11 protein-coding genes are annotated in these 41,729 nt (G+C 39.8%); all 11 read left to right on the plus strand.

Going from position 1 to position 41,729, the window contains the following annotated elements:
- Positions 1 to 69: 69 nt before the first annotated feature.
- Complete coding sequence (locus SANK73390_RS05375; RefSeq protein WP_462764450.1) at positions 70 to 1,533, plus strand: metallophosphoesterase; 1,464 nt, start codon at positions 70 to 72, stop codon at positions 1,531 to 1,533.
- 1,187 nt (positions 1,534 to 2,720) lie between these two features.
- The gene (locus tag SANK73390_RS05380; RefSeq protein ID WP_462764452.1) at positions 2,721 to 3,785 is read left to right on the plus strand and encodes an AMP-binding protein; all 1,065 of its coding nucleotides are present in this window, start codon (positions 2,721 to 2,723) and stop codon (positions 3,783 to 3,785) included.
- An 86-nt stretch (positions 3,786 to 3,871) separates the two neighbouring features.
- Positions 3,872 to 12,706: an amino acid adenylation domain-containing protein gene (locus tag SANK73390_RS05385; protein ID WP_462764454.1), complete on the plus strand. Its 8,835-nt coding sequence runs from the start codon at positions 3,872 to 3,874 to the stop codon at positions 12,704 to 12,706.
- On the plus strand, positions 12,706 to 22,590 hold the full coding sequence (locus SANK73390_RS05390) for an amino acid adenylation domain-containing protein (protein WP_462764456.1): 9,885 nt from the start codon (positions 12,706 to 12,708) through the stop codon (positions 22,588 to 22,590). The genes SANK73390_RS05385 and SANK73390_RS05390 overlap by 1 nt, the downstream gene beginning before the upstream one ends.
- Positions 22,590 to 34,661, plus strand: coding sequence for an amino acid adenylation domain-containing protein (locus SANK73390_RS05395; RefSeq protein ID WP_462764458.1), 12,072 nt, complete (start codon positions 22,590 to 22,592; stop codon positions 34,659 to 34,661). Before SANK73390_RS05390 ends, SANK73390_RS05395 begins: the two co-directional genes overlap by 1 nt.
- A gap of 59 nt (positions 34,662 to 34,720) precedes the next feature.
- On the plus strand, positions 34,721 to 35,683 hold the full coding sequence (locus tag SANK73390_RS05400) for a TauD/TfdA family dioxygenase (RefSeq protein WP_462764460.1): 963 nt from the start codon (positions 34,721 to 34,723) through the stop codon (positions 35,681 to 35,683).
- Positions 35,684 to 35,780: 97 nt separating this feature from the next.
- Entirely contained in the window at positions 35,781 to 37,148 is a 1,368-nt protein-coding gene (locus SANK73390_RS05405; protein ID WP_462764462.1) for a serine hydrolase domain-containing protein, read from the plus strand.
- Positions 37,149 to 37,356: 208 nt separating this feature from the next.
- Positions 37,357 to 37,908, plus strand: coding sequence for a YcjF family protein (locus SANK73390_RS05410; RefSeq protein ID WP_261593032.1), 552 nt, complete (start codon positions 37,357 to 37,359; stop codon positions 37,906 to 37,908).
- Positions 37,909 to 37,979: 71 nt separating this feature from the next.
- Positions 37,980 to 38,153, plus strand: coding sequence for a hypothetical protein (locus tag SANK73390_RS05415; protein ID WP_261593034.1), 174 nt, complete (start codon positions 37,980 to 37,982; stop codon positions 38,151 to 38,153).
- A 117-nt stretch (positions 38,154 to 38,270) separates the two neighbouring features.
- Positions 38,271 to 39,926 (plus strand): cyclic peptide export ABC transporter, encoded by a 1,656-nt coding sequence (locus SANK73390_RS05420; RefSeq protein ID WP_462764467.1) that lies wholly within the window; start codon positions 38,271 to 38,273, stop codon positions 39,924 to 39,926.
- A complete protein-coding gene (locus SANK73390_RS05425; protein ID WP_462764465.1) occupies positions 39,923 to 41,074 on the plus strand; it encodes a prohibitin family protein in 1,152 nt (383 codons plus the stop codon). The genes SANK73390_RS05420 and SANK73390_RS05425 overlap by 4 nt, the downstream gene beginning before the upstream one ends.
- Positions 41,075 to 41,729 lie beyond the last annotated feature (655 nt).

A 41,729-nucleotide genomic window follows, 5' to 3' on the forward strand; every position in this document is an offset into this window, starting at 1 on the left:
GAAAAAAATCGTGTGAATAATTTATTGTTTATTAGAATCTACTTAAGACTTTATTAAAGGAATATATTTATGCGTACCTTCTGTGTTCTTATAACTATCATTGTATTACTTTTAGGCTGTGTAAAGCCAAGCAGTAATAGTAATGCAACTACTCGAAATGACCTACTATTTGCATACTCCATGTTAGCGCCTTCTAATACAGGAACAATACTTGTATATGGGCGAATAATTGTTCAAGGAGACTTAGCAAGTTCACAGTTATGTCCTGAAGTCGTTAGCGAGCATGGTAAGGTATTAGCAACGGTATTAAGGGGTTTGAAGCCAGCGTCAAACCAGTTTCCTGTTACTGTGTGTGAAGTCATATTAGAGCCTGAGACTCGCTACCAAGTTAAAGGAAGTAATCTGCAGCTTTCAAAGGCATCTTTAGACCCTAGTAATGTTCAGATATTTGGTGATACAGGCTGTAAAACTAAAGTGTGTAAACAGCAAGCAGCAGAACCTTTTAAAACGTTAGCTGATATAGCAGCACAAAATAATACCGATTTACTACTGCATATGGGGGATTATAACTACCGTAGTACATCGGGTAGTATTAATGGGGATATATATGCTTATGATGCGGGTGACGGTGGTTATGGTGGCAACAGTTGTGGGTTAGAAGACACTTACTACAGTCAAAACGCTAAAAATAGCCCTAAGCCTGATACATGGTTAAGCTGGGAATTAGACTTTTTTAAACCCGCCAAGAAGTTAATGAGCAATGCACCTTGGGTGTTTGCTCGCGGTAATCACGAATTGTGTTCAAGGGCAGGTATCGGTTGGTTCTACTTTTTTGGCCCTGGCGGGCAATTTCAGCAATCAGTTAATCAACAATCTTGCCCTTTTCAAGGTGATTTTAACACCCCACCAAAAACTGCGGTTGATCATATCGCTATGATAAAGCCCTATGCTTTACCATTAAAAAGGTTAAACATTTGGGTTTATGATTCGGCAAACGCGTGTGATGAGTTGGCAAGTAATCAATTAACTGCCCAGTACACTGAGCAATTTGAACACCTAAATGCCTTCGCTAGCAATTCTGCTAATCCTACATGGGTTATGACGCATCGGCCTATATGGGGTGTAAATAGCGTATCGCCTTTGGATACGCTCAATAAGCAACTTCAAGTAGCGCTTACAAATACTAAAGCGGGCATGTTGCCATTGAAGGTTGCATTATCACTGTCTGGACATATGCATATTTACCAGTCGATCACACCACAGCAAAATAGTCACAGGCCCCCTCAAATTGTTGTAGGCAATAGCGGTGTCAGCTTAAGCAGTAAACAATCAAACCAAAGTGTATCTGTTAAGGTTGATGAACAAATGAGTATTACTAATACACAAGGTAAGTTTGGTTATTTAGCCATTGATATTAAAGCCAATGCAAGTGATTGGGCTGGGGAGTTTATAGGCGTAGATGGGCAATCATTTATTGCGTGTGATGCCAGCCATGTTGTGCTAGATAAACCGATATGCGATAAAATAGAATAGGTAATATGCTTATTAGGCGTGTTGATCTTTGCTGTGTGTTTTGTTGCAGTCACTCGGGTATATTGGCAAGGTAAAGCCTGTAGCCCTAGCAATTCTATGTAGGTCAAGTGATAACGTAGAAAAATACCCAATGGCACTGTCCTCAGGCTCACACTACGTTGTCATGAGCAATTAACATAGATTACTTACATAGCCAATTCCTAGCATTGAAAGCTTTTGATTAGAACAAAATTCATACCTCAAAGAGCCCCCCTAAATGCGTGCATCTAAATTATTTAGATGCACGCTCAGTATCTTAAGCGATGTGATTCAAGATTTAGGTATTTGATAATTTTAAATCGCAGCTGTTATTTTTCAAAGGTGCACTTAAAAGGTAAAAACTGGTGCTAAATTAGTCACGTTATTACAAGTATTGACGGGCGATAACACACTAACTTAAAAAGTAATATTATAATCTCTTCACTTGTTCCTACACCCATAGAACGCGACTGCCAATGAAATGCATTAATTTTTATTTATCCTACCAACAGCCTTGTACATATTGTAAATCACTCAATGCAAACACTATTTTTCGAAAGACAAATAGTAAAAAAATTAGCAAAATAAATTAGTTAGGCTAAGCTTTTTATAAATTCAAGGCTTAATTGTTATTAAATATAAAAGGTATTATTTTTGAACAATCTTGTGGGCTTTTAGCGCTATGTTTTAGATGTAACCGCCTGTAATGCACTTTTGTATTCAAGCCTGCTAACATCATTTACTGTTTAACGTCAGTAAATATTCATTTTTGTGTTAATTTTTTGTTTTTATGTTGTTTTGTTTTTGTTTTTGTTTTTTGGTTTACAATTTAATAATAGCTTGGCTTTTGAACAATTTATATTGATTGTTAAGTTTAAAGAAATTATTTGTAGTTCTGTTGTCGTTTATACGAGATTTATGATTTCTGTTTGCTACTAACTTAATGTAATAACAGTTTTTCTGTGGTTATTTTAGTTTGGATCAATTAATCAGCGTTGTAGTGCTGGATGTCGTTAGAAGTATACAAAGTAGTTATGCCTAATGATGCAACGACTACTTTAAATGCAATAATTGATTTTTGTCAATTATGAATCGTAAATGTTCAACGCCACAGATGAATACAATTTTTATTGTCTTTGTGCGTTGTACTTATCGTTTTTGGACACGGAATGAATACAAATATAGTAACGTCTTTAGTTTATTTAGCTAAAACACGTGGCAATGATGTCGCATATCAATATTTTTTCGATGATGATCAACCCAGTAAAACCCTTACATACTTCCAGTTAGACAAAAATGCTAGGTTAATTGCCTCACACCTAAAAGTGCATTTCAGAAAAGGCGACCGAGCGCTGCTGCTCTATAATTCAGGGTTTGAATTTGTAGAAGCGTTTTTTGCGTGTCTTTATGCTGGGGTAGTAGCTGTACCAGCATATCCCCCTAAAAAAAATCAAAATATTGATAGATTACGCAGCATCATCGAAGATGCTGGCGCTGCTGGGGCGTTAACAACGGCTAAAATTAACGAAATTGCTAGGCCATTATTTGAATCAGAAACCAGTTTAAAGTCATTACCTATTCATATCACCGATTTATTCTCAACAGAGCAATCTGATCAGCAAGCGTCCAAAGAGATTGATTTAAAGCCAAATGATTTGGCATTTTTACAGTATACATCTGGCTCTACAGGTAGCCCCAAAGGTGTGATGGTTGATCACCATAACATTATAAACAATGAACAAATGATGAAGGTTGCATTTGGTCATAATGAAACAACACCAATCGTTAGTTGGTTACCACATTTTCATGATATGGGGCTCATTTTTGGGATTTTACATCCGATTTATATTGGTGCACCCGCGGTATTAATGAATCCGACTTACTTTCTCCAAAAGCCATTTCGTTGGCTAAAACTTTTAAGTGATAGTAAAGGGATTACCTCAAGTGCGCCTAACTTTGCTTATGACTTGTGTGTTGACACCATCAAAGATAAAGATCTCGCCACATTAGACTTATCTAACTGGCGCCGTGCATTAAATGGCGCAGAACCAGTTAGGGCCAGCACACTTGAGCGATTTTATCAAAAATTTAAATCGTGCGGTTTAAAACGAGAAGCGCTCTCACCATGCTATGGCATGGCAGAAACAACGTTGTTCGCAACCGGAGGAAAGCTGTTTGAAGGTGCTAAGGTATTGCATCTAGATGAGCAGCAAATTAAAAAGGTAACGCAGTAATTAAGACGCCATATCGCCAAGGCGCGCCTTTTTGTGAACTAAACGATGAGCAATCAGGGCAATCTTATTATGCCGTCTCGTGCGGAGTGACATGGCATGATCATAATATTGCTATTGTTAATCCTCAAAACATGCAGCGTTTAGAAGACTCAAAAGTTGGTGAAATTTGGGTGAAAGGAGAGAGTGTTGCAAGGGGGTATTGGCAGCAAGAACAAGCAACTGAGGCCACATTTAACGCCTATATTGATGCAAAAGATGGGCCTTATTTAAGAACGGGTGATCTTGGTTTTGTTTGCCAAAACGAACTCTATTTGACGGGTAGGTGTAAAGATGTGTTGATTTTTAGAGGAAAAAATTATTACCCACAAGACATAGAATTAAGCGTAACCGAGTCACATAGCGCACTTGATAATAATGGAGGAGCGGCATTTTCGGTGATCACCGATAAAGGTGAAGAGGGATTGGTAGTTGTTCAGCAAGTTAAGCGTACAGCAATTAGAAAGCTTGATGCAGATGCTGTTTTTTCTGCAGTGACACAAGCGATAGTCCAAAACCATGGTGTAACTCCTTTTGAATTACTGTTGATTAAACCAGGTCGAATTTTAAAAACATCTAGTGGGAAAATACAGCGCCAAGAAAATAAGCAGTATTATTTGAATGATAGTTTTGAAGTCATAGCGCGATCTAGAACAAGTGTTAAAACGCTGCAATCAAAGCCAAAGGTGACTGTCAATCAAGGATTAGAAGGCGCGGTACTGCGAGCTTTAAAAGACGTGGTTGCACTTGAATTAGACACAAGTACTCAGTCATTAGACATTGATGCAACATTCCAATCATTGGGAATAGATTCTATGAAAGCAGTAAGGATCTCCGGTGAGTTGATGGAAATCCACGATATAGAATTAGAAGCAACTGTGCTGTTCGAGTACCCAAGTATTGCTCAACTAACTCAATATTTGTGCGAATTTGATGAAGTAAAACAAGCATTTTCCAGAGTCGAACAACAATCAGTTTTTGATAAAGGTAAACAAACACCTTCGGCCAGTAAATCAAACAGCAAATCATCACCTTCTCTTGACGGTGATATTGCGGTAATAGGGATGGCATGCAGATACCCACAAGCTGATAATATTGATGAATATTGGCAGTTGCTTATAGATAAGCAAGATGCAATTTCAGCGGTAGGTAAAGCTAGGCAGGAACTTTGCCCACAATTAAATGAAAATCGATTGGGTGGCTACTTGCAAGGGGTTGAGTGTTTTGACCCAGCGATGTTTTCATTATCACCTACAGAAGCAACATATATCGACCCACAACATAGGCTGCTATTAGAGACAAGTTATCATGCAATTGAAGCGGCGGGTTATAAACCTGCAGAACTAGCGGGTCAGGCAGTGGGTGTTTATGTTGGTATTTCGCAAAGTGATTACTTTACTTTATCCACTAATAAATTAACTGAAAACCCTTATTTAGGGACTGGTACAGCGCTCAGTATCGCGGCTAATCGTTTGTCTTATACCTATGATTTTACAGGCCCAAGTGTTGCGGTTGACACGGCGTGTTCATCTTCATTGGTAGCCTTACATCATGCGATGCAAGCATTGCGTTCAGGCAAAGTGCCAGTGTCTTTGGTTGCTGGTGTAAACCTAATACTTAGTAATGAAGTAACAGACGCGTGTCAAAATGCCCAAATGCTCGCACCTGATGGACATTGTAAGACTTTTTCTGATAACGCTAACGGCTATGTACGTAGCGAGGGGGTTGGTTGTTTAGTTATAAAGCCGTTGGCACAAGCACTTGCTGATAATGACCCAATTTATGGAATACTAAAAGGCAGCGCAATTAATCAAGATGGCCGTAGTAATGGCCTGACGGCCCCAAGTGGTGGCGCACAGCAAAAAGTGCTGCAAGCTGCACTCGATGACGCGCAATTATCAGCATCCGATATTCAATATGTGGAAGCGCATGGCACTGGTACTAAGTTGGGTGATCCGATCGAGGTTACGGCATTAAACAAAGTGTATGGTGTTGGTAGACGCAAAATGAACCCACTTATAGTGGGGTCGGCGAAAGCAAATATTGGTCACTTAGAATCAGGGGCTGGTATCGCAGGGCTAATTAAAACGTTACTTTGCTTAGAGCATGGTCAGATCCCAGGCCAGCCTTATAACGACACACTCAATTCACACATTCCTTGGCACAAAATAGCAATTTCTGTGAACGGAAAAACCAGCCAAATATCTCAGTGTAAACAGGTAAAAGCGTTTGCTGGGGTAAGTTCATTTGGTTTTGGCGGGACTAATGCGCATGTTATTTGTCAAAATAGACCATCTTTAAAGCTTAAGTCTATAGGTCTTGAAGCAAGTACCATAGCGTATATTTTACCCTTAACTGCAAAAACCTCTGAATCTCTTAGCGCACTGGTCGCAAATTACAAAAGAAGATTAGAGACTCTTGATGCAACTCAATTCGATGCATTAATACATACCACTGCCCATAGACCAAATTTAAAAGGCGTTAAAACAGCGTTAGTTGGTTTGTCACGTACACAGTTGCTAAATAGCTTAGCGAACCATCAAACATCAGAGCCAAGTAGTCAGTCATTAATACCGCAAAATGTGTTTTTGTTTACGGGTCAAGGTGTTCATTACGCTGGAATGGGCAGATCTTTATATGAATCTCATGATGTTTTTAAAAGTTCGATAGACGAATGTGACGAATTGCTTGCTAATTCATTAGGAAAACGGCTTATAGAGGTTTTATATGATGGTGCTGAGAATGAGATAGAGCAAACGAAGTGGGCTCAGGTTGCGATATTTGTCGTTGAATATGCACTGGCAAAGCTGCTACTTAGTTTTGGTGTAACACCAGATAAGTTACTAGGGCATAGTGTGGGTGAATATGCTGCAGCTTGTATTGCTGGTGTGTTCTCTTTAGCCGATGCGATTAAATTGATATCTTCAAGGGCACTTTTAATGCACCAACTTGAAGCAACCGGCACTATGGTATCAGCGCGTTGTGATGCAGTTTTAGCAAATCAATTGATTGCACAGCACAAAAATGAGGCTGCAATTTCAGCGTATCATGGACACAGCGGTGTGGTATTTTCTGGCAGTGATAGTGCCATTACAGCGATATGTACACAGTTAAACGAAAAAGCGATAAAATTTAAAAAGCTCAATACTGCTCGAGCATTTCATTCACCATTAATGATACCCATGCTAGCGGAATTTAAAAATGTGGCTGAGAGTATTTCATTTCACTTACCTTGCTATGATTTTATCTCCTCAGTCACGGGCCAACTAGAACGTGAGGCATTGTGTGAACCACAGTATTGGGTTGAACAAATTGTTCAGCCCGTTAAATTTGCTGATGCGCTTAATGTACTTAAAGATAGTGAATATTTCTGTGTATTAGAAATAGGTCCAAAAGCAGTGCTGAGTACATTGGTACAAGAAAACTTGCCTCGTGCTAACAGCGAGTTTGTTTCAGTACTGAACCCCAAAGGAGATGATAAACTTAGATTGCTTAGTACACTTGCTCGTTTGTTTGAGATAGGTGCACAGTTGGACTGGCAAGCAATTTACCCTCAACAAGGGGTTGTTAGGCAGCCATTACCAGCGTATCCATTTGCTAAAGACCGTTATTGGATTGGTTTACAAAGCCAAGTTGCAAAATCAAGTTCAAAAATAGCTTCTGTTCCTCAAAATATTAATCGTCACCAAGTGATTAAGCAGTATGTGCTCAATACATTGGCGACTTTGTTATCTATTCCTGCACAAAATATTGATATACAACAACCGTTGCTAGAAATGGGTGTAGATTCATTAATGATCATGCAGGCCGTGAGAACGTATGAGAAAGAATTTACATTAGAGTTTAGCGTGCGACAGTTTTATGAAGAACTAAGTTCTGTGTCTCGTTTAGTTGAATATATTGAAAAGCATAGTGACTATCTGATTCAAACCGAAGATATGGCTGCTGTGGTGAATGAAAGCGAAGTACAAGTTCCTGTTGAGGTTATGCATAAATCGCTTGGTTTGAATGAGCATGTATTAGAATCGATTTGCAAAGAGCAACTGCAAGCAGCTGCCAGTGTAACTTGCGAGCAAGCTCGGTTAAGTGTCGAAGCAGTAAGTACGAAGCAGTTACAACTGCTTCAGAATGTGCAGATTAACCACAGTACGCAATCAAAATTAAATGAGTATAGTAATACGTCTGCAGTAACCAAAAATGCAAACGTAAATACAGGTACTGCGCAAATAGACAGTGTACTTCCCGGTTTTAAATTAAATCAATTGGCAATACATCAAGATAATGAACAAGTAAAAATACACCAACAGAATTTAGCCAATACTTATTGCAAAAAAACCATCAGCTCTAAGGTGTTAGTCTCTGAACATAGAGCGCACCTTTCTGATTGCAGAGCTTCAGCTGGTTTTCGGTTATCGAGCAAAGAAATGCTTTATCCTGTTTTTGCTAAGCGAAGTCAAGGCGCGCGTATTTGGGATATTGATGATAATGAATATATCGATATTACTATGGACTTTGGGGTTAATTTATTTGGTCACAAGAGTGAATTTATTACGCAAGCGCTTTATGAGCAAATAGATGCAGGGCTTCAACTAGGATTAGCAAGCCCTGTAGCTTGCGATGTGGCAGAGCTTATTAGTGAACTTACGGGCCTTGCACGAGTTACTTTTTGTAATTCTGGCACTGAGGCTGTTATGACTGCGGTACGCCTAGCTCGCACTGTTAGTAAGCGTGACAAGATAGTGCAATTTAATGGGGCTTATCATGGTCATTATGACGGAACATTAGCTCACCCAACACCAGATGGTAGCAAAGTGGAGCCAATGTGTTCAGGTATTAGACAAGGGACCGTTGCAGATAACATCGTATTAGACTATGGCGCTGATGAAGCAATTAGCGTGATTCGGGCCAATGCAAACTCAATAGCTGCGGTGCTTGTCGAGCCAGTGCAAAGTCGTCACCCTGAGCTTCAGCCTTGGGCCTTTTTACACGCTCTTCGAGAAGTGACCACGGAGCTGGGTATCGCCTTGATTTTTGATGAGATGATCACTGGATTCCGTGCTCACCCAGGTGGTGTTCAAGCTATGTTGGGTATCAGAGCCGATATGGCTACCTATGGAAAAGTTGTCGGGGGAGGCTTGCCAATTGGTGTTGTTGCAGGCAGTGCTAAATACCTAGATGCGATAGATGGTGGTACATGGCAGTACGGTGATAAGTCTTACCCTAAAGCTGATACGACTTTTTTTGCTGGTACTTTTTGTAAGCACCCACTCGCAATGGCCAGTGCAAAAGCGGTACTCAATGAAATAAAAAAACGGGGTGCGCAATGCCAAGCAGATATAGCGGATAAAACCACTTACTTAAAAAGCACTCTTAATACGTTTTTTGAAGAAACTAATATACCTATCAAAGTGGAATCGTTTACATCATTATTTCGATTCAGATTCAATCAAAATCTAGACGTATTCTTTTATGAAATGCTCAATCGCGGTGTGTTTATATGGGAAGGGCGAAATTGTTTTTTAAGTGATGCTCATACTAATGATGATGTTGAAGCCATTATAGCGGCAGTAAAAGGCAGTGTCGTCAGCTTACAATCTGCGGGATATTTTGGTGTTGCGAATAAAGCCAGTAACATCACTAAAATTAATACATGTGCTTATCCACTGAGCCAAGCGCAGCAGCAGTTATTGGCGCTGGGGTTGCGCACTCAAGAAGGGGCGTTGGCGTATCACCTTCAAGGAACTGTTAAGTTAGACGGGCAGCTTGATGTTAAGCGTTTAACTCAGGCGATTGAGACACTTCATAAACAAATTCCGGTACTAGGTTTTAGGGTCGACCCGGATGATTTATGCCATCGAAGTGTATCCAAAGACACACAATTATTGCGTAATGAAATATGCCAAAATGATCGGTCCATATCACATAAACTTGCTGAGTTAAGGTATGAGTCATTTGATTTTCAAAGCGACAGACTGTGTCGTTTTACACTTATTAAAACTGCGGAAAATACTCATTACTTGACGGTTGTTGCCCATCACTTGTTGTATGACGGTATAGCGATAACACAGTTAATTAGTGCCGTTTCTCGCTACTATAATGCAAATTTAGAGCAAGATGAGCATAAGTTCGTTGATTATCGTGACTATATCGACGCACTAGCAAGCTACCGACAATCATCAAAATATTCAAAAGATGAGCAATATTGGCTTGAGCAATTAAGTGCGGTTTCTCAACTTACACTGCCTGCTAAAACTCATGCGCCAAGTGCTACCAGCTATGAAGTTCGCAGCTTAATGTATGTGATATCACAGCCAGCAATAAACAATCTAAGCGCGCTATCAAAAGGACAAGGTTGTGGCCAGTTTGCTACCTTGTTAGCTATTTATATATTGTGGCTAAATAAGCTAACTCGGCAAAACGTTGTATCGGTGTTAATTCCTGTATCAGACAGGCAATTGCTTGATAATCAATTTGAACCACAAGTATTAGATACAAAATTAGTGGGGTACTGTACTAATATTTTGCCAATCGTGGTTGATGTGTCGAGCTGTCAAAACATTGCTGAACTTATTAAAGTAACACAAAAGCAATTACTCAATGCCTTTGACCACCAGCATTTTCCATTTTCAGCATTGGCAGATCAAAATAAATCTTTACCTACGGTTATGTTCAATCTAGACAAAGTACACAAACTGCCAGATTTTAATGGATTGATGACAAAAAATATAACTAGCTCTGCACAATTTGGGCAGTTTGAGTTGAGCTGTAATATTGCTTGTATTAGTGAGCAATGGTCACTGCAACTTGATTATAACTGCGCGAAATTTGATGATGACTTGGTTAATAGATATGCACACCAATTTATTGCATTACTTAATAATTTAAGTGGCTCGGATAAGTTAAATACTAGAGCCTGTTCTTTACTTGAACAGCAAGATTATCAAGCGGTATTACTAAACCCAATACAAAACGCTCAAGATAATGATCAAAAGAGAAGCCTGCAAAAAACACTTCTAGATGATATTTCGGCCAGTGTAAGAAATTATCCGCACAAAGTGGCGTTAAGATGTAATGAAAGGCAGATCACCTATGCAGATTTAGATGTGCGAATTAACCAAATGGCACATTATTTGACGATAAAAGGCGTCAAAGAAGGTGATTTGGTGGCAATTGCTTTATCACGTCGTAGTGAATTATTGATTAGTTTAATAGCGGTGCTAAAAATTGGTGCCGCGTATTTGCCGTTAGATTTGGCTTATCCAAAAGATCGTATTATCGATATCTTAGATGATGCACAAGTCTCATTGCTCATCTGCGATAGCACAAGTGCGGACAGCGAGTTACTACAAAATGCAAGTTTTAATGTGCTAGATGTCGATAATGAGGCGCAGCACATTGATAAGCAGCCTTGTGACATAAAGTTCAATCAAGTAATGAGCGACCAAGTTGCTTATGTGATCTATACCTCAGGCTCTACTGGTCGGCCAAAAGGGGTAGAAGTCATGCATAGTGGCCTTAGCAACTTGCTAGAAGCCATGCGTGATAAACCAGGGATCAGCGCTGACGACAAGTTTTTATCAATTACTACAATTGCTTTTGATATCGCAATGCTAGAGTTATTTCTACCCCTGACAGCGGGGGCTATGACTGTGATTGCAGATGAACAAATATGTAGTGACCCAGATGCAATTATTGAACAATTGACTACTTATTCAATTTCAATTATGCAGGCTACACCCACATTGTGGCGACTATTACTCAATACCAACCCTAACTGTGTCAAAGGTTTAAAAGTACTGTGCGGGGGAGAGCCGCTCGATAGTATATTAGCAAAGAAGGTGCTAAGTGGTGGAGGCGAGCTTTGGAATATGTATGGGCCTACTGAAACCACAATTTGGTCATCGGTTAGTCATATTAATAATGCTCATAGCATAACCATTGGTGAAGGCATCGCTAATACAAGTCTTTATATAATGGATGAAGATGCACAAAATCAGGCATTGCCATTACCAATTGGGGTTTGGGGTGAGCTTTGGATTGGCGGTTTGGGAGTGGCTAAGGGTTATATCAATCGTGCAGATTTAACACTGCAACGCTTCGTAGAGCATCAATTCAATGAACAACTCAAACAACGACTATACAAAACAGGCGATCGAGCTAGACGTTTAGCCGATGGTCAAATTGAGTTACAAGGCCGACTGGACCAGCAAGTAAAACTCAATGGTCATCGCATTGAGCTTGGCGAGATTGAATATCATATCGCGAACTTATTTAACACCACTGATATCAAAGCCCTGATAGTATCTGAGCAACACAATATAGGCTCGCTATGCGTTTATAGTATTGATGCAAAAGATTTATCATCAACTTGGACACTAGCTCGGTTGCGCCAAATACTTGCTCGTTACCTACCAAATTATATGCTACCTGAACAGCTGTTTTGGTTAACCGAATGGCCAAAGACAGCGAATGGAAAATTAAATTTAAACGCTTTACCTGTTGCGCAAAGTACACAAAATACTGAACCTGAGCGAGTGAATTTACCGAGTACGCAAAGTGAACAAAAATTATTACAATGTTACCTTAGTGTTTTGCAAGTAAACCAGTTTTGCACTAAAAAAAGTTTTTTTGATGGTGGTGGTAACTCTGTCCAAGCAATGCAATTGGTCTCTCGTATTAATAGAGAGTTTGGTATACGAATAACGGTTGCTGACGTATTTGACTATTCAAGTGTGAGTACGCTTTCACAGCGAATTGAGGATTTAACACATGCAAAAACTGCATCTGGCGCAGCACCGAAGGTGCAGCAGGTGAGTGACATTGTAAGTGGTAGAGATATCAATGATGTATTGGCCGATCAATCAATGACGGAGATGGACTTGTAATGATGGATAATTTAGCGATAGAAAGCTTTTTGGCCGAGCTAGATAAACTAGGTATCTACGTGTACATGCAAAATGGGGCGTTAAAACTAAGAACCAAATTAGATAATGTACCAAGTGAATTACTCAGTCGAATTAAAAAAAATAAAGATCTACTCATTGAATATATGAGTCAAAACCATGAAAAAATTGGATGCTTGTCAAGTGCTCAACAACGGATTTGGTTTATTTCCCAATATGAACAGTCTTCTTACGCTTACAATATGTCAGGTTTGGTTAGGTTTTCACAACCAATACACGCTAAAAGATTAAACCAAGCAATTAACCTGCTGTTGTCTAATAATGAGGTGTTAAAAAGCAACTTTATAAGCAGTGAAGAAGGTGCGATACAAAAAGTTTGTGATCAACATGAGTTTGCCGTTGATGTTGCGATTACTCAAGGTAATGTGTCTAAAGAAGAGATAGTAAGCCATTTAGATGCTGAGCTTACACACTGCTTTGACCTTGCTAATGATTTATTAGTTAGAGGCACTCTATTTACTGATAACCACTGTGAGCATGGACAGTGGCTTTATATTGCGATGCACCATATTATTGCTGATGGTTGGTCTGTTGGGTTATTTATTCAAGCCTTATTAGAGGCACTTACTGATAATCAGCCACCGCAAAAACAGCTCCAGTATTTAGATTATGTCCACTGGGAACAGCAATACCGACTAAGCGATGACTATAAAGAGCAATTATCGTACTGGCAAGGTCAATTGGTTGATATTGACTTATTTGAATTGCCGACTAGTTATCCACGCTCTGCTGGAAAAAACTATCAAGGTAGTGTTTCACATTTTCATATTGACAATCAAACGTGCCTCAATTTCAGTCGAGTCTGTCAAACGCTAAAAGTAACTGAATTTGTAGGGTATTTAAGTATATTTTATTGCTTACTTTATCGTTACAGTCAAAAGCGTGACATTACTTTAGGAGTGCCGGTTTTAAACCGCTCACAAGCTGAATTTGAAACCATGATTGGCTGCTTTATCAATACACTACCAATACGCTTGCAGCTTAAAAAAACGCCAACATTTACACAGCTTGCACAAGATGTGATGTGTATAGTGAAACAAGCGTTAGCAAATCAAAGTGTAGCGCTTGAAGACATAATCACATCGCTAAATTTACCAAAATCTAGTGCTCACTCAGCATTGTTCCAAGTGTTATTCAACTACAATGCGGTGGCCGTTGACAATCTCTCCAATGAAGACATATCTGCAGATCTTACTGCGCTTGATAACCACAGCGCAAAATACGATTTAACACTTAACCTGACCCAATCAGAGGGTGATCTGATTGGCAGTGTAGACTATTGTAGCAGTTTGTTTGATAGCCAGCTGATAGAGGCGTTTTGCAAAGATTTTGTGGTTTTGGTAGATACTTTTACCGCTGATTGCAATCATTTAATAGATCTTGTGCCATTGCCAAGCGTTGATGAGAGTTCAAACATACTACAAGCACCACAGGCAAAAAAGCAATTTATCAGTATTGTTGATAGTATTCTTAATCAAGTAAAAGTTGACCCTAATCAAGTTGCGTTGCTCCAAGGTGATGAGCAATCGTTGACTTACGACGCATTAGAAAAACAGAGCGCGGCTATAGCTTGTGCCATTGTAAACAGTTTGAATGTGGCTCATCATCAGCCAATTGCAATATTGGTTAAGCGCTCAATTAATAGTGTCGTGGCGATGCTTGGTGTTATGCGTTCAAATCATCCTTACTTGCCGATAGAGCAAGGTACTCCATTTAAACGCATTTTAGAGATATTAAATCAAGCTCAATGCCAACACTTAGTCATTATGGGTGACGATGCGTTGCAGCCAAGCGAACAAGTTCAGTGCGTAAATAATCAAGTTAGTATTGTTAAATTTGAGTCGCTGATTGACGATTCAATTATTGTTAACTCTGAGCTTTTACCTCTGCAAGGTGATGATTGTGCTTATGTAATGTTCACATCAGGCTCAACCGGCTCGCCAAAGGGGGTGATGATCTCCCACCAAGCTTTGGCAAGTTATGTAAATGGCGTTAGTGAAGTTATTGAATTTTCAGCCGCAACGAAAGCGGCCGTGGTTACGGGCCTTGCCACAGACTTATGTTTAACGGGTCTTTATCCGGTTTTGGCAAATGGGGGCTCTGTATTGCTAGTGGGCAGTGAGCAACAACTACCAGAGCCACAGAAAATTGCCTATGAACTTGCGAAGCAACAAGCAAACTTGATAAAAGTTACGCCGTCATTTGCCCATGAATTATTACCACACATAATCAACTTAAAATGCAGCAACTCCGTTAAGCATTGGATATTAGGGGGGGAGGCGTTAACTGAGCCTTTAGTTGATGCAATTCAAAGTAACTTTCCTGCTGCGAGTATTGTAAATCACTATGGACCGACTGAAACCTGCATAGGGGCCACAGCATATAAGTTAACTGCTGACAGCCTCTGTAATTGGGGTAGCTATAGCATTGGCCAGCCATTTTCTCATGTGCAGATTAAAATACTCAATGAGCACCAACAAGGTGTGCCAGTAGGAATGCCAGGTGAGTTGTACATTGGGGGCAGCAGTGTTGCACTTGGCTATATTAATGCACCTAGCATTAGCGAACAGGCATTTGTAAAATTCAATGGTGAATGTTTTTATCGCTCAGGTGATCAGGTTCGTTTAAACAAATCAGGGCAATTAGAGTTTCTTGGCAGATTAGATGATCAAATTAAGGTTAGAGGTTTTAGGGTTGATACGCTTGATATTGAAGCCAAATTAAATGCGATAAAAAACGTAAAACAGGCAGTCGTACTGTGCCAGAAACAGGCTCAGCAGACTATTTTGGTTGCCCATGTTGTTACTCATGAATATGGCTTAAGTAGTCTTCAAGTACAACAAAAGATAAAAGCTGATTTAAAGCAGCACCTACCTGAACCTATGATCCCCAGTGTGATTGTTGTGTGTGACCTTTTACCTTTATTAGCCAATGGCAAAGTAGACCGAAACCTACTAAAAAGTAAGCCTTTGGTGATTAACACTAGCGATTTAGTTTTACCAAACACTGTGATTGAACGGCAATTAGCAAGTTTATTTGAGCAACTCACTGGCGCTATCAAAGTAGGTATACATGATGATTTTTTTGCAATTGGTGGTCATTCGCTTTTAGCGATGAAGTTGTTAAATAAAATTCAAACAGAGTTGGCTATTTCGATTACGCTTAAAGAGATTTTTGCAAACCCTACTGTCGCGGAACTTGCACAGTATTTGGAAATAAATGCTACATTTGAGCATTCTGCTCACACTATTTCGCGCCAAAAAAGAAGTGGGCAACACCCGCTATCTTATGCACAACAACGGCTTTGGATTGTAAATCAGTTGCAAGGTCACAGCAGCCAATACAACTTACAAGGTGTTTTTACTCTACATGGTGATATAGATAGCAAGCGGCTAGAGCAAGCTTTTGATGCAGTGATTCAAAGCCATCGTATATTGAGATTTAACTATCGTGTGGATGAAAATTCACACCCTGTACAGTTTGAAAATACACTATTAAAGTTCGCATTAGTAAATCATGACTTAACATCATTATGTGAATCGAAACAGTTGACCAGGGTAGATCAAACCATTTCCTCAGATTATCAGCATAGTTTTGACTTATCTCGTGATTTAATGATCCGCGCTCAGCTAATTAAATTACAAAGTTTAAAACATGTATTAATCGTAAATATGCACCACATTGTATCAGATGGTTGGTCAATTGAGGTGCTCTGTAAGGCATTATCACAATATTATAGTCAAACACATAGTGAGGCATTATCGGTGCCTGATTATAGCTATATTGATTACGTTTACTGGCAACGTGAGAATGGCAAATCGAAAGGTTGGTTATCTGATCTTGAATACTGGCGTGATAAGTTAAGTGATTTGCCAAAAATACATGAATTACCTACAGATTATGAGCGACTCAATCAACCAGTGCAGGGCGGCGCGTTATTTTGTCGACCATTCGCATCTAGCTTAAGTACTTTGTTACGCCAATATGTGAAAACATCCGGTCATACTTTATTTTTAATTTTACAAACGGTATTTAGTGTTTGGTTAAGCCGTGCATCGCAACAAGCGGATGTCGCATTGGGTACTGCGGTGTCAGGCCGAGAGCTACCAGAGTTTGAAACTTTGATTGGTAATTTTATCAATACATTGGTGTTATATAGCAATTTTAATGAACAAGATTCTTTCAATCAAGCAATAGCCAGTGCTAAGAACGTATTAAATGAAGCGATAGCGCATCAACAGCTGCCATTTGATTTACTTGTTGATGAACTTTCTCACGAGCGAAACATATCGATACATCCGCTAATTCAAATTGTTTTTAGGGTCAATAACCAAGTTAATGAAGCTTTACAGTTAGAAGGCTTAAAAGTTGATGCTTATAACACAAACGTGCGCAGTGCTAAGCTGGATTTAGAAGTAAGTGTTATCGATAAAGGGTCAGAAATTGTAGTTGAGTGGTTATACGACACGGCATTATGGCAGCAATCAAGTATTGAGCGCTTTTTTGCACAGTACTGCCACCTGCTTGAACAATGCTTAATGGATACTGATATTAAGTTAAGCGAGTTGGCTATTTGTTCTAAAGCAGAGCAGTCTGCGCTATTAAACTATGCACAGCTGGTGGAAGTTCACAGTCAACAGCAACAACGTTGGGATCAACGCTTTAGTGTAATGGTTAAATCTCATGGTGAGCACATAGCGTTGCGAGATGGCCAACATTCAATCACTTATACTCAGCTTGAATATTTATCAAATCAGCTTGCTCATAGTTTATTGGAAATGGAATTTGCACCGCAAAGCCCAATTGGAGTGTTGTTACCAAGCTGCGTCCATATGGTGCTTAGCATACTGGCTATTTCAAAAGCAAACCACGTTTATGTGCCGCTTCATATCGAAACTCCAAGTAATGGAATAATCAATATTGTTGATGATGCACAAATGATGATGATTTTGGCGCTAAGTGACAATACTGAAAAACTGATAGAAAGTGGTACGGACTTTTTACTGCTAGACGATATTTTTGAGCTTGAATCAAACTTTAGCGGATATTCCACCTCCCACCCTAATATTATTGGTTCAAAGAGTATTGAACAACTTTGTTACATTATATATACATCAGGCTCTACAGGTAAGCCAAAAGGGGTGACAATCAGCCATGCAAATGTTAATGCGTATTTGCAACATGCTTGCGAAAGCTACCTTGCTGGTGACCCTCAACTGAATGAATCGGTGGTAAGCACGCCTTTGGCCTTTGATGCGACTGTAACTTCACTCATACCCATGTTATTAGTCGGTGGCACCGTTAATATCTTGACGGATGGTGTAAATCAGCTGCCTTTGCTTGTTGATAAGTTATTTAAATCGAATACGAATTTGCTACTTAAGCTAACGCCAGCGCATTTACGAGCGGTGCTTGGGCTATCTCAACAAGTTTCACCTACACAAAGTGCTCACACGATCGTCGTGGGTGGAGAAGCATTGACCTCTGAGTTGGTTTTGGCGTTACAAGCGCGTTTGCCTAAGGTTCGTTGGATAAATGAATACGGCCCAACCGAAACAACGGTAGGGTCGAGTACATTTACTATTGAACCGGATGCTCAAAACCAAGAACTTCCTTATTCTGATGTGCCGATAGGCTTGCCAATTAGTCAAGTTGGCATGCTGGTTGTTGATAAGTTCAATCAGGTCGCAGCGGTCAATATGCCCGGTGAGTTGTTGATAGCAGGACCTGTGGTAAGCCCTGGTTATCTAAATCAAGTCCAACTTAATAAGCAAAAGTTTATCGATATACGCGTACCTTATGGCAAAGGCTTACGTATTAAACAGCGTTTTTATCGCACCGGTGATGTGGTTCGTTGGCATGCCGATGGTGAGAATATTCCGAGTTACCTTCGATACATTGGTCGGTGTGATGATGTGATAAAGCTGCGAGGTTACCGAGTGGATACTAACGCAATTTGCCATCATATGCTGCGCTTTTCAGGTATTAGTGAATGTTCGATTACTTTGGATAAAGAGCAGGCATTATTATGCGCCCATTATATAACCAATCCAAAAGCTTCAATTGATGAGAATCAGCTTAAGGATTATTTATCCAATCAGCTTTTGCCATATATGGTGCCAAGCAAATTTAATCAATTAGAAAGGATGCCATTAACGCGTAATGGCAAAATTGATGCAAAAGCACTGCAGGCTAGTACTCAAAGCCAAATAAATGAGCCACAACAGCGAATTGAACTGAAGTCTTTAAACACCTTACAAGCTTATCTATTACAGTTATTTAGTGATGTTTTGAATAATCAATATATTACTTTGGATGAGAGCTTTTTTGAGCTAGGTGGTCACTCATTATTGGCAATCCGTTTGATCAGCGAGATCCGCTGTGATAAGCATTATGACATCACGTTAGAGCAGCTATTTAAGACTCCTAGTGTTTTGTCATTATCGCAGGCGTTAGCGCAATGTCCATTGATTGAAAGTGATAATGCCATTGCTCCAATCGCTCGCACAGAACGCCTGCCATTATCTTATGCCCAGCAACGATTGTGGCTGATTGAGCAAGTGCAAAGTGGCACGCTGCAATACCATATGCCAGCCAGTTTTGAGCTTAAAGGCACATTGCATCTTGGGGCATTTAATGAGGCGCTAAAATCTATTATCGAGCGGCACGAAGTGCTCAGAAGTACTATTTTATCAGGCGGTGCGGGTGAGTCTCCAGAGCAACTCATTAATGAGCAATTTGCGGTGCCACTGAAAATTGAAGACTTATCCGCTTTAAACACCCAAGATGCGCTTGAGCAATGGCTGGATTTAGAACAAAAAGCACAGCAAGCACCATTCAATCTATCGACTGACGTATTAATTAGAGTATTAGTCGTTAAGTTCTCTGGGCAGCATTATAGAGTGCATTTTAATATGCATCATATTGCAAGTGATGGCTGGTCAATGGCAATTTTAGTGAACGAATTTATTGCTTTTTATCGTCATTATAGCAATGAGCCCAATTACACATTAGCCAGTGAATTTGAGCAACCGTTTACAGTGCAATACGCTGATTTTGCCTATTGGCAACGACAAGTAGCAAACCAAGCATCATTTGCTCAATCGCTAGACTATTGGCAAACACAATTAAAAAACTACCCTGTACTGCATCAATTACCCCTTGATAAACCAAGGCCCACATTACAGCAGTTAGAGGGTGATACATGGGTGCAGTACTTATCAATCAATACGGTACAAGCAATTCATCAATATTGTAAGCAGCATGGCCTCACCTTGTTTATGTGGTTGCATAGTGTGTTCTCTTTATTCGTCATGCGTTTTAGTCAAACTTCAGATGTGCTAATTGGCTCACCAATTGCCGGCAGAGAGCAACCAGAAGTTTCAAATTTAATTGGTTTTTTTGTCAATACCTTGGTGATCAGAGCGCAAAGAAAGAGCGAGCAAAGTTTCGAGCATTTTTTACAACAACAAAAGCAAGTGATCTTAGGTGCATTTAAACATCAAGCGGTGCCGTTGGAGCAGTTAGTCGAGACATTGCAGCCAGAGCGAGATTTAGGGCATCAGCCGTTATTTCAAATTTTATTTGCGTTGCAAAATAATGAAGTGACAGAGTTTAAGTTACCTCATTTACAAATTGAGCAATTACCGCAGAATTCACATCAAATGAAGTTTGACCTCGAAGTGAATGCGATAGAGCGTGAGCATGGCATTGAGCTGCAATGGAATTTTGCCACCTCACTATTTAAACGCAACTCTATTAAAGCGATGGCTTGTGCTTTTGCTACCATGATTGATGCATTACTAAAGCAGCCCTTGCAGCTTACAAGCCATGTACCATTGAATACAAAAGAGCAGCAAATACAGACGGTAAATGCTCATACACATTTTAGTGACTCATCACCTAATCTCTCTTTGTTGCAGCGTTTTAATCAAGTAGTTAACAATGACCCAAACCGCACTGCGGTCGTTGCACCGAATAACACGCAGATGAGCTTTATTGACTTACAGCAACAAGCGTTACAATTCGCCAGTTATTTGCGCAAAAATAACATAGCCGAAAATGGGCTTGTTGCCATTTGCTTGCCTGCCTCAAGTGACATGGTAGTGGCAATGTTGGCTGCATGGCATGTAGGTTGTGCATATGTACCGATTGACCCTAAATTACCCGCAGAGCGTTTTAAGTTTATTTTACAAGACGCCCAAGCAAGTTGTTTAGTAACAAGCGACGTTATTCAACAGCAGGCTTTTATAGTGAACCTAGAAGAACTGGGTGTGCCATTAGTTTGGTTTGATAATAAAGCATCGTGGCAAAACACGGAGGTATTAAGTGATTGGCCTGATACTTCGTCTGAGGCGCTAGCTTATGTGATTTATACATCTGGCACAACAGGGCAACCAAAGGGCGTTGAGATAACACAGGGTAATGTTGCTCTTTATCTCGCGCACGCGCAATCGAGTTATCTTAGTGAGATTGAATCTGCGGTTCTAAGTACGCCGCTTGCGTTTGATGCTTCAATTACAACAATTTGGGCCCCCTTACTTGCGGGCATGGCTATAAATATTATTGCTGATGACGACACTATGTTAGACGAATTAGCTAAGCAAGTATTTGATAATAATGCCTCTGTGCTATTTAAGTTAACACCAGCTCATTTACAAGGGTTGTTAACTAGGTTACCAGTGCAACCAATAGATAATGCTCATAAGTTGGTGGTAGGTGGAGAAGCTCTCAGCGTTAAATTACTTGAACAGCTAAGTCATTATTTGCCTAATTGTTACTGGGTGAATGAATATGGCCCGACAGAGGCTACTGTTGGTACCAGTGTGTACAGTACCGATAAAGTCGGTATTGCTAAGTTATTTAAATCCTCAGAACAATATGTGCCAATCGGTAGGCCAATCGAGAACACCCAACTCGTAGTACTAGACGAACATCAACAATGTGTACCCGCAGGCGTTGTTGGAGAGCTATACATTGGTGGGCATAACTTGGCAAATGGCTATTTGGGGTTGCCTGTAATGAGCGCTGAGAAATTTGTTCTAATAACACTGCCAGGCACCAATAAAGCCGAACGATTTTATAGAACAGGCGATAAAGTCCGTTGGCTCACTGATGAGCAGGGAATAGCCGATCAGTTACAATTTTATGGGCGATACGATCTACAAGTTAAGCTCAGGGGTTACCGCATGGAGCTCGGTGATATTGAACATTGTTTAAGCAAGCTTGAGCAAGTACAACAAGCTTATGTATTACTCAATCATGAACAAGAGAGCTTAGCTGCTTTTATCGTGCCATCAAATGAAGCTCCAGAGTTAATCGATAACGAACCGTATTCTTTGAGCCAAGAACAACTTGAAACCTTACGGCAGCAGTTGGCGGCGCACTTACCACATTATATGCTGCCGCATAAGGTGATTGCGTTGAAAGAGTTGCCGCTGACCAGTAATGGTAAAGTCGATACGGTAAAACTACAAAACATCTCTCATCAAATACAGACAAAGACAAAAAATGTAGCTCCACGTAATGAGTTAGAAGGTAACTTAGTAGAGATATTTTCATCTCTATTAGGTGTGGCATCACTAGGTGTAACCGATGGTTTTTTTGCCTTAGGAGGGCATTCACTGCTAGCTACGCAATGTGTTGCAATCATCAAAGAGCAGCTAGGTATTGATATACCGGTTAAAGTATTGTTCGAGCGACCAACCATAGCAGCTCTATCCCAATGGTATGCAATTAATCAAGCTGCTCTCGACGCTACCCCAAGCGATAACACCTGTGATACTTCAGAAGAGATGTTTTTATAATGAACGAACAAACATTATTAATAGAGAACTTAATCGGAGAAGCACTTGCAGCAGGTGTAACATTATATGAGAAAAATGGTGGCTTGGCTTTTAAGCAAAATAATGATTTTCCCGATGAATTAAAGTCGCGAGTTATTGCGCATAAAACACAGATAATTGATTACTTTTTGCAGCAAAAACAAAGTCAGCACAATGCAAACGCCAACCTTTTCAATGAACTTAGCGCCGCACCAAGAAATAAGCCTATACCTTTGAGCTTTGCACAAGAAGGATTATGGTTTGTAGAGCAATTACAAGGCAGTGCACAATACTATATGCCTGTAGAATTTAAGCTACATGGTGAGCTTAATATTACTGCATTTAAACAAAGCATAAAACAAGTCATTGCCCGCCATGAAATATTACGCACTACATTTGTTGTTGATAGTAAAGGCGTGCCATATCAGCACATAGCGTCAAACATCGATACACCATTTGAGTACTTTGATGCTAGTTGCATTGAAAAAACGCGACGAGCAAAAGAAATAGAACAACGATTGCATGAACATCAACACCAACCGTTCAATCTTGCCCATGGCCCGCTTTTGAGAGTATTACTGATATCTAACGAGTCTGAATATTGGCTTGCTTTCAACATGCATCATATTATTTCTGATGGCGCATCTTTACATTGTTTAGTCAAAGAAATTGAGCGCTTATATCGCGGTATAATTGCCAACAAGCCTGATTTAACCACGCCCTTACCAATACAGTACGCAGACTATGCAGTTTGGCAAAAAGATGCATTAAGTGACGATAAGTTACGACATGCAATCGCGCATTGGCAAAAAAAATTATCTGGCTTGGAATCAATTCAGTCGTTACCAACTGACCGGCCTCGGCCTGCAATACAAGCACTCAATGGACAAGTATATCGTCAGCACCTAAATGCTGAACTATGCAGCAAACTGCAAAGTCAGGTCATGCATCATCATGTCACTCCGTTTATGTGGATGCTTAGCTGTTTTATGTTATTTATCGGGCGTATTAATCAAACTAACCAAGTGATAGTGGGAACCCCGGTATTAGGCCGTCATGATCCACAATTAGATGCCCTCATTGGTTTATTTGTTAACACCATCGTGATCCCAGCAGATATTGAAGACGAGCGACCGTTTAGTGCTTGGCTACACAATCAAAAAGATGCAATTTTACAAGTCCTTGAATATCAAACCTTGCCCTTTGATAAGCTGGTAGATGCGCTTAATTGTAAACGTGACTTGAGCCATCATCCATTGGTACAAATTTTATTTACCCTAGAGCATAATGAACAAGGCACTTTCAGTTTACCTAACTTAACGATTGAAGAAGAGCGAGCACCACAAAATAGTCACTGTACAATTAAGTGCGACCTTGAGCTAAATATACAAATGAGTGAGCAAGGGACGATTATAAATTGGAAGTTCGACCGGGCGTTATATGATTTAAGTACGATTACAAATTGGGCTAATAGTTTTGCTTTACTCCTAGAGCATGTTGGTGCATCTCCAAACACCCCTTGTGCGCATATTCCTTTATTGAGTGAGAAGCAAAAGCAGCAGTTAACGCACGATTTGAACAAACATGTGGATTGGCCTAAAAGCACTCATTTAGTAGCGTTGTTTGAGCAACAGGCCGTAAAATTTGCAAAGCGAATAGCCATAACCGATGAGTATGGTGAACTGAGTTATGAGCAACTTAACATAAAAGCTAACCGATTATCGCGAGCGTTAATTGCGATGGGTGTTAATTCACAGCAGCTGATCCCAGTGAGCGTAAGTCGTAATGCGCAATTGGTCGTTACATTATTGGCCATTTTAAAAGCAGGGTGCGCTTATGTGCCAATAGACCCTGACTATCCGCAAGAGCGTATAGACTACATTATTAAAGATGTAGGCAGTGATATATTAATTTGTGACCAAGTAAATTATGCTCGCTTTAAAACACTGGCTAAACAAGTCGTTAATATTAGTGATGCTGAGCTAACAGCCAATATTACCGCCGATGATAATCTCAATATACCGATTGAACCTGAACATTTGGCATATATGATTTATACCTCAGGTACCACAGGCCATCCTAAAGGGGTTCAAATTGAACATCGCCAAGTTGTAAGGTTACTGTTTACTGAACCCAGATTATTTGATTTTAACGAACAAGACGTATGGACGCTATTCCATTCATTTTGCTTTGATTTTTCAGTTTGGGAAATGTATGGCGCGTTACTCTTTGGTGCACGTTTGATTGTTGTGACTGAGGCACAAAGCAAAGATAGTCAAGCATTTGCAAAGCTTTTAATAGCGCAAAAAGTAACGGTATTAAACCAAACACCCAGCGCATTTTATGTGTTGCAAGATACTGTATTTCGTTTGGATGATACTGACTTAGCGCAAAGCCATATTCGTTACGTTATTTTTGGTGGTGAGGCATTACAGCCCGCCAAACTAGCACCTTGGGCACAAAGGTTTAGCCACTGTAAGTTAATCAATATGTACGGTATTACAGAAACCACAGTACACGTTACTTACAAACATATAACCACGGTAGAAATTGCACAAGGCACCAGTAATATAGGTTCGCCTATACCAACAACATCCTGTTATGTATTAGACAAATATATGCAACCACTTCCTCAGGGCGCAGTCGGTGAGCTTTATGTCGGGGGAGAAGGGGTATGTCGAGGATATTGGCAAAGAGAGCAACTCAATATAGAGCGCTTTATCGACAATCCATTTAACAATAATGCTCAAAAACTGTATAAAACGGGAGATTTAGTTCGCTATCTAAATAATGGGGAGCTCGCATATATCCGCCGTATAGACGACCAAGTTAAAGTACGTGGCTATCGTATAGAATTAGGCGAAATAGAAAACCAATTACGCAGCCATCCTTGGCTCAAAAATGTCAGTGTGCTTCTTAAGCAAAGTGATACGCTTGGTAGCGTTATATGTGCATTTGTGGTGCTTGAGCAAGCGGCGCAGTTTGATTCTTTAACGTCACAAGTACAGCAATATCTTAGACAAACATTGCCTGAGTTTATGCTGCCAAGTAGCGTAGTTTCAGTGACCAATATGCCGCTTACCAGTAATGGCAAAGTAGATAAAAAAACGCTACTTGAAATAGATATATTTGAGCAAGATACACAGCAATATAGTGCGCCAAATACTCAGTTTGAACAGCAAATAGCGGATTGTTTTGCCGAAATATTAGAGCTTAATGAGGTAGGTCGTGAGGCTCATTTTTTTAGGTTAGGTGGGCATTCGTTGTTGGCAACGCAAGTAGTCGCTCGATTACGCGAAAAAACAAAGTTAAACATTACGCTAAAAGATTTATTCCAACGTCCAGAGGTAAAGTCACTGGCGCAATTGGCACAGCAAAACTTCAGCGAAAATGATGAACAAGAACTCGATATTTTACCAATTTCACCGCAAAGTAGTGAGCACATAGCGCTGTCATTTGCACAACAGCGCTTATGGAGTATTGATAAAATTCAACAAGGCAGCCTTGAATACCATATGAGCGCTGCATTTGAGCTGGTGGGTGAGCTTAATATTGACGCTTTTACGCAAGCTTGGCGTGCGATTGTAACGCGTCATGAAATACTAAGAACCTACATTGTGAGTTCTCAAAGCGGTGAACCCAACCAACAGGTAATGCAGCATTACGATGATATTGTGCATTATGTTGACGCAAGTGCATTGAATGAAGAGCAACAAAGTAGACTATGGCTAAAGGTATTAAGGGACGATAAACAAACTGCGTTTCAGTTAGATAGCGATCTTATGTTACGTGTGGTTTTGTTAAAACAAAGCGCTGAAAAGCATCTGTTTTTGGTGAATATGCATCATATAGCCAGCGATGGGCAATCGCTTAACATACTGGTTAAAGAGTTTACTCAGTTTTACCACAACTTTGCCCATACACATGCACTGCCAGAGTCATTAAGAACACCTTTACCCATTCAATACGCGGATTATGCTCACTGGCAGCGACATACTCTAACGGCAGATAAACTGCAAAAGCACGCACAGTTTTGGTTAAGTCATTTAGCGGGAGCACCGCCACTTCATCAGTTGCCTCTAGATAAGCCAAGGACCAAACAGCTTACTAAAGTTGGGGCACAATTAAGCCAGACTTTTGGCGCGCATTTATCTGCTGCCATAAGGGCACACTGCCAGCGTTTAGATGTAACCACATTTACTTGGTTACATACTGCATATTCGTTATTGGTAGCTCGCTTTAGTAACAGCCAAGATGTAGTTATTGGAGCTCCGTTTTCAGGGCGTCATCATTGTCAGCTTGAGCATTTGATTGGCTTTTTTGTTAATACATTACCCATTCGCACTAAAGTAAGTGAAAAAATTGGGTTTGAAGCTTTGTTGTTGCAACAAAAGCAAATTCTACAGGATATTCATTCACATCAAGACATGCCTTTTGAGCAGATCATTGAGCAACTTAAATTGCGCAGAGATTTGAGTCACCAAAGTGTCTTCCAATTAACATTCTCCTTGAATCCACAAATGGATAGTCAGCTTAAGCTCTGTGGTATTAATGCCAATGCGATAGATGAAGCGATACACACAGTTAAATTTGATATTGAGCTGAGCTGTTGTGAAGATGATAATCAAATGCGTTTCAACTGGATATACAATCAAGCGCTATTCTCAGAACAAACCATCAGTTCTATGGCGAGTGCTTTTGAAGTCTTAGTTGGGCACCTAATAGAGTTTCCTCATCGATGTGTGTTTGAAATTCCTTTGCTATCCAAACAGCAATCGCAGCAGCTAGTGATCAGAGGAAGATATAACGAAGCTGTCAATGGGCGTACTGTAATAGATGAGTTTGTGGAAATCGCTTGTGAATCCCATAGCCATCATATAGCGCTGATAGAGTCAGACAACACGCAAGGTTTCAGTTATCACTTTTTACACAACCGAAGTAACGAATTTGCACATTACTTATTACATAAAGGGTTGCAAAAAGAGCAGCGCGTAGTTGTGAGTATGAGCTTTAGCGTAGATCTTGTTATTGCTATGCTTGGCATATTGAAAGCGGGTGGCTGCTATGTTCCTGTAGACCCAGATTACCCGCAACAAAGAATTACCTTTATTAATGAAGACTGTGGCGCGGTGTGGGTTATCACACATAGTGAGCACATTGATAAGTTCAGCAGTGGCATGCATCAACATCAAATGTTGTGTATTGATGACTACCATTTAGAGCAAGACATAATTAATAATGCACATCAAGAGCGTTGCTTGCCGTTATTAGATGCCAATCAACTTGCGTATGTTATTTATACCTCAGGCACAACAGGTAACCCTAAAGGTGTGATGGTGCCACACAAAGGGTTAATGAACTTATGTGCATGGCATAACCACGCGTTTAAAGTGAGTGAGCAAAGCGTAGCAAGTCAAACAGCCAATATTGCATTTGATGCGGCCGCTTGGGAGCTTTGGCCGTACTTGTGCGCTGGAGCAACTGTTGTGAGCGTTTCTAAAAGTGTCCTTAACGCACCTGAACAGCTGTCTCAATTACTTACTCAAAATAAAGTAACACACAGCTTCTTAGCCACACCTATTGCTGAAGTGGCACTCAATGATGCCAAATTTACTCCGCAATATTTGCGTTATTTACTTGTAGGTGGTGACAAACTAAATAGCATCGATGTGTCTTCCATGCCATTTACACTTATCAATAATTATGGACCAACTGAAGCATCAGTCGTAGCGACTTCTGGTGTAGTTCAATCAAGTGAGAAAGCCCCTGATGTTGGTATGCCAATCGACAATACCTATCTTTATATTCTTGATAAGTATCAGCAGCCAGTCCCTCAGGGCATGATTGGTGAATTATACATTGCAGGGCAAGGGTTAGCGCGCGGTTATTTAAATCGAGATGATTTAACTCAATCCCGCTTTGTGACACTTAACAGTGTGCATGCAAAGCGCGTTCGCGCTTATCAAACCGGTGACTTAGTTCGTCAATTGTGTAACGACAGATTGGCATATATTGCGCGTAGCGATGATCAAATAAAACTAAGAGGGTATCGCATTGAATTAGGTGAGATTGAGCAGGTAATTTTAACTTGCCATGGATTAGAGGAGTGCGCAGTACAGGTTTTTGAATTAGCAGGGGGCGCAAAACAGCTTGCTGCATTTATAGTGTATGATACAGATATCGACTCTGAGCACGGTAGGTTAGAGGCGGTTAAAAGCCAAGTAGTAAAAAAATTACCTGCTTATATGCATCCTCATCGTTACATTATATTGAGCGCGCTGCCTCTTACGGCGCATGGCAAAGTTGACCGCCGTGCTCTGACGCTGCATATCAATAATTTACAAAACGTTGCTAACGACGTTTCACTAAAAAAAGCAACGCAGCAAGAATCCCAAACAATAATAGAAAAACTACTTCATATTTATCAAAGTGTTTTAAATAACAATATGTTTAAAGCTGAAGATGATTTTTTTGCTCAAGGGGGAGACTCTATATTAAGTATTCAAATTGCAAGCCGTGTACGGACATTGGGAATACATATAGCAGTTGCTGATGTGTTTAACTATAACACGGTTCATCTACTTGCTGAGCATGTCAAAGATCAGATAAACATCGCTAACACAGACACCGCTGTTAAGGAATATACAGGGGTTATACAAGCACTACCGATACAGCATTGGTTTTTTGAGCAAAACTTCAAAGTACCCTCGCACTGGAACCAAGCGCTTATGTTATCTATTGATAAGTCGCTAAGCACTAAGTACATGGAGTTGGTTGTAAACAGTTTACTTAATTTGCATGAAGGGCTGCGCAGCGTTGTTAATGAAAAACAGCTTGAAATAGTTGCAGAGATAGCTATTAATCATGTACTAGAGAATATTGACTTAGCAAATCACCTCAATTGGCAGTCTGAGCTAAGTAAGCACGCAAACCTTGCTCAAGAGAGCTTTCATTTTTCAGGCACCCCTTTATTAAGAATATGCCATTTTACAACACCAGAATTTGAGCAGCACCACCGTTTATTAATTGTTGCACATCATTTGATTATTGATGGGGTGTCTTGGCGTATTCTTTTAGAAGATTTACAGTTGGCGTGTGAAAGTGCCATTAAAGGCCAGCACATTGTATTGCCCAAGCGCACAGTATCGCTTAATGAAGTCAGTCAGTTTTATATTGAACAAGGACAGCAACAACATCACTTAAGTCGATGGCAATCACTCGCCAAGCTTGCAACTAATAGTAGTATGTTGCAATTAAAGCCAGTTGATACAGCAAAGTCGTCATTGCCTGCGTCTTATCAATATACGTGTTCTAAATCATTGACCAATACGCTTATAAAAGACGCTAATTTGCCATATAACACATCGGTACAAACATTATTACTTAGTGCTTTGCAATGGTGTTCAATGCATTACTATCAAACTCATTCGCAAATTATTATGCTTGAAGGGCATGGGAGAGAGACATTAAATCAAGTACTTAAAGCTGAGCGCTGTGTTAGTTGGTTAACTGCTATGTTTCCATTTCATTTATTTAGTAATGCAGCAACACCATCAGAAGTGATCTGCAGCGTCAAAGAGCAATTAGCGCAAAGTACTCCCCTTGCTAGCAGTTATGGTGCCTTGCGCTACAATCACGCATCTGAGGATATTCGCCAATCATTAGTGGTAGAGACAAAAGATAAACTGTTTTTTAATTATCTTGGGCAGTTAGACAGCGCGATAAATAATGATGGCTTAATTATGGACGCGCAAGAGCCAGCAGGTCAGTTGCATAGCAAATCTAATCACCTTTATTACGGTTTACAGGTAACTTCTGCGATAAGTAATGGCAAATTAGTATTTTCATTTGATTATGATAGTAACCGTATTAGCGATAAAGATGTCAGTAACTTTGCTAAAAACTTTGAGCAAAGCTTACAGATTATTGTTAGCCATTGTGTGCAAAACAACACTCGCCACTATACCCCCAGTGACTTTAGTTTACTCAAGCATGTATCCAGATTACAGCTACAAAATTTAACGACCAGTTATACACAATCCGCCATTGCTGATATTTATCCAATGAGCATGTTGCAACAAGGTATGTGGTTGCAAAGTCAGCGCCAACAGACAACAAACTCATACACGCCATATCTGGAGCAAGCCATGATGGTGTTTGAAGGGGAGTTTGATGTTGAGGCTTTTGATTATGCATGGCAGCATGTAATTCGCACGCACAGCATACTTCGTACAGCTTTTGTAAAAGCAAGCAATGAGCCGCTACAAATTGTATTTGAACAGTGTGATGTACCACTTACTATTGATCCCCTACAGAGCTTTGCAGTCAGTGGTATGTGTGAAGAGGATTATATTAATAATTGTGCGCAGCATGAGTATCACACAGGTATTGACCTGTCGCATGCACCTTGTATGCGGTTACGCTTATTACCTATTTCTAATAATCGATATGGATTTATTTGGACCTATCATCACCTCATTTTAGATGGCTGGTCTTTGCCTGTTTTATTCGCCAACTTATTGTCATATTACAATGCGCGTTTAAATGCCGAAGTGCCTAATATCTGTGAAGACAAATACAAAGACTACATTGCATATATACAAGAACAAGACGCAAAAGGGGAGAAAACATTTTGGCAAAGCTATTTGGCAGGAATTAGCGAACCAACATTAATTAGTGACCATATTATCTGTGATGGTGTGCCGGAAAATGGCCAGATGCAGCAACTAGAGTTAAATATAGATGCACAACTAAAGACAGAAATTGAGTACTTTGCAAAGACCAACGGGTTCACACTCAATCATGTCATTCAGGCAGTTTGGGGTTATTGGCTTAGTATCTGCTGCGACAAAGAGTATGCTTTGTTTGGTCAAACGATCTCAGGCAGACCAACAGATTTACTCAATGTTGAGCAAAAAGTGGGTTTGTATATCAACACGCAAGCAGTGAAGTTAGATATTACGGCGCAAAGTACCGTACTAGCTTATATTAATACGGTTAAACAAAATTATTTGGCACTTTCAAAATACAGTCATAGTGCGCTGACTCAAGTACACAACTGGAGCGATATTGAAAACGGTTCACAGCTATTTGACGCATTATATGTATTTGAAAACTATCCTACAGCACCCCTTGATAATGCGGATGATGTGCCATTTGAGGTTATTAGCCAAAATTATGTAGACCATACCCATTACCCACTTACACTGGTTGTGGGCGCGGCGGAACAAGTATCACTTAATTTATGTTACGACACAGGATGTATTAATCATAATGTCGCGGAGCAAAGCTTAGAGACATTAATGCATTTGTTAAATATGTTTGTTAATCACCCAAATGAGCAATTGTATAAATTGCCGTTGGTTGCACGTACAGACTTCAAGTTACCGTTGGACACATTTTCGCTGTCTTTACCTGACGCCGGGTTTGTTGAATTTGATGCCAACACTACTTTGATTCAACGTTTTGAACTAATAGTAAAATTACATCCACAAAAGCGGGCGCTTGAGTACTATCATGCAAGTGAAAGAATTAATATGAGTTACCTGCAACTCGATAAGCACGTAAATCAATACGCCAATTATATTCAGCAACACTTGCCCAAACAGACAAATCAGCCACTCATTGGTATTTGTTTAAAAGCAGGCTTTGAATTGATAATAGCTATTTTAGCGTGTTTAAAAATGGGGGCTGCTTATTTACCAATATCACCTCAGCTTCCTATTGCTCGTCGTAATTTCATGGCTCAAAACGCGGATATATCTGGACTTATAAGTAGCCGAAGTGACTGGAGGGATGACTTACCAAATTGCACCTTATTTGACGTTATGCATCTACCCGCTGATTTACCAAGTACATTTATAAATACCTCTGACGTTGCTTATGCAAAATCAAAGTTATGCTATGTCATCTATACATCGGGTACGACAGGCACGCCTAAAGGAGTGATGGTAGAGCAGCAGAGTGTACTCAATTATGTGTCATTTTTAAGCAAATGCTATGGCATTTCTTATGCTGATAATTATCTACAGTTTGCCAGCTGTAGCTTTGATGTATTTGCCGAGGAGTTATTTTGCACATTATTAAATGGTGCAACTTTGGTTTTGGCCGGCTCTAATCAATTATTAACGGCCAAGGGACTTGGTAAAGTTGCTGTTCAAAGTACACTCACTTTGATGAGCCTACCAACGGCTTATTGGCATACACTTGCAATGGAAAAAGTGGACTTTGGCACTAGGCTTAGAGTGATCACTATTGGTGGAGAGCAAATGCAAACCTCTGCGCTGCGTCGTTGGCAAAAGAATCAGAGTGATACGATACGTTTAGTTAATGCCTATGGGCCTACTGAAGCAACTATCTCTACAACACTACGTGATGTTACTCACCACCAAAGTGAGCGTGAGCGATTAGCAATTGGTAAGCCTGTTATGGGGGCTACGCTGTCAATATTAGACAAATACCGCCGTGCTGTGCCTTATTATATATCAGGTGAGCTTTATATTAGTGGTGTTTGTTTAGCCCGTGGATATTTAGGGGATACAGAGAAAACCAATAAAGCATTTATTACAGATGAGTATAGCGGTGCGAGACTGTATAAAACAGGAGATAAGGTAAGAATAAACGCCAATAATGAGTTGGAATATATTTGCCGTTTAGATGAACAGGTAAAGGTTCGAGGGTATCGCATAGAGCTTGGGGAAATTGAACGCAGCTTACTGCTTGATGATAATGTTGTGACGTGTGCTGTGGTAGTTTGTGACGATGTTAACGGCACCAAGCAATTGCATGCCTTTGTTGTTGCAAAGTCAGCAAATACAGACGGAGCTCAACTAAGTCGGGTTTTGGCACAAAAGCTACCTGATTACATGGTGCCACGTCATATTGAACTTATGACTGAGTTACCGCTAACTGGTAATGGTAAAGTTGATAGAAAACAACTCGTCGAAATCGCGAGTAATATTAACCGCTGCGATAAAGTAATCAACCATGAAGAGATTAAAACGCCGCTGCAGGTCGAGCTATCAAACAGAGTTAAACAGTTGCTCAATATTAATTCAATTAATTTACACGATGATTTTTTCACACTTGGCCTGCACTCATTGTTAGCGATGCGGTTAGTCGGTGAATTAAGTAATGCGCTTAACTATGAAGTACCCATTGAGTTGGTTTTTCAACATCGTTCAATTGCCACACTAAGTGATGTATTGCAAAGGCGCATACATGCTATGGACCACCATGTTCAAGATACAAAAACGCTAGTTTGTTTACAATCTGGGCAACAAGGCTATACCCCTATCGTGTTAATTGGTGGGGCTGGTGGCTTATTAATGGCATTCCAGAGCTTGGTACAAAAATTGGACGAACGTATTCCAGTTTTTGGATTACAACCAGATGAAATAGCTAATCGTTGTGAAGTAGTTAGTTCTTTAACACTAACAGCACAGCATTATTTGAGCGAGTTAACAACGCTAGAGCTTGCTCAGGTGCACTTAGTTGGCCACTCATTCGGCAGCTTTATTGCCTATGAAATAGCTAAGCAAGCAACTGTCAATAAGACGCTAAAATCAACACTCACCTTATTAGATACGCCAGTCCCTCATGGTGAAAATGAAATATTTGACGTGCAGCAGTGTGCGCAGTTTATGTTAGAGAACATAACTGAGTTTTTTGCACTTCAGTTGTCCATTGAACAAATATGCAATTACCAAGCGCTTTCTTTAGAGCAGCAATACAGTTGGCTGAGCCAATTTTTATGTAACTCAGGGTATCGTTTTTCAAGTAAGCAATTGAGTTGCTTTGCAACTGCTTTTAGTGCGCAGCTTAACGCTCATATCGACCTTAATATGCGGTTAGATAATGTCCCTACTGCAGTGATAAAAGCACAGCAAACAACACACTTTAAAGACAAGCTACTTAGTTCAGATATGGGATGGGCAAGTTTAAGTACCAAGTTATCGGTGTATGAAATCGCTGGTAATCATCTGAGCATATTACAAAAAGAGCATGTGGGTGAAATTGTTAATTTACTAGAAAAGAATTACGTTCTTAATTAACGGTTGTAAAATTTTTGTTCTACAGTGTAGACCTTACCAAGTGAAAGGATAGGAATAAAATGGATCAATTATTAACAGTAAAGATGGATACAAACGCAGCGGTTGTCGATCATCGGATCCATGACCTGTCATTACAAAAACAAAGTGGTTTAGCCTGGGTTAAAAACCACATTGAAGAGATTAACCGGTGGGTTAATCAGGACGGTTTTGCTTTGCTGCGTGGTTTAAATATAGTCAGTAGTAATCAGTTTAGCACTATACTTGAAACCATATTCGGTGAACCACTTAGCCAATATATGTATCGTTCATCGCCTCGCACGGCGATGAAAAACAATATCTATACGACAACTGAATATCATTCGGACCAAGTTATATTGCAGCATAATGAAAATGCATATTCAAATAAGTGGCCAATGCGAATGGGGTTCTTTTGCGTGCTGCCAGCAAAAACTGGGGGAGATACGCCACTTGCTGACAGCCGTTTAGTTTACAAAAACATGCCAGTTGAAATTCGAGATAAGTTCGAGCAGCAAGGTGTTATGTACGTTCGCAATTACGGCAATATAGACTTACCTTGGCAAGAAGTATTTCAGACTGACAGTAAAGTTGAGGTTGAGGCTTACTGTGTAGCAAATGACATAGAGTTTGAATGGTTCGATGAGCGGTTACAAACACGTCAATACCGACCTGCAGTGGTAAAGCATCCACAAACAGGTGAAAAAATTTGGTTTAACCAAGCGCATCTTTTTCATGCCTCAAGTATCGACGCAAACATGTCTGATTTAATGCGTACAAGTATTGGCGAAGATAAACTGCCCCGTAACGCCTACTTTGGTGATGGTAGTGTTATTCCAGACGAATATATTCAAGTGATAAATAGAGTATATCAAGATGTAACATTTTCTTTTACTTGGCAAAGAAATGATATTTTGCTGTTAGACAATATGCTCTATACCCATGGTCGACAAACATACACGGGAGTTAGAAAAGTACTCGTTGGCATGGCAAAAATATCGTCATGAAGTAGTAAATAGTCGCTTGATACGCTCAAGCATAATGAGTTTTGTTAGTCGTTGTGTAGTTAGCAAATAACAGACATTTATTGAAGGAAAAACAACAATGAAATGGCTTTTACATTCGCGCTTTAAAATGACCGTATTGTGTTTGATTAGTTTAATTTTAGCTTCATGTTTACAAAAAAAGAGTGTCGCTAAAAACACCACAATTACGTCTAGTCAAATCGAAATGATCCAAACCACAGTAAACGATTACTGCGACAAATTAGTTTTTTTTGGCACCATATATATAACATCATCAGATAGTGTGGTTTATCAGGCTAATTGTGGCCCACAAAGTATGCAATATGGGGTGGCGAACACGGTTGAGTCTAAATACCGTATAGGCTCAAATACCAAAGCATTTGCTGCGGCTATTTTGATGCGAATGTTAGAGGGAAAAGATTTAAGGCAAGAAACGATTGGTGATCACTTACCTTGGTTTCCTGAAAATCAGTGTGCAGATGTGTCTTTGCATAATTTACTGACTATGTCATCTGGTATTGATAACTATAGTGACAATGAACAGGTATACGATAATTATGGTTGGCGTCCATTTTTGTACGACCAAGCTTTAAACCTAAACGGTCCAGAAGACTTTAGTAATCGTTTTTGCACCTGTACGGGACAAAGTGATATGCCATCTTTTACACCGGGCTCTAAATATCAGTACAGTAATTGTAATTATTACCTAATAGGTAACATTATTGAGCAGCTTGCAGCTGGCACACAAGGTAACATTGGTGAAGAATTCTGGTTTGAAAATATTTTAAAAGATCAAATTTTGAATACCTTGGGGATGAGCAATAGTGGCACGTTTAGCGAGCTTGGTATTTATCCAAATATGACCACAGGCTATATTTATAATCAAAACCAATATTTACCTCTTGCCAATGGGCGCCCCCCCGCAGTTGGTGGGCCTGCGCCATATGAAGATATTTTAGTAAATCCATATAGCAATCCATTAGTTTTATACTCAGCTGGCGATATGTATGCCACTGTTGAAGATATGCATAAGTGGGATCAAGGTTTATATACTGATCAAATTTTAAATGAAGTGCAAAAACTAGCAGCATTTGCACCGTATTCAAATACCAATAGTTCACAATCTTGTGAATATTACGGCTATGGCTGGTTTGTAACCTATATCGATCCAAATCAATATGGAAAAGTTGCTGATTGTCCACAAAACCCCAGCGATACAAATTTAAGAAAATATGAAAAGTTTTTACAGTACTCTGGAAGTTATCCATATTCGTGGGTGACCAGCTTCAATCGTCTTATTGAGCGAGACCAATCGGTCATGGTCTTTAGTAATTACGTTAAAACAGGTACGGAGTCAGATTGTATTTCAAGTGAAATTAGAAACATTATTTTTTACAGCGATTCGCATCGAAGTGATAGTTGTCAAAGTGTTTTAAACGACGCTTGAGTGCAATAAAAGTGAATAAGAAAAGGAAATAGAGCAGTTGTATTTCGTTTTTTACCGTGAGAACAACTTTTCACAGTAACAGAATTACCTGTCACCACATGTGGGTGTTAGGTGAAAAAAGGGCAAACTAAAGATTAGGCTTTAATTAGCTTTGACGTAGTTTGATATGTTTAACAACTGTTTAATTCTAAATCATAGAGGACTTATTATGACTGCGACAAAAACAGCGAAGGAAGAGAAGGTAAACGATACAAAGTCTGAGCAAGGCACTAGCCCTGTTGAGGTTGAAAATCGTGAAGCCGTTGCGCAACTTATTGTCGATAAGTATACAAAGTGGTCGTTTGGTAGTGGGTTAATACCTATTCCTGCGGTCGACTTAGTTGCGTTGACAGGTATTCAAATAAAAATGATCAGTGAACTCGCTAAGGTGTACGGTCAATCGTATAGCGACAATAAAATACGTGGCACGCTTAGTGCGGTTATCGGCGGTTCATTTCCACAAACTTTAGGCGGCGCTGGCTTGAGTAGCTTCCTAAAGGCCGTGCCAATTATTGGCACTTTAAGCTCGTTGGCATTTATGCCGGTTGTATCTGCGGCATCTTGTCATGCAGTAGGTACAACGTTTATTCGACACTTTGAACATGACGGAACTTTGTTAGATCTTGATCTTTCGAGTATGAAGGATGACATTTCTGACATTGCAGCAAAGTATCGTAAAGACACAAGTAACGCAGACACTCAAGTGAATGCTGCTAATTAGTAGTAACTTGATAAGCCAGCAGATTTCTGCTGGTTTATTTATCATACCGTTGTTAACTTAAGGAATAGAAAATGCTGGTAATACTGTATTTAGCTTTGTGTATGCTATCGGGCTATTGGGGGCGAAACACGTTTGCAGGCCCGGTTGGCTTCTTTTTGATTTCATTAGTGTTCACGCCATTAGCTGGTTTACTTATTTTATTTTTAGCCAAACGCAGAGAGCCGATTGAAGAGGAAGAAGAGTAGAAGATCGCACGGACGTCTGTTTGACTGCGACATTCATTTACATGGAACTTAGTCTGACTCGCAAACATGCACATAATTTGTGAGTACTAAAACAATAAAAGATAATGAAATGGTATTATACGATTTAATAAGTCGAAACATAAAAATAAAAAAAGGACCTTTGTTGCGCTTGGTTGTATCTCAGGTCTTGCCAACGCTCTGGTGCTTGCGCTAATTAATAACGTAGCAGAGAATATTTCTGATATTAGCAAAGAAAACCATATTCTTTACTACTTAGCTTTATTTAGCTTAACGATTGCGATTTATGGTTTAACACAGCAACGCTTGATGACCAAAGCGGCGCGTACGGTTGAAAAAGCCATTGCAGGATTGCGCGTAGAGTTGTTTGAATGTGTGCGCCATACGGAGTTATCCACACTTGAAAAAATTGGTAAAGAGCGGATTTTTAATACGTTAAGTAAAGAGCTACAAACCATTTCTCAATCTGCGCAATTGTTTGTTATTATTGGACAATCAATTACCTTAGTATTTTTTACTTCCCTCTATATTGCTTATCATTCGTTTGTCGCGTTTTTAGTGATTTCGGTATTGATTATGCTTGGAGCAAGTATACACCGATTAAGAGCAGATGAAATTCAAAAAAATATGCAGTTATCCTTTGAGAGTGAAAATATGCTTATTCAAAGGTTATCTGATTTGCTCGATGGTTTTAAAGAGGTAAAGTTGAGTGTGCCTCGCGCGGATGATTTAGAGCATGAATTTATTAGCGACTCTAACCGTGCTAAAAAGGCTAAAACCACAACACAAACCTTATTCGCCACAGATTTTGTGTTGTCGCAAATCACATTCTTTGCTGCAACTGGTGCGATGGTATTCGTTGTGCCAATGCTCTCAAACGTTTATACCGATGTGGTGATTAAAGTAACAACCGCCTCTTTATTTTTAATTGGCCCTATTACCAGTATTGTTGGTGGTATCCCTATTTATACCACAGCCACAGAAGCGGCGAATAATGTGTTGGCACTAGAAAATGAACTAAAACTAGCGTCCCAGAAGGCACAACAACAAGATACTAAGTATAGCGAAACACAGATCCGTACGTTTGAAGAAATACGCTTAGAAGGTGCATACTATCAACACAATAGAGATAAAGGTGATCGTCCATTTTTTGTCGGACCTGTTGATTTAAGTATTAAGCCTGGACAAATCACTTTTATTACCGGTGGTAATGGCAGCGGCAAGACCACATTTATCCGTATGCTAACTGGATTATATGAGTTACAAGGCGGGCAAATATCACTGAACTCAAATGCGATAACCAATAATGACCTTGATACTTACCGAAGCTTATTCACAGCTGTGTTTTCTGATTTTCATTTATTTAAACAACTCTATGGTATTCGCACCAGCTCACAACAAGAAATAGATGACTGGTTAGTGTTTCTAGAAATGAACACCAAAGTGAGTGTTAAGGATGCACAATTTAGCACCATCGATTTATCTTCAGGTCAGAGAAAGCGACTGGCATTACTCAGTACAATTTTAGAGAATCGTCCTGTTTACATATTTGATGAGTGGGCAGCAGATCAAGACCCAATTTTTAGGCGAAAATTCTATGAGCAGGTATTACCTAAGCTTAAAGCTCGAGGTAATACGGTGATAGCAATAACTCACGATGATGCATACTTCCATTTGGCAGATGTACATTTGAAAATGGTAGAGGGACAATTAATGGAACATCATAGTGTTGAAAATGAGGGGATGCCTTCATGAACATTGTAATCCCAGCAGGTATAGGTTTATACGTTTTAGCCGCATTATGTGTGTTGATAGTCATTTCTAATTTGATAATGCGGGTTTTAAAGCGCTATTACCCTAAGTTGCGCAATCGTATTTTATCTTGGCGCTTTAGGGCCGGTTTAACCTTACTGATCTTGCTATTTTTAATTATCGCGTTAGTGCCCATGGTATTTATTAAGATAGACTCCGGTGAAGTAGGGGTCTTATGGAAGCGGCTTGGGGGCGGTACTTACTTAGATAAGCCTTTTACCGAAGGGACTGTGTTAGTGATGCCATGGGATAAACTGACTATTTATTCTAGTCGTTTTCAAACTGCACACAGAGAAGTACATGCCATTACTAATCAAGGGCTTAGAGTCTCATTAGATATTACCGTACGATACCGGCCGGTTGTCAAGCATGTACCATTTTTACACCAACTGGTTGGCAAAGATTATGTCAATGAAATGGTGATCCCCGAGGTGAGCTCTGCCGTGCGCGTGATAATCTCCAATTATACGGCCGAAGAAGTCTATGGCTCTCAGCGAATGGATGTGCAAGCGCAATTGCTTGAAAAAGTACTGGCAGAGTTAAAGCTCCAAGAGCAAACTATATTAAAAGAGGCTGGAGGTACTATGGATGGTCATGCATTGGTTAACTTAGACGATGTTTTGATTCGTAAAGTGGATGTGCCAGAGAAAGTTCACAATGCGATTATTTCAAAGGTAAACCAGCATTACCTTCAGCAAGAGTATGATATGCGCCTAGAAGTTGCCGAAAAAGAAGCGTTGCGTAAAGAAACAGAAGCCAAAGGTATTGCGGCATTTCAAAAAACGGTTAGTGGCGGTATCTCTGAGACTTACTTAAGGTGGCGAGGAATAGAAGCCACCATAGAACTTGCAAAATCAAACAATAGTAAGATTGTGGTGATTGGCGGCGGAAAGGATGGCCTACCGCTTATTCTTAATACGGAAAATAGCCTAGGGCCAACTGCAGCACCTGTAATTTCGGCAGAAACATCACATTCAAACTTAAATAATGAGGTTAAAACGAGCGTAAAAGCAACCTCAAAAGAAGCATTGTATCGCAGCCCAACAGCGAGTGCGCATATAAAGCTTGAAGATGTAAGCCAGCCTAAATAAGACCGCTAGAAAAGCCACCCGAATTAACAATACGGGTGGCTTTTGCCAAACAGGCAGTTTTTTAGCTTAGTGACCCCAATTAAAGTTTAAATTTACACTTAGTCGTGTTCTTATTACTTTTTTATTAAGGTAATAAATCGTATTTAATAATACATGAGCTTGTGAACCTTGCCCCCTATTTTGTTGATTAACAAGGTGACTTAAAAGCTAATTGACACGTAGCAGGAGAGCATTGCACCTTTTTATAAGCGACTGCCCTGCAGTTTTTAAACTATAGCGACGGGTTCTAAGCTCAACGCGCACAGACTCCAAAAAAGATGACTTGTTCATAGTAAATCCATTTACTGTGGTTTTGTACAGATATAATTTAAGGCACCAAATTTTGCAACTAGCGGCCCCGTTAATGTTTGTTCCTGTTGTTCGCCTGAAGCCCCAAAAACTTATCTATTTACTTGATTATATAGAAGTTTAATTTTATTAGGTAAATTTGCTTATTCTCGTTTAAGTAGATTCTCGTTTTTATCCGAGTGGGTTGTTAATTTTTTGAGGACAAAACCAACGCTAACATGCTAATATTTATACCAATTAAATTATGATATTGGCGAAAGAACAGCTTAGTGTGTAGAACATTAACGCGAATTCACGCTAATATACT

Source organism: Pseudoalteromonas sp. SANK 73390, from assembly GCF_054966645.1.

Coding starts and splice junctions, on each gene's coding strand:
- SANK73390_RS05400 (WP_462764460.1), top strand. CDS start 34,721: ATGGATCAATTATTAACAGTAAAGATGGATACAAACGCAGCGGTTGTC.
- SANK73390_RS05390 (WP_462764456.1), top strand. CDS start 12,706: ATGATGGATAATTTAGCGATAGAAAGCTTTTTGGCCGAGCTAGATAAA.
- SANK73390_RS05380 (WP_462764452.1), top strand. CDS start 2,721: ATGAATACAAATATAGTAACGTCTTTAGTTTATTTAGCTAAAACACGT.
- SANK73390_RS05405 (WP_462764462.1), top strand. CDS start 35,781: ATGAAATGGCTTTTACATTCGCGCTTTAAAATGACCGTATTGTGTTTG.
- SANK73390_RS05395 (WP_462764458.1), top strand. CDS start 22,590: ATGAACGAACAAACATTATTAATAGAGAACTTAATCGGAGAAGCACTT.
- SANK73390_RS05425 (WP_462764465.1), top strand. CDS start 39,923: ATGAACATTGTAATCCCAGCAGGTATAGGTTTATACGTTTTAGCCGCA.
- SANK73390_RS05415 (WP_261593034.1), top strand. CDS start 37,980: ATGCTGGTAATACTGTATTTAGCTTTGTGTATGCTATCGGGCTATTGG.
- SANK73390_RS05375 (WP_462764450.1), top strand. CDS start 70: ATGCGTACCTTCTGTGTTCTTATAACTATCATTGTATTACTTTTAGGC.
- SANK73390_RS05410 (WP_261593032.1), top strand. CDS start 37,357: ATGACTGCGACAAAAACAGCGAAGGAAGAGAAGGTAAACGATACAAAG.